The sequence below is a fragment of the Bradyrhizobium sp. 142 genome (assembly GCF_023074015.1).
In the GTDB taxonomy this organism is placed as follows: domain Bacteria; phylum Pseudomonadota; class Alphaproteobacteria; order Rhizobiales; family Xanthobacteraceae; genus Bradyrhizobium.
Map to the genome: position 1 here is coordinate 1 of NZ_JADPKQ010000214.1, position 44,349 is coordinate 44,349.

At 63.9% G+C, this 44,349-nt stretch carries 35 protein-coding genes; 23 read left to right on the forward strand and 12 right to left on the reverse strand.

The window, feature by feature from the left end; all coding sequences use genetic code 11:
- Positions 1–140: 140 nt before the first annotated feature.
- From IVA82_RS19500 to IVA82_RS19510, 3 genes are all read right to left on the reverse strand, one after another.
- The gene (locus IVA82_RS19500; protein WP_247389461.1) at positions 141–1,016 is read right to left on the reverse strand and encodes an acyl-CoA acyltransferase; all 876 of its coding nucleotides are present in this window, start codon (positions 1,014–1,016) and stop codon (positions 141–143) included.
- Positions 1,017–1,054: 38 nt separating this feature from the next.
- Positions 1,055–2,035, reverse strand: a complete 981-nt coding sequence (locus tag IVA82_RS19505; protein WP_247389462.1) for an amino acid--[acyl-carrier-protein] ligase — start codon at positions 2,033–2,035, stop codon at positions 1,055–1,057.
- A 79-nt stretch (positions 2,036–2,114) separates the two neighbouring features.
- Entirely contained in the window at positions 2,115–3,332 is a 1,218-nt protein-coding gene (locus tag IVA82_RS19510; RefSeq protein WP_247389463.1) for an acyl-CoA dehydrogenase family protein, read from the reverse strand.
- 358 nt (positions 3,333–3,690) lie between these two features.
- On the opposite strand from IVA82_RS19510, the gene IVA82_RS19515 reads away from it, so the two are divergent.
- The 3 genes from IVA82_RS19515 (at position 3,691) to mtnA (ending at position 6,233) form a co-directional block, all read left to right on the forward strand.
- Positions 3,691–3,963 (forward strand): phosphopantetheine-binding protein, encoded by a 273-nt coding sequence (locus IVA82_RS19515; RefSeq protein WP_247389464.1) that lies wholly within the window; start codon positions 3,691–3,693, stop codon positions 3,961–3,963.
- Between the two features lie 271 nt (positions 3,964–4,234).
- Positions 4,235–5,110 (forward strand): S-methyl-5'-thioadenosine phosphorylase, encoded by an 876-nt coding sequence (locus IVA82_RS19520; protein ID WP_247389465.1) that lies wholly within the window; start codon positions 4,235–4,237, stop codon positions 5,108–5,110.
- A 16-nt stretch (positions 5,111–5,126) separates the two neighbouring features.
- The gene (gene mtnA, locus IVA82_RS19525; RefSeq protein WP_247389466.1) at positions 5,127–6,233 is read left to right on the forward strand and encodes an S-methyl-5-thioribose-1-phosphate isomerase; all 1,107 of its coding nucleotides are present in this window, start codon (positions 5,127–5,129) and stop codon (positions 6,231–6,233) included.
- Between the two features lie 122 nt (positions 6,234–6,355).
- Here the strand turns inward: mtnA and IVA82_RS19530 are convergent, their stop codons facing one another.
- Complete coding sequence (locus IVA82_RS19530) at positions 6,356–6,991, reverse strand: HAD-IA family hydrolase (RefSeq protein ID WP_247389467.1); 636 nt, start codon at positions 6,989–6,991, stop codon at positions 6,356–6,358.
- A gap of 98 nt (positions 6,992–7,089) precedes the next feature.
- Between IVA82_RS19530 and IVA82_RS19535 the strand changes: the two genes are divergently transcribed.
- Both IVA82_RS19535 and IVA82_RS19540 read left to right on the forward strand, forming a co-directional pair.
- A complete protein-coding gene (locus tag IVA82_RS19535; RefSeq protein ID WP_247389468.1) occupies positions 7,090–7,848 on the forward strand; it encodes a trypsin-like serine protease in 759 nt (252 codons plus the stop codon).
- 125 nt (positions 7,849–7,973) lie between these two features.
- Positions 7,974–9,476, forward strand: coding sequence for an NAD(P)/FAD-dependent oxidoreductase (locus tag IVA82_RS19540; protein WP_247389469.1), 1,503 nt, complete (start codon positions 7,974–7,976; stop codon positions 9,474–9,476).
- Positions 9,477–9,695: 219 nt separating this feature from the next.
- On the opposite strand, the gene IVA82_RS19545 is transcribed toward IVA82_RS19540, so the two are convergent.
- Positions 9,696–10,619 (reverse strand): response regulator transcription factor, encoded by a 924-nt coding sequence (locus tag IVA82_RS19545; protein ID WP_247389470.1) that lies wholly within the window; start codon positions 10,617–10,619, stop codon positions 9,696–9,698.
- Positions 10,603–13,974: an ATP-binding protein gene (locus tag IVA82_RS19550; protein WP_247389471.1), complete on the reverse strand. Its 3,372-nt coding sequence runs from the start codon at positions 13,972–13,974 to the stop codon at positions 10,603–10,605. Before IVA82_RS19550 ends, IVA82_RS19545 begins: the two co-directional genes overlap by 17 nt.
- 166 nt (positions 13,975–14,140) lie before the next feature.
- On the opposite strand from IVA82_RS19550, the gene urtA reads away from it, so the two are divergent.
- The 9 genes from urtA to IVA82_RS19595 all read left to right on the forward strand — a co-directional run bounded on the left by urtA (position 14,141) and on the right by IVA82_RS19595 (position 23,064).
- On the forward strand, positions 14,141–15,400 hold the full coding sequence (gene urtA / locus IVA82_RS19555) for an urea ABC transporter substrate-binding protein (RefSeq protein WP_247389472.1): 1,260 nt from the start codon (positions 14,141–14,143) through the stop codon (positions 15,398–15,400).
- Positions 15,401–15,522: 122 nt separating this feature from the next.
- Positions 15,523–16,449 (forward strand): urea ABC transporter permease subunit UrtB, encoded by a 927-nt coding sequence (gene urtB / locus IVA82_RS19560; RefSeq protein ID WP_247389473.1) that lies wholly within the window; start codon positions 15,523–15,525, stop codon positions 16,447–16,449.
- A gap of 17 nt (positions 16,450–16,466) precedes the next feature.
- Entirely contained in the window at positions 16,467–17,612 is a 1,146-nt protein-coding gene (urtC, locus tag IVA82_RS19565; RefSeq protein ID WP_247389474.1) for an urea ABC transporter permease subunit UrtC, read from the forward strand.
- Between the two features lie 10 nt (positions 17,613–17,622).
- Positions 17,623–18,378: an urea ABC transporter ATP-binding protein UrtD gene (urtD, locus tag IVA82_RS19570; protein WP_247389475.1), complete on the forward strand. Its 756-nt coding sequence runs from the start codon at positions 17,623–17,625 to the stop codon at positions 18,376–18,378.
- A gap of 196 nt (positions 18,379–18,574) precedes the next feature.
- Positions 18,575–19,264 carry an urea ABC transporter ATP-binding subunit UrtE gene (gene urtE, locus IVA82_RS19575; protein ID WP_247389476.1) on the forward strand — a complete coding sequence of 230 codons (690 nt, stop codon included), beginning with the start codon at positions 18,575–18,577 and terminating at the stop codon, positions 19,262–19,264.
- Between the two features lie 27 nt (positions 19,265–19,291).
- Entirely contained in the window at positions 19,292–20,521 is a 1,230-nt protein-coding gene (gene fmdA, locus IVA82_RS19580; RefSeq protein ID WP_247389477.1) for a formamidase, read from the forward strand.
- A 216-nt stretch (positions 20,522–20,737) separates the two neighbouring features.
- A complete protein-coding gene (locus IVA82_RS19585; protein WP_247389478.1) occupies positions 20,738–21,112 on the forward strand; it encodes a zinc ribbon domain-containing protein in 375 nt (124 codons plus the stop codon).
- Between the two features lie 59 nt (positions 21,113–21,171).
- Positions 21,172–22,212, forward strand: coding sequence for an aliphatic amidase (locus IVA82_RS19590; RefSeq protein ID WP_247389479.1), 1,041 nt, complete (start codon positions 21,172–21,174; stop codon positions 22,210–22,212).
- Positions 22,213–22,512: 300 nt separating this feature from the next.
- Positions 22,513–23,064, forward strand: a complete 552-nt coding sequence (locus IVA82_RS19595) for a hypothetical protein (RefSeq protein ID WP_247389480.1) — start codon at positions 22,513–22,515, stop codon at positions 23,062–23,064.
- Between the two features lie 61 nt (positions 23,065–23,125).
- Here the strand turns inward: IVA82_RS19595 and IVA82_RS19600 are convergent, their stop codons facing one another.
- The gene (locus IVA82_RS19600) at positions 23,126–23,389 is read right to left on the reverse strand and encodes a hypothetical protein (protein WP_247389481.1); all 264 of its coding nucleotides are present in this window, start codon (positions 23,387–23,389) and stop codon (positions 23,126–23,128) included.
- A 1,623-nt stretch (positions 23,390–25,012) separates the two neighbouring features.
- Here IVA82_RS19600 and IVA82_RS19605 point away from each other — a divergent pair.
- Positions 25,013–25,621 carry an autotransporter outer membrane beta-barrel domain-containing protein gene (locus IVA82_RS19605; protein WP_346659676.1) on the forward strand — a complete coding sequence of 203 codons (609 nt, stop codon included), beginning with the start codon at positions 25,013–25,015 and terminating at the stop codon, positions 25,619–25,621.
- A gap of 41 nt (positions 25,622–25,662) precedes the next feature.
- Here the strand turns inward: IVA82_RS19605 and IVA82_RS19610 are convergent, their stop codons facing one another.
- The 4 genes from IVA82_RS19610 to IVA82_RS19625 form a co-directional block, all read right to left on the reverse strand.
- The gene (locus tag IVA82_RS19610; protein WP_247389482.1) at positions 25,663–26,484 is read right to left on the reverse strand and encodes an MlaD family protein; all 822 of its coding nucleotides are present in this window, start codon (positions 26,482–26,484) and stop codon (positions 25,663–25,665) included.
- A 169-nt stretch (positions 26,485–26,653) separates the two neighbouring features.
- Complete coding sequence (locus tag IVA82_RS19615; protein WP_247389483.1) at positions 26,654–28,873, reverse strand: acetate--CoA ligase family protein; 2,220 nt, start codon at positions 28,871–28,873, stop codon at positions 26,654–26,656.
- Positions 28,874–29,048: 175 nt separating this feature from the next.
- A complete protein-coding gene (locus IVA82_RS19620) occupies positions 29,049–29,618 on the reverse strand; it encodes a class GN sortase (RefSeq protein WP_247389484.1) in 570 nt (189 codons plus the stop codon).
- Between the two features lie 174 nt (positions 29,619–29,792).
- Positions 29,793–32,054, reverse strand: coding sequence for a marine proteobacterial sortase target protein (locus IVA82_RS19625; protein ID WP_247389485.1), 2,262 nt, complete (start codon positions 32,052–32,054; stop codon positions 29,793–29,795).
- 186 nt (positions 32,055–32,240) lie between these two features.
- Here IVA82_RS19625 and IVA82_RS19630 point away from each other — a divergent pair, with 186 nt between their 5' ends.
- Positions 32,241–33,011, forward strand: a complete 771-nt coding sequence (locus IVA82_RS19630; protein WP_247389486.1) for a helix-turn-helix transcriptional regulator — start codon at positions 32,241–32,243, stop codon at positions 33,009–33,011.
- Positions 33,012–33,255: 244 nt separating this feature from the next.
- Here the strand turns inward: IVA82_RS19630 and IVA82_RS19635 are convergent, their stop codons facing one another.
- A complete protein-coding gene (locus tag IVA82_RS19635) occupies positions 33,256–34,797 on the reverse strand; it encodes a long-chain fatty acid--CoA ligase (RefSeq protein WP_247389487.1) in 1,542 nt (513 codons plus the stop codon).
- A 278-nt stretch (positions 34,798–35,075) separates the two neighbouring features.
- Here IVA82_RS19635 and IVA82_RS19640 point away from each other — a divergent pair, with 278 nt between their 5' ends.
- The 7 genes from IVA82_RS19640 (at position 35,076) to IVA82_RS19670 (ending at position 44,183) form a co-directional block, all read left to right on the forward strand.
- Positions 35,076–36,212: an acyl-CoA dehydrogenase family protein gene (locus tag IVA82_RS19640; protein WP_247389488.1), complete on the forward strand. Its 1,137-nt coding sequence runs from the start codon at positions 35,076–35,078 to the stop codon at positions 36,210–36,212.
- A gap of 150 nt (positions 36,213–36,362) precedes the next feature.
- Positions 36,363–37,526, forward strand: coding sequence for an acyl-CoA dehydrogenase family protein (locus IVA82_RS19645; RefSeq protein ID WP_247389489.1), 1,164 nt, complete (start codon positions 36,363–36,365; stop codon positions 37,524–37,526).
- On the forward strand, positions 37,526–38,182 hold the full coding sequence (locus IVA82_RS19650; RefSeq protein ID WP_247389490.1) for a glutathione S-transferase family protein: 657 nt from the start codon (positions 37,526–37,528) through the stop codon (positions 38,180–38,182). Before IVA82_RS19645 ends, IVA82_RS19650 begins: the two co-directional genes overlap by 1 nt.
- 305 nt (positions 38,183–38,487) lie before the next feature.
- Complete coding sequence (locus IVA82_RS19655; protein WP_247389491.1) at positions 38,488–39,288, forward strand: AraC family transcriptional regulator; 801 nt, start codon at positions 38,488–38,490, stop codon at positions 39,286–39,288.
- Positions 39,289–39,618: 330 nt separating this feature from the next.
- On the forward strand, positions 39,619–40,485 hold the full coding sequence (locus IVA82_RS19660) for a 3-keto-5-aminohexanoate cleavage protein (RefSeq protein WP_247389492.1): 867 nt from the start codon (positions 39,619–39,621) through the stop codon (positions 40,483–40,485).
- Between the two features lie 108 nt (positions 40,486–40,593).
- Complete coding sequence (locus tag IVA82_RS19665) at positions 40,594–42,210, forward strand: carboxyl transferase domain-containing protein (protein ID WP_247389493.1); 1,617 nt, start codon at positions 40,594–40,596, stop codon at positions 42,208–42,210.
- Positions 42,207–44,183 (forward strand): acetyl-CoA carboxylase biotin carboxylase subunit, encoded by a 1,977-nt coding sequence (locus IVA82_RS19670; protein WP_247389494.1) that lies wholly within the window; start codon positions 42,207–42,209, stop codon positions 44,181–44,183. Before IVA82_RS19665 ends, IVA82_RS19670 begins: the two co-directional genes overlap by 4 nt.
- Positions 44,184–44,349 lie beyond the last annotated feature (166 nt).

Consider the following 44,349-nt stretch of genomic DNA (forward strand, 5'->3'; position numbering starts at 1 on the left):
GACAAGCCTCCGCCAGTCAATCCCAGCAAGCCAAAGCCCAGGTTCTCTCTCGACCAGCTGGAGCTCATCTATGTGTGATTTTCCCGGGACAGCCCTGCGGTCCTCGGGACGAGGGCGAGTGTGCGGGCGCGCGCCTCGGGCTACGGCCCGTACAGCACCAGCTCGGTATCGGTCAGATCGGCCAGCCGTGGGGGGTGCGGGCCCTTGAAATATTTGCGGCCGCGCCGCTCTGTGTAGAGGCCGGCGACGCCGGGGACCGGACCGTTGCCAGCAACGACCACGGCGACCTTGCCAAGCCGGAGCAGCAGGCGGCCGATGCGGCCGGCGCATGTGGCATATTCGGCGGCGCTACGGCAAAAGATCAGCTGCATCGCCGGCGGGGCAATGATGCCGCGGCGGATACGCACCGGTTGCAGGATGAAGGGGAAGGTGCCCTGCTGCGTACGGCAGACCAGACTGAGGCAATTGTAGCGCGCATGCCGCGTCAGCAGTTCCGTCTCGGCCTCGGAGAGCCCCTCGACCTGCTTGGCGTGTTGCGAGATCACCTCGATCTTGCTCCAGCGCGGCGCGGGCGACAGCGCCGGCACCGAGAAGAACATGCCGCGGCTATAGCTGCGAAAGCCCTGCGTTTCGATGATCGGCCAAGTCCACGGTGCCGGGCTGATGTTGAGATAGGTTACTTCCTTGTGCCGCTGCGCGATCTTGGTCAGCAGCGGCGCGTAATTGCGGTAGGCCGGTTCGACATACCAGCTCGACAGATTGCACTGGATGGCGGTCTCCTCGCCGTCCTTCCGCATCGCGTAGATCAGCAGCAGGACTCCGACCGGAGCGCCTTCATTGTCGAGCATGTAGCCGAAGCGCGGATAGCCCTCCGGCACGGGCCGGAAGGCCTGCCGGCGCAGGCCCTGGATCCAGTAGTTGCGCGAGCGGCCGACGAAGCCGCGCGTCAGCAGGTCCGCGATAGCTTCGACATCGGACTCAGTAATCTCGCGGCATCGGACCTTGGTGTGGATCACGCTCGTCTTGCCCGTGGTAATGAGAGAGCCTCGTTCGGTTAGCGCCAGCCTTCGCCATGGGCATCGGCGGCGACCTGCGGCTGCATGCCCAGGATGTCCCGCACCTTGGCAGGCCACGCGGAGAGATCGGTGCCGTGCGTGTGGAACATGGCGACCGCGAGCCGGTCCATGCCGAAGGCGACGCAGCCGGTGTGCGCCGGTTCGCCATCGGCGTCCTGGATGCCCCAGGTCGTGCCGAAATGCTCGCGGTGATAGTTGAAGCTCATGCAGGCGGTCGGCTGCGCTTCCGAGCGCAGCGGAATCAGGAGCTCGAACTTGAGCTGCTGCTGTTTCTGGCTCACCGCCTTCATCTGGCCGACGCGGCCGAAGAAGGGATCGCTGGCATAGTCGACGCGGAAGGTCAGGCCGAGATCTGTCGCGAGCGCCTGCGCGCGCACCATCCAGCGCTCGCGGAAATCGGCGACGTCGTCGGGGCTGCCGATGCAGACATATTCGCGCATCCGGAACGATTGCAGCCGGTCGAGATGCTTTGACGGCTCGCGACGGAAGCAATCGGCGGCGACGTCGAAGCGCAGGCCACCCCTGGGCAGCTGGCCACGGCTCGCCGCGATCGGATAGACGGGGTAGCAGGCTGCGGGCGACAGCACGAGATCGGCTGGCGAGAGCGAGGTGGTCCAGTCGCCGCCGGCATCGAAGCGGCTCACCGCGGCGTTGATCTCGCGCTCGGTGCCGTGCAGGCCGCAGACGCAGCCGAGCAGGTTCGGAAAGCTCTTCAGGTAGCCGGACTTTTCAAGCTGGGCGCGGCTCATCACCGGCGGGAAGCGCATCACCTCGGTGCCCGCCTCGCGATGCCTGGTGATCAGTGCGGCCAGCCGCTCGACGATTCCCTCATAGAGTGCGGTACGGGCATAGACGCCATCCGAGCCCATGGGATGAAACAGCGTGTCGGCGAGATGGTCGAGCGGATCGACGGCCTGCGGCGCGGTGTCGGGCGAATTGGGGAGAACAGCAATGTTCATGTTCGACGTCCTGCTATCTGAAATTATTCTTGTTGGTCTCTAACGCGTTGGTCTCTGCGGCACGTGTCCCGAATTCTTTTCAGTCACGAAGACCTGCCGGCACGCCGCTCATCAGCGTCGATGTCGCGGCATTGGCCAGAATGCGGTCGTTGTTGATCATAATCGGTGACGACAGCACGTCGCGCAGGTGGCGGCCCATGGTGAACTCGCCGTCGTTGCGATAGCCGGAGAGGCCGGCCGTGCGCATCGCATGCATCACGGTCTCGACCGCGAGCTCGGAGGCCTGGACCTTCAGAAGCGTGATCGAAGACTGGAAGTCGAGCGAGCTCAGCGCGCGTTCGTCATGCTCGTTGCTGGCGAAGGCGTCGAGATTGGCCGCGATCAAGGCACGGAGTTTTGCCAGCGACATCTTCGCTGCGGTGAAATGCGCGGCTGCCGGCGGCATCTGTCCGCCGGAGCTGCGGGCTGCCTTGCGGACGAAGGCTTGCGCGCGGGTCACGGCCGCAGCCGCGATGCCGGCCCAGGCCGACGACCAGCACAGATGCGCAAACGGCGTCATGGTCTGGGCGTGGATCTTGTCGTAGGATTCCGGGAAGACCCGATCCGAGGGGCAGTCCACCTTCAGCTCGAAACCGGTCGAGCAGGTGCCGCGCATGCCGAGCGTTTCCCAGCCCAGCGTGCGCTTCAGTGAATAGTCATCCTTGGCGAGCGCCAGCAGCACCTGGTCGGACGCAGAGGCGTCCGTGGCGCGGCGCGCGATGGTGACGAGGCCGTCGGCCTCGGCGCCGTAGGAGATCACGGTGGCGTCACGCACCAACGAAACCGTGTCGCCAGCGTGGTCGACCGCGGCCGCGCTGGCGCGGATGTTGCCGCCGTTCTGGCCTTCGGTAGTGGAGGAGGCGAGCAGCCACTGGTCGCGGGCGACCCGGCGCATCATGGTTTCCATCCACGGGATGCCATGGCCGTGCCTGACGACGCAGGCGACCTTGGTCTGGTGCATCGCGTAGATCATCGCGGTGGAGGCGCAGGCGCGTCCGAGCGTGTAGCAGATGTCGGCGACATCGTGGATCGAAGCGCCAAAGCCGCCGAACTCGACCGGGATCATGACGCCGAGCAGCTTCTGCTCACGCGCGGCTTCGAATGCCTTGTGGGGAAAGCGGGCGTCGCGATCGACGCCGTCGGCGTCGGCAGCCGCCACGGTGGCGGTGCGCGCCGCACGTTCCACCAGGGACGGCCCCTGCTCGAGAAAGCTCGTCGGCGCGTCATCGATAGTAAGGACCGCTTCACGCACGTTCATGCTCGTCCGCCTCCGGTTTGCCGTTCGAGATCGCCAGCATCATTCGCGATGCCGTCCGGCGATCCTCCGACCATCTTTGCTTGTGAGGTGAGGCTAGGGATTTAATTCAAATTCGTCGATGAAATAGAGGGTAAACAAACCGAAATTCCGAACGAACAGTTAAGGCGCGGTTGTCGGCATCGCCGAAACTCCCGGTATCGCGTTAGCGATTTGGTAGAGGCATGAAATCCAGACAATCTGAGTCATCGTTTACTAACAAACGCGAAGTAATGCTTGCGCCCATTGTGGGATCGGCCAGCCGTGCCCCATCGTAGCGGGCAATCCGGTCCGACCTTGATAGACAGATGGGAATTTGCCGATGCAGGCCTTCGACACCGACGTGCGCAATCGCATCATCAAGCTGGTGAAGGGCATCCTCGAACAGAATTCGCTCTCCGCTGACGTCACGCCGGCGGCCAAGCTCGTCGACGTCGGCCTCATCTCGATGGACATGGTCAATTTGATGCTCGGCGTCGAAGCCGAGTTCGACTTCGCCATTCCCCAGTCAGAGATCACGCCGGAGAATTTCCAGTCCGTCGAGACACTGGAGCGGATGGTGACGGCCCAGCTGCAGCCGGCCACGGCGGCTTAGTTACACGGATAACGGTTTCCCCGGCGTCGTCCTTGCGAAAGCCAGGACCTATTACCCCAGGGGGGCGAAGACGGGTCATTCGGGACTGATACCATCCGCGATCGATAGATTCCGCGGTACGGGTCCTGGCCTTCGCCAGGACGACGCCGAATGTGTGGCGAGCGCGTTCTGCTCCTGACGATACTCCTAGCCACCCACCCCGTTCCAAAACCGCCGCAAAACTGGCATAGCTGCTCCACGGGATCGCGCGGCGCGAACGGGTGGAGCAGGCATGACGCAGGCGGTATTGGGCATCATCGGCGGCTCCGGCATCTACGACCTGCCGGGCCTTGAGGGTGCGCAGGAAGAGGTGATCGAGAGCCCCTGGGGCGAACCGTCGGCGCCGCTGCGACGCGGTGCCATCGCGGGGTTACCGGTCGTGTTCCTGCCGCGGCATGACAAAGGCCACCGGCTGTCGCCCTCCGACATCAACTATCGCGCCAATATCGACGTCTTGAAGCGCGCCGGCGTCACCGACCTGATCTCGCTCTCGGCCTGCGGTTCCTTCAAGGAGGAGATGCCGCCCGGCACGTTCGTCCTGGTCGACCAGTTCGTCGATCGGACCCACAAGCGGGAGAACTCGTTCTTCGGCAGGGGCTGCGTCGCCCATGTCTCGATGGCGCATCCGGTGTCGCCGCGGCTGCGTATTCACCTCGCCGCCGCCGCGGAAGCGGAAGGGATCGCGATCGCGCGCAGCGGTACCTATGTCTGCATGGAGGGGCCGCAATTCTCGACCTATGCGGAAAGCATGACTTACAAGACCCTCGGCTATTCCGTGATCGGCATGACCAACATGCCCGAGGCAAAGCTCGCTCGCGAGGCGGAGATCTGTTACGCCACCGTCGCGATGGTGACGGATTTCGATTGCTGGCATCCCGACCACGACGCCGTCACCGTTCAGGACATCATCCGCGTGCTGACCTCGAATGCCGACAAGGCCAAGGCGCTAGTGGCGCGGCTGGCAAAGGATTTTCCGGGCGAGCATGAGCCGTGTCCGATCGGCTCGGACCGCGCACTCGACACCGCGCTGATCACCGCGCCCGAGGCGCGCGATCCTGAGCTTCTGAAGAAGCTCGATGCGGTGGCGGGCCGTATTCTGCTCACCTGAGCGAAAGGCAAAGGCGATGAAGGTCGACGGCAAGCATTTTCGCAGCATCTGGCGCGAGCGCGACGGCTGGTCGGTTGGCGCAATCGACCAGCGCAGGCTGCCGCATGAGTTCGTCGTCGCGCGCCTGACCGCGTGTGAAGACGCGGCCGTCGCGATCCGCGACATGCTGGTGCGCGGCGCGCCGCTGATCGGCGCGACCGCCGCTTACGGCATGGCGCTCGCCATGCGCGAGGACGCCTCGGATGCCGGCCTGAAGCGCGCCTACGAAATCCTCATCGTGGCGCGGCCGACCGCGATCAATCTGAAATGGGCGTTGGACGAGATGCGCGCGGCGCTCGCGCCGGTCGAGCCGCTGAAACGGGCGGAAGCCGCCTACGCGCGCGCCGACGAGATCGCCGAGCAGGATGTCGAGATCAACCGCGGTATCGCCAGCAATGGCCTTGCGCTGATCGAGGCGATTGCGGCGAAGAAGCCCGGCGAAGTGGTCAACGCGCTCACCCATTGCAACGCCGGTTGGCTCGCCACCGTCGACTGGGGCACGGCGACCGCGCCGATCTATCTGGCGCATGAGCGCGGCATCAAGATCCACGTCTGGGTCGACGAGACCCGCCCGCGCAACCAGGGCGCCTCGCTCACGGCGTGGGAGCTCGGTCATCACGGCGTGCCGCACACGGTGATTCCGGACAACACGGGCGGGCATCTGATGCAGCACGGCATGGTCGATCTCGCCATCGTCGGCACCGACCGCGTTGCCGCCAATGGGGACGTCTGCAACAAGATCGGTACGTACCTGAAGGCGCTCGCCGCGCACGACAATAACGTGCCGTTCTACGTCGCGCTGCCGTCGCCGACGATCGATTTCGCCGTCAGTGACGGCATCCGCGATATCCCCATCGAGCAACGCAGCGGCACGGAAGTCACCGACATGACCGGCCGCACCGCCGACGGCCGGCTGGAGACCGTGCGCATCGTGCCGGAGGGCTCGCCGGTCGCAAACTACGCCTTCGACGTCACGCCGGCACGACTCGTCACCGGTCTCATCACCGAGCGCGGCGTTTTGAAGCCAGATCGTGCCTCGCTCGCCGCCGCCTTCCCCGAGCGGATCGCCGCTGCGGCGGAGTAGGGTGTTTGACGAAGGACGTCGCCCCGATCTCGTCATTGCGAGCGTAGCGAAGCAATCCAGAGTCTTTCCACGGCGGGATTCTGGATTGCTTCGCTACGCTCGCAATGACGAAGGATGATAGACTAGCCCAGCTTCAATCCCGTCGCCGCCTCGAGCTCGGCAATCGCCTGGGCTCCGCTGGCCACCTTGATCGTGGTCATGCCCATTTCGCGTGCGGGCTTCAGATTGACGCCGAGGTCGTCGAGATAGATGCAATTCTTCGGATCGACCTTGAGCGTCTCGACCATCATCCGGTAGATGCGCGGGTCGGGCTTGCGCAGGCCGATCTTGGCGGATTCGATGATGTGGTCGAACAGCGCCATCACCTCGGCGACATAGAGCGTGCGTCCGGTCATGCTGCCGATCGCATTGGCCGGCAAATTGTTGGTGATGCAGCCGGTTTTGAACTGTGCCTTGATGCGCTTCAGTGCCTCCACCATCTCGGGACGTAGGTCGCCCTGCAGCAGCGGCAGCACGTCACGCCCGCGCACTTCCGCGCCGAGCGCGAGCGATTCGGCGGCGAACAGCTGGTCGAACGCGTCGATGTCGACCTCGGCGCGCTCGAACTTCGCCCAGGCGTTTTCAAGATGGTTGGCGGCGTTGGTGCGCCGGATGATGTCGATCGGCAGGCCGCGCTCGGTCTCGAATCGCGCGAACGCCTCGAATGGCGAGCTGGTCAACACGCCGCCAAAATCAAAGATCACTGCCTCGGTTGCCAATGTCCAGCCCTCGTGAATTCTCTGCCAAAACGGCTAGCATGCGGTATGGACAAGGACCAGTCTGAGCGCAGGCGCTCATCGTCTTGAGACATGTTCCCATGAAGAAGCTCGCAACGCTCGTCGCGGCTACGCTGCTGCTCGCCACACCTGCCCACGCTATCGTCGGCGGGGGCACGCCGCAGGCCGACGGTGTCGCGCGCGCCGTCGTCACCATCGTCGGCTCACGCGGCAATTTCTGCTCCGGCAGTCTGATCGCACCGAAACTTGTGCTTACTGTCGCCCACTGCGTGCAGCCCGGCGCCGACTACAAGATTGTCGATTATGGCCCCGACGGGAAGCCGCAACTCCAGAACGTGCGGACTGTCGCGATCCATCCGAACTTCAACATGCAGGCGATGCAGTCGCATCGCGCCACCGCCGACGTCGCGCTGCTGCAGCTCGAAATTCCACTCAAAGGAAAATCGACGGTGCCGGTCGGCGCGCCGAATGTTCCGATCCAGGTCGGCAGCCGCTTCACCATCGCCGGTATCGGCGTGACAATGCGCGGCGAGGGCAAAAGCGGCGGCGCGACGCGCGTTGCAGCACTCGTTGCCACGGGTCAGCCCGGCACGCTTCAGATCCGGTTGGTTGATCCCGTAACCAACGGTGTTCGCGACGGAATCGGCGCCTGCACCGGCGATTCCGGCGGCCCGGTGTTCGAGGACAGGCCGAACGGTCCCGTGCTGGTCGGCGTCATCAGCTGGTCGACGGGGCCGAGCGGCGCCGCCGGCTGCGGCGGGTTGACCGGGGTCACGCCGCTCACGCTCTATCGCGACTGGATCTTGCAGACCGCACGGAGCTGGGGTGCAGCGCTGTGATTTGACCGCGGCTCGATCTATGCCATCTTGAAGTCGAAGCGCGATGGGCGACCATTCCCATCGCGGAGGAAACGCGCCGTCCGGTCAAGGACGGCCATAAAAACAAGCAAGGCATAGAAGCAACAATGAATGTCGCTGTTCGCAGTCACGCCACGACCAAACAGACCTCGGAGCATTTCGACGTGCTGATCGTCGGTGCCGGCATTTCCGGCATCGGCAGCGCCTATCACCTGACAAGGCAGCTGCCCGGCACGAGCTTCGTCATCCTGGAGACGCAGGCGACGTTCGGCGGCACCTGGACCACGCATCGCTATCCCGGCATCCGGTCGGACAGCGACCTCCACACCTTCGGCTACAGCTTCAAGCCCTGGGTCGGTCCGCCGATCGCGACGGCCGAGGAGATCCTCGCCTACATGAACGAGGTGATCGACGAGAACGATATCGAGCGGCACATCCGCTACAAGCACCAAATCAATTCCGCGAGCTGGTCGAGCGAACAACATCTCTGGACCATCGAGGCGGTCACGACCGATAGCGGTGAAGCGAAGACATTCACCGCCAACTTCCTCTGGATGTGCCAGGGCTACTATCGCCATTCGGAAGGTTACACGCCTGAATGGAAGGGCACGGACCGCTTCAAGGGCCGCATCGTCCATCCGCAGACGTGGCCGGACGACATCGACCTCGCGGGCAAGAAAGTCGTCGTGATCGGCTCGGGTGCGACGGCGGCAACCCTGGTGCCGAACATCGCGGACCAATGTACGCATGTCACCATGCTCCAGCGTTCGCCGACTTATTTCCGGCTTGGCCGCAACGCCATAGAGATCGCCGAGGAGCTGCGCAGGCTTCAGGTTGACGAGGCGTGGATACACGAGATCGTCCGCCGCAAGATCCTGTTCGAGCAGGATGCCTTCACGAAACTCTGCGTGAGCAAGCCCGAGCAGGTCAAGAAAGAGCTGATCGGGCAGATCAGCGCCGTCCTCGGGCCCGACTACGACGTCGAGACGCACTTTACGCCAAGCTACCGGCCGTGGCGCCAGCGCATTGCCTTCGTGCCGGATGCCGATCTATTCAAGGGCATTGCGAGCGGCAAGGCCTCCGTCGTCACCGACGAGATCGAATGCTTCGTCGAGAGCGGCATTCAGCTCAAGTCCGGCAAGCTGCTCGAAGCCGACATCATCGTCACCGCGACCGGCTTCAATCTCGCCGCGCTCGGCGACATCGCCTTCGAGATCGACGGCAAGCCGCTCGCGTTCGGCGACACCGTCACCTATCGCGGCATGATGTTCACGGGCGTGCCAAACATGGCCTGGGTGTTCGGCTATTTCCGCGCCAGCTGGACGCTGCGCGTCGACCTCGTCGCCGATTTCGTCTGCCGGCTGCTCAGCCATATGAAGGGCAAGGGCGCCAGGAAGGTTGAGGTGAGCTTGCGTCCCGAGGATCACAACATGCCGATCCTGCCGTGGATTGATCCGGAAAACTTCAACCCCGGCTACATGATGCGCAACATGAACCTGTTGCCCAAGCGCGGCGGCAAGCCGGAATGGCAGCACAGCCAGGATTACTGGACCGAAAAGGACGAGATCCCGAAGACGGATCTGGACGATAGAGCGTTCGTGTACGGGTAGAGGGGCGAGCGCCGGCGCCATGGCCCCTCCAATGTCGTCCTGGCGAAAGCCAGGACCCATTACCCCCGGGAGATGTTGTGGCGCGAGCTGGTAACCGCGAGCCTTCGCCAATCTCAGTCCTGTGGCAATGGGTCCTGGATCTGCGCTCCGCTTCGCTGCGCTTGTCCAGGACGACGCCGGTAACTGGGCGGGCAGCGTCTCAACTCAATCGCAGCAGGACTACGAATTCCGCCTTGTTGCATTCGTCGCGATCGCTGCAGCGGCAGTCCTGTTCTCCACCCCCAGCTTGGCGTAGATTTGCTCGAGATGCTTGTCGACCGTGCGCGGGCTCAATCCCAGAATCTGTGCGATGTCGCGGTTGGTCTTGCCCTTGCTGAGCCAGGCCAGCACCTCGCCTTCGCGCGTGGTCAGGCCGAGCTCGCTGGTGAATTCCGGCGGCAGCGTGGTGCCGGATTCCTTGGACAGCCGAAGCAGGAACTCGTTCGCCCCGAGCTGGCCCATGAAGTAGAGCCGGAGCTGCGGATTGTCGGGCAGCGAGGCGGCCTGCGATTTCGGGTTGCCTCGTGCCTGCTCCAGCCATTGCAGCAGAGACGGCGGCAATCTGAAATCGTCGCCCAGATGGGTGCCCGGGTGATCGGATAACAGCTTCTGCGCCTGCGGCGTCGACCAGAGAATGCCGCCCTGGCGGTTGACCGCAAACAGGAAGCGGCCGGAGACGTCGAGGGCAGCGCGCGCGCTCTGGGTCAGCCGCGCATTGCCGAGATGGACGCGGATGCGCGCCAGCATTTCCTCGATCGCGATCGGCTTCGTCACATAGTCGACGCCGCCGGCTTCGAGCCCGCGCACGATATGCTCGGTCTCCGCAAGGCCCGTCATGAAGATCACGGGAACGTTGGCAAGCCCCGCATCGCGCTTCAGGCGCCGACAGGTTTCGAAGCCGTCAATGCCCGGCATCACGGCGTCGAGCAGCACGATGTCGGGCGTGATCTGGTCGACGATGCGCATCGCTGCAGCGCCATCGAGCGCCACCATCACCGTCATCCCCGCGCCGTCCAGCGCGTCGGTGAGCAGCCGCAGCGTCTCCGGGGAGTCGTCGACGACCAGCGCAACGTCGCGCTTTTTCGGCTCAGTGCTCATACGCATGCAATGTCTTCAATGTGGCCATGTACTGGTCGAGGTCGAAGCGGTCGACCAGTGATCGCATCTGCGCGACGAAATCGGCGTGCTCCGGATGCTCGCTGCCGATCTCGTCCAGCTTCAATTGAATGCCCTTGACGTAGCCGATCTGGCCGAGCCCGATCAGCGCCACGATGTGCCGCAACGGCGGCCGCGAGCCGCTTTCCGGTCGCCACAGCGGTATCGCGATCTCGTGCGAGCCGTACCGCCATTCGATCTTGAGCAGCTGGCGAATGGTTTCCAGCAGCCGCGGGATATCGATTGGCTTCATCAGATAGCCGTCGTGGAAGGGCTGCGCCAGCGGGGCGCCATGGGCCTCCAGCGCGCTCGCCGACACCATCAGGATGCGGGCTTGGTGATGACCGCTTGCCCGCAGCGACTCCGCCACGGTCCAGCCGTCCATGCCCGGCATCGAGATGTCGAGCAGAAACAGATCGGGCCGGCAATGCTGCGCCAGCGCGAGGCAGCCCGGCCCGTCGGCGGCGCTGAGCAGGATAAAACCGAGCGGCGTCAGCACCTCGCGCAAGAGATCGCGATGCACCGGGTCGTCGTCGGTAATGAGGATGGTCTTGCGCGCGCCATGATAGCCGGAGACCGGCGCCTCCACTGGCGCGGTGCGCCTGGGATTGGTGACCTCGGACAGCAGCATCTTCACCTTGAACGTGCTGCCGCGGCCAACCGTGCTGGTGACCTTGATGTCGCCGCCCATCACGCCGGCAAGTAGCCGGCTGATCGTGAGACCCAGTCCCGTGCCGCTCTGCGGCTGCGAGACCCCGAGCGCGCCGCGCTCGAACGGCGCGAAGATGCGTTCGAGATCGTCGCCCCGGATACCGGGGCCGGTGTCGATCACCTCGAACTCGGCGACCGGGCTGCGGTAATGCACTACGAATTGCACGCTGCCGCTCTGGGTGAACTTGATGGCGTTGGAGAGCAGATTGATCAGCACCTGACGCAGCCGCTTCTCGTCGGCATAGACCACGGTCGGCAATGTCGCCGGGCGCCTGAATACGAAGTCGATGCCCTTGGCGCCAGCCTGGAGGCGAAACATGCCGACGAGCTGGTCGAGGAATTCGCTCAAGCGCACCTCGTCGCGCGACAGATAGAGCCGCCCAGCCTCGATCTTGGAAATGTCCAGAATGCCATCGATCAGGCCGGAGAGATGGTCGGCGCTGCGGCGGACGACGCGGACCTGATCGCGAGGCTTGGTGGGCAGCGTCATGTCCTGCTCGAGCAGCTGGGCATAGCCGCTGATCGCGTTCAGCGGCGAGCGCAGCTCGTGGCTCAGGCCCACCACATAGCGGCTCTTGGCGAGGTTGGCGGATTCGGCGACCTCCTTGGCACGCTGGAGCTCGGCGTCTGTTCGCTTGTGCGCGTCGATCTCCTGGATCAGCAGCGTGGTCTGCCGCAGCGTCTCGGCCTCGGCGGCGCGGCGGCTCTGCTGCGCCAGCACGAACAGCCAGGCCACCACGCCGATGATGATGCTGAGCGAAAAGAACACCTTCCACAGCACGTTGGAGACTAGCACGTTCTCGCCATGCACGCTCGCCGAGGTCTGGAGATAGATCAGCCCAAGCACCAGCGCGACGAGGCCGGCAGAGATCACGAACACGCCGACGTAATGGCCGAGCTGTGAATTGATCCGCTGATAGATCGGTTGCGGCAAAATCCTGCCGAGCGCCTCGGAGAACTGCACCTGCGCGCGCGCATGCGGCTTGCACAGGTCGTGACAGCGCGCATCGAGCGAGCAGCACAGCGAGCAGATCGGGCCGGCATAGGCAGGGCAGGACGTCATGTCCTCGGGTTCGAACGCATGCTCGCAGATGCAGCACTGAATCGCTTCGATATTCGCCCAGCTCCGCTTCGGTTTGCGCGCGATGTAGTACTTGCCATCGGTAAGCCAGGCGATGACCGGCGCGGTGACGAAGGCGACGGCGAGCGCGACGAAGGCGGCGAGCGCCTTCATGGTCGGTCCGAACAGGCCGTAGAAGGCGGCGATGGAGACGATGGTCGCGATCGTCATGGCGCCGACGCCGACCGGATTGATGTCGTAGAGATGGGCGCGCTTGAATTCCATCTGCGGCGGGCGCAGGCCGAGCGGCTTGTTGACCACGAGATCGGAGACCAGCGCGCCGACCCAGGCGATCGCGACGTTGGAATAGAGCGCGAGGGTCTGCTCCAGCGCCTTGTAGACGCCGATCTCCATCAGCAGCAGCGCCACCATCACGTTGAACACCAGCCAGACGACGCGGCCGGGATGGTTGTGGGTCAAACGCGAGAAGAAGTTCGACCAGGCGATCGAACCGGCATAGGCGTTGGTGACGTTGATCTTGAGCTGCGACAGGATCACGAAGGTGCCGGTCAGGGCGAGCGCGAGATCCGGCTGCGCGAGCACATAGCGGAACGCCTCGAGATACATATGCGCGGGCTCGGCGGCTTCCTCGGGCGGCACGCCGTGGCTGAGCGCGAAGTAGGCGAGGAACGAGCCGGCCAGCATTTTCGGTGCGCCGAGCACGATCCAGCCTGGTCCTGCGCTCATCAGCGCGATCCACCACGACGCCTTGGAGGCGCGGCGGTCACGCGGCAGGAAGCGCAGGAAGTCGACCTGTTCGCCGATCTGCGCCACCAGCGAGAACACCACGGAGGATGCCACGCCGAACAGCAACAGATCGAAATTGCCGTTCATGTCGCCGTGCTCGCCCGAGAACTTGCGCCACTCCGCGAAGGAGTGGGGGCTGGCCCAGGCGATGGCGGCAAAGGGCAGGATGTGCAGGATGATCCAGAGCGGCTGCGTCCAGAGCTGGAAGCGGCTGATCAGCGTGATGCCGTAGGTCACCAGCGGGATGATCGCGACCGCGCTGATGAGGTAGCCGATCGGGCGCGGAATGCCGAAGCACATCTCCAGCGCGGTCGCCAGGATCACTGCTTCGATCGCGAAGAAGATGAAGGTGAAGGAGGCGTAGATCAGCGAGGTGACGGTCGAGCCGATATAACCGAAGCCGGCGCCGCGGGTGAGCAGGTCAATGTCGATGCCGCATTTGGCGGCATAATAGGCAATCGGGACGCCGCAACAGAAGATGATGGTGGAGACGACGAGGATCGCGGCGGTGGCGTTGGTGACGCCGTAGTTGAGGGTGATGGTGCCGCCGATGGCTTCCAGGGCCAAGAATGAAATCGCGCCGATGGCGGTATTGGCGACGCGGGCGGCGGACCACCGGCGTGCGCTTTTGGCGGTGAAGCGTAGCGCGTAGTCTTCCAGCGTCTGGTTGGCGACCCATTGGTTGTACTGGCGCCTGACGCGGTCTATTCGCTGCCGCCCTGCCACTTAACCCCACTCCCGAACTCGCCGATCCCTCGCAAAACCCGTACCAAAAGCCTACGTCGTCATTTTGCGGTGCAGTATACGCGATCTTGCGTATGCTTGCGGTGCACAAATTCGAGCCATCCTCACGGCACCAATCGCGTGTTCTCGAACAAAAAGTGGGGTGCTCATGTCAGACGAAGCAAACAAGGGCCTATTGTCGCCGCTCCGGCGCAAACTGCTGATGGGAATGGCGGCCGTACCGGCCATCACGATGCTGCCGCGGGCCTCTTTTGCGCAGGCCCCGGCGACCTCGGCCGTCAACACCACGGGCCTCGCGGTCACCGACACCGAGGTGACCGTCGGCATCCTGCATTCGGCGACCGGCACCATGGCCATCTCCGAAACCGGCTCGATCGAAGCCGAAAAGCTCGCCATCGAGCAGATCAACGCCATGGGCGGCGTGCTCGGACGCAAAATCAAGTTTATCCAGGAAGACGGCGCCAGCGATTGGCCGACCTTCGCGGAAAAGGCCAAGAAGCTGCTGGTCAACGACAAGGTCGCGGCCATCATGGGCTGCTGGACCTCGGCCTCGCGCAAGGCCGTGCTGCCGGTCATGGAGCAGTACAACGGCATGCTCTACTACCCGACCTTCTACGAAGGCCTCGAGCAGTCCAAGAACGTGATCTACACCGGCCAGGAGGCGACCCAGCAGATTCTCGCCGGCCTGAACTGGATCGCCAAGGAAAAGGGCGCCAAGTCGTTCTTCTTCATCGGCTCGGACTACATCTGGCCGCGCACCTCGAACAAGATCGCGCGCAAGCACGTCGAAAACGTGCTCAAGGGCAAGGTCGTCGGTGAGGAATATTATCCGCTCGGCAACACCCAGTTCAATTCGGTCATCAACAAGATCAAGTTGACCAAGCCCGACGTGATCTTCACCGACGTCGTCGGCGGCTCCAACGTCGCGTTCTACAAGCAGCTCAAGGCCGCCGGCATCGACCTCTCCAAGCAGGCGCTGCTGACGATCTCGGTGACCGAAGACGAAATCGACGGTATCGGCGGCGAGAACATCGCGGGCGCCTACGCCTGCATGAAGTACTTCCAGTCGCTCGACAATCCGAACAACAAGACCTTCGTGCCGGCGTTCAAGAAGCTGTGGGGCGAGAAGACCGTGATCGGAGACGTCACCCAGGCTGCCTATCTCGGCCCGTGGCTGTGGAAGTTGACGGTGGAGAAGGCGGGCTCCTTCGACGTCGACAAGATCGCGGCGGCGTCACCGGGCGTCGAGTTCAAGGGTGCGCCGGAAGGCTACGTGCGCATCCACGAAAATCATCACCTCTGGTCGAAGACCCGGGTGGGGCGCGCCAAGCTCGATGGGCAGTTCGAGCTGATCTACGAGACCGCCGATCTGGTCGAGCCGGACCCGTTCCCCAAAGGCTACCAGTAACAGGCGCCGTTTCCCGCAAGGCAAAACCGCTCCTTGGCGTGGATTGCAAGTCCACGCCCAAGACCCCCGCGTCGCGAACCTGCTCGCGACGCGGGGACCCTATCCCCCGACGGAGGACATCGATGTTCGGCGACTACTCGCTTGGTGACCTTGGCTCCATCTTCGTCATGCAGGGTTTTGCAGGACTGATCCTATTCTCGGTCTACGTCCTGATGGCGCTCGGGCTTGCGATCATCTTCGGCCAGATGGGTGTCATCAACATGGCCCATGGCGAGTTCATGATCCTCGGGGCCTACGTCACCTGGATGACCTCGAATTTATTCCAGACCTATTTGCCGACCCTGTTCAGCGGCTACTTCTTCCTCGCGATGATCCTGGCCTTCGTGGCATCCGGCGCGCTGGGAATGCTGGTGGAATGGGTGCTGATACGGCATCTCTACAAGCGCCCGCTCGACACGTTGCTCGCCACCTGGGGCCTCAGCCTGATTCTGCAGCAGGCCTATCGTTCCGTGTTCGGTGCGCGCGAGGTCGGCGTCGAGCTGCCGCAATGGATGCTCGGCTCGCTGCATGTGACCGACAGCATCGAAGTGCCGATCAACGGCGTCTTCGTGATGTGCCTCACCGTCCTGATCACCGTCTGTGTCGCCTACGTGATGTACAAGTCGCGCTGGGGCCGCCAAGTGCGCGCGGTGGTGCAGAACCGCATCATGGCCGGCGCCGTCGGCATCAACACCGAGAAGGTCGATCGCTACACCTTCGGGCTCGGTTGCGGCATCGCCGGCGTCGCCGGAAGCGCCTTCACCATGATCGGCTCGACCGGGCCAACGTCAGGCCAGCTCTACATTGTCGACACCTTCCTCGTCGTCGTGTTCGGCGGGGCCGCAAGCCTGCTCGGCACCATCGCCTCCGCGTTCTCGATCTCGCAGACGCAATCGACGCTCGAATTCTTCCTGTCGGGTTCGATGGCCAAGGTTCTGACGCTGCTCGCCGTCGTCGGCATTCTGATGCTGCGGCCGCAGGGTCTGTTCGCCCTCAAAGTCCGCAAATAACAAGAAGCAGGCAAACGATGGTCATCAACTCACGCTTCTTCAATCGGTCCGAGCTCATTGGCTTCGTTGTACTGGCCGCGGTGCTGTTCGTGATCCTGCCGCTGTCGCTGGATGTGTTCCGCCTCAATCTGGTGGCAAAATATCTGACCTACGCCTTTGTCGCGATCGGGCTCGTGCTGTGCTGGGGCTATGGCGGCATTCTGAGCCTGGGGCAGGGTGTGTTCTTCGGACTTGGCGGCTATTGCATGGCCATGTTTCTCAAGCTGGAAGCCTCCAGCGTCGAGAACACGAAGATCCAGTCGACGCCCGGCATTCCAGATTTCATGGACTGGAATCAGATCACGTCACTGCCGCTGTTCTGGCAGCCGTTTCACAGTCTCAGCTTTACCATCCTCGCCATCATCCTGGTACCCGGTCTGTTCGCCCTGATCATCGGCACCGCGATGTTCAAGCGCCGCGTCGGCGGCACCTATTTCGCGATCATTACCCAGGCCGTCGCCGCCATCCTCACCATCCTCATCATCGGACAGCAGGGCTATACCGGCGGCATCAACGGCATGACCGACCTGCGCACCCTCAAAGGTTGGGACATCCGGCCCGACCACGCCAAGGTCATCCTGTACTTCGTAGAGGTGGTGCTGCTGTTCGCCTGCATCGGCATCGCGCAGTTCATTCGCCTGACCAAGCTCGGCCGCATCCTGGTGGCGATGCGCGAACAGGAGGACCGCGTCCGTTTCTCCGGTTACAGCGTCGCCAACTTCAAGATCTTCGCGTTCTGCATGGCCGCGATCTTCGCCGCGATCGGCGGCGCCATGTTCGCGCTGAATGTCGGGTTCATGTCGCCGTCCTTTGTCGGCATCGTGCCGTCGATCGAGATGGTGATCTACACCGCGGTCGGCGGCCGGATGTCGATCTTCGGCGCGGTGTGGGGGTCCATTCTGGTGAATTTCGCAAAGACCAGCCTGTCGGAATCTTTCCCGCAACTCTGGCTGTTCGGCCTCGGCGCGCTGTTCATCGCCGTCGTGCTCGCCTTCCCGAATGGACTGTCCGGCATCTGGGCCGACTATGTCCAGCCCCGCATCGACCGTCTGTTCGCCGCGCGCAACCCCAAGCCGGCCGCTTGGACCGACGATTCCGTCGCCGACGGCGCGCCGGCCGAGTGAGGAGATCATCATGCTTGTCGGTCATCAGCCCAAGGATTTTTTGCTCGCCGTGTCCGGTCTCACGGTTTCGTTCGACGGCTTCAAAGCCGTCAACGATCTCTCCTTCTATGTCGAAGAGAACGAGATCCGCGTCATCATCGGCCCCAACGGGGCCGGCAAGACCACAGTGCTCGACCTGATCTGCGGCAAGACCAAGGCGACCTCGGGCTCGATCCAGTTTCGTGGCAAGGAGCTCACGAAAATGAAGGAGAACGAGATTGTGCAGACCGGGGTCGGGCGCAAGTTCCAGACGCCGTCGGTGTTCGAGGATCTCACGGTGTTCGAGAACCTCGAAATTTCCTTCCCGCGCGGCCGTACCGTGTTCGGCTCGCTGGCCTTCCAGCGCGACCAGCCGGTAAAGGACCGCGTCGAGGAGGTCGCCGAGATGATCTTCCTCAAGGACAAGCTCGATACCTACGCCTCCGAGCTCAGCCACGGCCAGAAGCAGTGGCTAGAGATTGGCATGCTGCTGATCCAGGACCCGGACCTGCTGATGTTGGATGAACCCGTCGCCGGCATGAGCGTGTCCGAGCGTGCCAAGACCGCCGAGCTGCTCAACCGCATCATCAAGAACCGCTCGGTGCTGGTGATCGAGCACGACATGAAGTTCGTCGAGGACATCGCGCACAAGGTCACCGTGCTCCACCAGGGCCAGATCCTCTCCGAGGGCACCATGGAGAAGGTGAAGAACGATCCCAAGGTCATCGAAGTCTATCTGGGGCACTGACGGATGACCGATCTAAGTCGAATAGTGGTCACGGGCTCCGTTCACCTCTCCCATAGGGAGAGGTCGAATTGCGCAGCAATTCGGGTGAGGGGCATCGCTCTCTCGTGGGACCTGATTCCCCTCACCCGCGCCTTCGGCGCGACCTCTCCCCGATGGGGAGAGGTGAAGAAAAGCCTCGAGTCTTAGGAGCGCGATCATGCTGGCAATCTCCGATCTTCACGTCGCCTACGGCCAGAGCGAGGTGCTGCACGGGCTCAACGTCAAGGTCGCGCCCAACGAGATCATTGCGATCATGGGCCGCAACGGCATGGGCAAGACCACGCTGATGAAATCGCTGATGGGGATCCTGCCGGCTAGAAGCGGCTCGGTGACGATGGACGGTGCCGAGCTCGGTAGCCTGCCCAGCTACGAGCGGGTCGCCAAGGGTCTCGCCTATGTGCCGCAGGGCCGCATGATCTTCTCGACCATGACGGTGAAGGAGAACATCGAAACCGGCCTCGTCGTCTCCGGCGGATCCGAGGTGCCCGGCGACATCTATGAATTATTCCCGGTGCTGCTGGAGATGAAGGGCCGCCGCGGCGGCAACCTCTCCGGCGGCCAGCAGCAGCAGCTCGCAATCGCCCGCGCGCTCGCGACCAAGCCGAAGGTGCTGCTGCTGGACGAGCCCACCGAAGGCATCCAGCCCTCCATCATCAAGGACATGGCGCGCACCTTGAAGCGCATCCGCGACGAGCGTGGCCTGTCGATCGTCGTGTCCGAACAGGTTCTGAGCTTCGCGCTCGATATCGCCGACCGCGTGCTGGTGATCGAGAACGGCGAGATCGTGCGCGACGATCCGCGCAACAGCGTCGATGCCGCGCAAGTGTCAAAATATCTGTCCGTCTAACCAACCGTGTAAAAGGGGAGCATCTCGATGCCAGAGACACTGATCAAGGTCGATCTCACCAAGTCGGCCTACGATAATGACATGGTGCACAACCGCTGGCACCCCGATATTCCGATCGTGGCCTGGGTCAATCCCGGCGACGACTTTATCATCGAGACTTACGACTGGACCGGCGGCTTCATCAAGAACAACGATTCCGCCGATGACGTCCGCGATATTGATCTGTCGATCGTGCATTTCCTCTCAGGCCCGATCGGCGTCAAGGGTGCCGAGCCGGGTGACCTGCTGGTGGTCGATCTGCTCGACGTCGGTCCGCTAAAGGAGAGCCTGTGGGGCTTCAACGGCTTCTTTTCCAAGCAGAACGGCGGCGGCTTTCTCACCGACCATTTCCCGCTGGCGCAGAAGTCGATCTGGGACATCAAGGGCCTCTACACCTCGTCGCGCCACATCCCGGGCATCAACTTCGCCGGCCTGATCCATCCCGGCCTGATCGGCTGTCTGCCCGATCCGAAGATGCTGGACATGTGGAACAAGCGTGAGGCCGAGCTGATCTCGACCAACCCGACCCGCGTGCCCGGTCTCGCCAACCCGCCGTTCGCGCCGACCGCCCATGGCGGTCGCGCCAAAGGCGACGTCAAAGACAAGATCGGCGCGGAAGGCGCGCGCACCGTGCCGCCGCGCGAGCATGGCGGCAATTGCGACATCAAGGACCTGTCGCGTGGCTCGAAGATCTACTTCCCGGTCTATGTGCCGGGGGCCGGCCTTTCGATGGGCGACCTGCACTTCAGCCAGGGCGACGGTGAGATCACCTTCTGCGGCGCGATCGAAATGGCCGGCTGGCTGCACCTGAAGGTCGAGGTCATCAAGGACGGGATGGCGAAGTACGGCATCAAGAATCCGATCTTCAAGCCGTCGCCGATCACGCCGAACTACAAGGACTATCTGATCTTCGAGGGCATCTCGGTCGACGAGCAAGGCAAGCAGCATTATCTCGACGTTCACATCGCCTACCGCCAGGCCTGCCTCAACGCGATCGAGTATCTGAAGAAGTTCGGTTACTCCGGCGCCCAGGCCTATTCGATCCTCGGCACCGCGCCGTGCCAGGGCCACATCTCGGGCGTAGTCGACGTGCCGAATGCCTGCGCCACGCTGTGGCTGCCGACGGAGATCTTCGACTTCGACGTGATGCCGTCGTCGGCGGGACCGATCAAGCACATCACCGGCGATATCCAGATGCCGATCTCGCCGGACAAATGATACTGCGCTCCCTCTCCCCGCTCTTACGGGCGCGCGACGAGCGTCGCTCGCGCTGAGAGGGTTGGGGTGAGGGGCCGTCTCCGCTCAAGCCGCGGCAGTGAGTTTGCGGAGAGTCCCCCTCACCCGGAACGCATCTTGCGATGCGTTCCGACCTCTCCCCGCAAGCGGGGCGAGGTGAAGCGGACGCCCTGTCATCACCAAACGAAGGGATACAAGATGCCGGTCTATGAATATCTCTGTGACGATTGCGGGCCGTTCAAGGATCTGCGCCCGATGGCCGAGTGCGACGATCCGCAGGCCTGCCCGCACTGCGAGACGATGGCGCCGCGCGTCATCCTGACCGCGCCGAACTTCTTCTGCATGCCATCCGAGACGCGCAAGGCGCACTCGGTCAACGAGCGCAGCTCGCACGCGCCGCAGACGCTCGCGCAGTACAAGGCGTCGCACGGCCCCGGCTGCGGCTGCTGCTCATCGGGCAAGAATTCGTCCAAGGGCACGTCGGATAACAAAAAGCCCGCGCGGCTGATGACCAAGTCCAAGAGCGGCGCCAAGGGCTTTCCCACCGCGCGGCCCTGGATGATCAGCCATTGACGCATGCGGCCGGCTTCCCGCCGGCAACCTCAAACGAATAAAGTACAGGAGCGGTCAAGATGCTTCACGGCGATATTTCCAGCAGCAACGACACCGTCGGCGTCGCAGTGGTGAATTACAAGATGCCCCGCCTGCACACCAAGGCCGAGGTGCTCGACAACGCCCGCAAGATTGCCGACATGATTGTCGGCATGAAGCTCGGGCTGCCCGGCATGGACCTTGTGATTTTCCCGGAGTACTCCACCCAGGGCATCATGTACGACTCCAAGGAGATGTACGAGACGGCCTCGGCGGTACCCGGCGAAGAGACCGCGATCTTTGCCGAGGCCTGCCGCAAAGCGAAAGTGTGGGGCGTGTTCTCGCTGACCGGCGAGCGCCACGAGGAGCATCCGCACAAGGCGCCCTACAACACCCTGATCCTGATGAACGACAAGGGCGAGATCGTCCAGAAGTACCGCAAGATCATGCCGTGGGTGCCGATCGAGGGCTGGTATCCCGGCAATTGCACCTATGTCTCCGACGGCCCGAAGGGGATGAAGGTCAGCCTGATCATCTGCGACGACGGCAATTTTCCGGAGATCTGGCGCGACTGCGCCATGAAGGGCGCCGAGCTGATCGTGCGTTGCCAGGGCTACATGTATCCGGCAAAGGAACAGCAGATTCTGATTTCCAAGGCCATGGCGTGGGCCAACAACGTCTATGTCGCCGTCGCCAATGCCGCCGGCTTCGACGGCGTCTATTCCTACTTCGGTCACTCCGCGATCATCGGCTTCGACGGCCGCACCCTCGGCGAAACCGGCGAGGAGGAGTACGGCATCCAGTATGCGCAGCTGTCGAAAAATCTGATCCGCGACGCGCGCCGCAACGGCCAGTCGCAGAACCATCTCTACAAGCTGGTTCACCGCGGCTACACCGGCATGATCAATTCCGGCGAAAGTCCGCGCGGCGTTGCAGCCTGCCCGTATGATTTCTACAAGAACTGGATCGCCGATCCCGAGGGCACGCGTGACTTGGTCGAGGCGATGACCCGCTCGACCCCGGGCACCGATGAGTGCCCCATCGACGGCATCCCGAATGAGGCGGCGCCGAGCAACTACTAAGTCAATGTCCAAACCAGAGTGCGAAGGCGTGCCGCTCACTCCAAGTGGGAGGCGGCGCGGTCCTGGATGATCAGTCATTGATGTGAACGACGGTCAATACTGCGACCGAGCCGCACACGTCGCACACCGTGGATTGATCAGTCTGCACCGCAAATGCGGGGCTGGGTTGCAACATGGCCGGCTGAATCAGTCCAGTTTCGCTGCCGCCCAGCGATTCCGCCGATTCCTTAGTTCCACGTAGGGACCCGGTCGCCTAATTTGCCGGCGGCGCCGCTGGAGCGCTGGACTGAGGGCATTGGGGTGGAATTTCGGTCGCCATCGACCGGGCGGATTGGACTGCGCCTTGGCGCGGTCGCGTCGTCTGTCGTGGCGGTCGTTCTCAGCCTCGGCCTGCCGGCGACGTCGGCGCAGGCGGACTGCGCGCCCGATCCGGCGGCAAGCGGGCAAACCGTCACCTGTAGCGGGGCCGATGCCGACGGCTTTGCGGCGGGCGGCGGCGTCACCAATCTGACTGTAAATGTGCTGACCGGCGCGACCGTCAACGACAACGGCACGGCGTCGATCAACGTCAACGACACCAACATCATCACCAACAACGGCGCGGTGTCGGCAGGCTCTGGCCTCACCGGCATCAATGGCGGCAATTTCAACACCGTGACCAACAATCGCGCCGTCACGGTGCTCGACAACGGTCTCGGCATCTCGATGCTGGACAACAACACCATCGCCAACAACGGGACGATCACTACGGCGACGGTGGCTCCGCGATCTCGGTCCACGACAACAACGTCATCAGCAACACCGGCGCGCTGTCGGTCGGAGCGAACGGCTCTGGCATTTTCGCAGGCCTGAACAACACGGTCACGAATTCTGCCAGCGGAACGATCACCGGTCTCGACGGCACGATCGGCATTTACGTTTTCGGCAACACCACCGTCACCAATGCCGGTGCGGTCACGGTCGGCGCCTCGAGCGGGTTTTCCGGCGGAATTTTTGCGATCAGTGACCGCAACACGGTCACGAACACGGCGACCGGCAGTATTTCCGTCGGCCAGAGCGCCACGGGCATCCTCGCGAATGGCAATAGCGAGACCGTCAGCAACGCCGGCAGAATCACCGTCGCGCAGTTTGGCGTAGGCATCGCGGTGATCGGCAGCGATGCCAGGGTGACCAACACCGGGACGATCGCGGGCGTCGACTCCACCGCGGGCATGCAGGTGAACGGCAACAATGCCGTCATCACCCAGAATGGAACGGTCAACGTTGGTGCGGTAGGTCTGGGCGTCGGTCTCACCGGCTTGTCCGGTTCGGTCACGAATAACGGCAGCATTACCGCGGGAGATGGCGCATACGGCATCGCGATCATCGGAAACGACAACGTCGCGACCAACCGTGGCGCAATCACCGTAGGGGACGCGGGCTACGGCATCTATGTGTCGACGACGTCGACAAGCAACCAGGTCGTCAACACCGGTACTATCAGTGTCGGCGTTGGAAGCATCGGCATCAATCTGAACCAGGGCGGCACCGTCTTCAACTCAGGCACGATCAATGCCGCGACCGGTTTTGCGGCGATCGATCTTTGCGGCTGCGGCAACAACACACTCACGCTGGGTCCCGGCAGCGTCATCAACGGCCAGGTGTTCGCCTCCGGCACCGATACGTTCCAGCTTGGCGGCACCGGCGAGGATACGTTCAACCTCAGCCTGCTCGGCGCCGGTCTTCAATATGACGGCTTCTCGACCTTCAACAAGGTCGACAATTCGACCTGGACCGTGACCGGCACCGGCAATCAGGACTGGCACGTGCTGGGCGGTACGCTCACGCTGGTCGGCACCATCAACGGCAATGTGAGCGTCGCGACGGGCGGCACATTCGGCGGCGTCGGCAACGTCAACACGATCAACGTCAAAGGCGGCACGCTGGCGCCGGGTAACCCGACCGGAACGCTCAATGTGAACGGCGATCTCACCTTCACGACGGCGTCGACGTACATGGTGCAGGTCTCGGGCGCGAGCAACGGCATCGCGGTCGTCACCGGGACCTCTACGCTCAATGGTGCCACGGTCACGGTCGTCCCGACCGGCTCGATCGCGAAGCACTACACGATCCTGAATGCGACAACGCTTCCCGACACGTTCAATCCGGTCGTCGCGGGTCTGTCGTCGAACCTGAAGGCCAGCCTGAGCTACGATCCCAACAACGTCTTTCTGGATCTCTCGCTGAGCTACGGTACAGGTCTCAACGTCAATCAGCAGAATGTTGCCAACGCCCTGACGGGCGTCTTCAACCGGACCGGCAGCCTTCCCGTGGTCCTGGCCGATCTCTCGCCGGCGGGCCTGACGCAAGCCTCCGGCGAGCCGGGGACAGGATCGCAGCAGACGACCTTCGATGCGATGAACCTGTTCCTCGGCTTGTTGACCGATGTCTTCGGTACTGGGCGCAGCGGCGTGCCCGGCGCGACGCCTTATGCGGACGAGACGAATGCAAGTGCCTTTGTCGCAACCGGCAAGCGCCCCAGCGACCCCTTTGCCTCGATCTACCGCAAGGCGCGGCCGACTAGTTTCGAGCAGCGCTGGAACGTCTGGGCGGCTGGCTATGGCGGCTCGCAGACAACCGACGGCAATGCCGCGCTCGGTTCGAACAACACCACCAGCAACGTCTACGGCACAGCGGTCGGTCTCGACTATCGCTTCTCGCCATCGACGACTGCGGGCTTTGCGCTGGCCGGCGGCGGCACCGGCTTCAGCGTCAACGGGCTCGGCTGGGCCGCTCGGACCTGTTCCAGGCGGGCGCCTTCGTGCGCTACACGGCGGGACCTGCCTATGTCACGGCGGCGCTGGCGTATGGCTGGCAGGACGTCACCACCAATCGCATCGTCACGGCCGCCGGCTTCGACCAGTTGCGCGCGCAGTTCAATGCGAACGCGCTCTCAGGCCGAATCGAGGGCGGCTACCGCCACGCGACGCAGTGGATCGGCCTCACGCCCTATGCCGCGCTACAGGCCACCACGTTCAGCCTTCCGGGCCATTCAGAGTTAGCGGTCGTCGGCAGCAACGTCTTCGCGCTCAACTATGCCGCCAAGGACGTGACCAGCACCCGCACCGAACTCGGCCTGCGCGCCGACAAATCGTTTGCGGCCGCCGGTGGTGTGGTCACGCTGCGCGGCCGAGCCGCCTGGGCGCATGATTTCAATCCGGACCGCAGCGTCGGTGCGGTGTTCCAGACGCTGCCGGGATCGGCCTTCGTCGTGAACGGCGCCGCGCAGGCGCGCGATTCCGCGCTGACCACGGCGTCGGTGCAGATGAACTGGATGAACGGCTGGTCCGCGGCATTGACCTTTGAGGGCGAGTTCTCGAACGTCACCCGCTCCTGCGCCGGCAAGGGCCTCGTGCGCTACGCGTGGTAGGGGTTGCTACCCTCCCATGGAGGTGAGGATGAGAAAGAGCCCTACTGCTTCTTCTGCGGCGGCTTGCGCGGCGGGCGTGGTGCTACGGGCGTTCCGCTCATCTTGTTGGCGGCTTCGCTGATGTCGAGCAGGGTCTTGCGGCCGTCCTCGAGGAAGTTCGCCGATTTCTTCTTCACGGTGTCGGCAAGTTCGTGCATTTCCCTGATTTTTTCGAACAGCTCGTCGGCCTTGCCGTCGACGAAGCCGGGCACCACGCTTTCGATCTTCGTCACCGCCTTGTCGACGCCCGCGAAGGCGCCGTCGACCTTGGCCATGACGGAGTCGATCTCGGCGCTCTTGCTCCTCAGATCGGCGGTGTAGCCCTCGAATGTATGCAGGCCGTCCTTGATCGCGGGTGCGTTGCTGACGATCGAACGGTCGACACTATGCAGGGTGTCGACGATGGATTCGGCGTCGCTGAGATCGGCGACCAGCATGGGGATGCCGTCGACGTCCAGCGGCACTGGCGGCGCGGAGGGTGCGCCGCCGATCAGCGAGATCGCCGCGACGCCGGTGAGGCCCTGGAACTCGATACCAGCGACGGTGTCCTTGCGGATTGGCGCTGTGTTGTCGAGCATCACCAGCGCCACGACCTTGCGCGGATTGTCCAGCTTGATCGACAGGATCTGGCCGGCGGGCACGCCATCGAAATTGACCGGCCCGCCGCGGCGCAGGCCGCTGGCGGAACCGCCTTCGAACACGACGCGCAACTGGCTCCGGCTCTGGATGGTGCGCCATTTCTGCATGTCGAGCACGCCACCGAATGCCACGGCGATCGCCGCCAGCGTCGCCGTCCCGATCACCAGATTGCTCGCGCGTGCCATGCAGCTACGATTCTACGGCCAAAGCGGGGAAGTTGGAAGGTGCCCGGATGGCACTTCGGTCGCAATGGTAAGTAGGGCGGGTTAGCGAAGCGTAACCCGCCACTGCCTGGCGCGTGCATGGGGACAAGTTGGCGGATTACGCTACGCTAATCCGCCCTACGGTGGTGCCTCAGTGCCCGGCGGCACGTTTTGCCGCCGCATTGTTCAGGACGATGAGGGCATCAACGGCGACGCCGGTCCTGGCGTTGATCAGGAACGGATTGACGTCGATCGAGGCGATCCGGTCGCCGGCATCCGCGATCAGGTTGGACAGGCCGACCAGCGCCTTCACGGCGGAAGTCTCGTGCAACGCCGGCTTGCCGCGATAGCCGCGCATCTTGATGCCGGCCTTGGTCCGGCCGATCAAAAGCCGCGCCTCGGCCTCGTCCAGCGGCGCGCCGGCGAGCGCTACGTCCTTCATCAGCTCGATGTCGATTCCGCCGGTGCCAAACAATACGACAGGCCCCATCTCGGCATCGAGGGACGCGCCGACCACGAGTTCGAGATCGGCCTTGACCTGCTGCGCGATCAGGATCCCGTCGAGCTTCGGCCTGCCCTCGAGTTTCTTCACCTGCGCAGTGATGTCGGCAAACGCTTTCTTGACCTCCGTCGCGCTGCTCAGATTCAACACTACGCCGCCGATATCGGATTTGTGCAGGATCTCGGCGCTGACGACTTTTGCCACGACCGGAAAGCCGATTTGCCTGGCGATCTTCACGGCGCCCGCCGACGTCTGTACGATTGCCTCCTTCGAGACCGGGATGCCATAGGCCTTCAGGAGCTTCTTCGAGGCGACCTCGTCGAGTGCGGCGCCGGTAGCCGATTTCAGCGTCTTCTCCAGCACGGCGCGCGCGGCAGGCTTCGAACTTGAGACGATGTCGGGCACCTCCTTGCGCAGCTTGGCATAGTCGAGCAGCGATTTGATCGCGGTGACCGCGCGGTCCATGCCCTGCATCACCGCCAGATGCGGCAGCGATTTGCGCAAGCTCTTGGTGAATTCGCTGAAGCCGATCGACATCGCGCTGATATAGATCACCGGTTTCGAGGCCCGGCTCGCCATCTCATTGACGATGCGCAAATTGCGCTCGCGCAGCTCGTGCGGCGCCTTTGGCATCTCGGAATCGACGATGACAATGTCGATGTCGGGATCCTCAATCATCAGCTCGATCGATTTCATGTAGACGGAGGGGTCGACCACCGCGGCAAAGCCGGCATCGAGTGGATTGCCGACGATCGAGCCTGGCCCGAGCATTTTTGCCAGCTCGCCGCTGACATGCGGGCTCAGCGGCGCGAAGTTCAGGCCGGCTGCGTAGAAGGCGTCGATCAGTATGCCGCGCTTGCCGCCGGACAGCGTGACGGCGGCAAGCCGATCGCCCTGGGGCATCGCGGCATGCACGAAACATTCGGTGGTCTCGATCAGCTCGTCGAGCCCGCGTACGCGGATCACGCCCTCGCGGGTTGCGATGGCGTCGAACGTCTCGATCGAGCCCGCGAGCGCACCGGTGTGTGCCATCGCTGCCGCGCGGCCGCCCTCGGACGAGCCGAGCTTGAGCGCGATCACCGGCTTGCTGGCCGCGCGCGCAGCCTTGCAGGCGTCGCGGAACGCCTTGGTGTTGCGCACGCCTTCGAGATAGACCACGATCACCTTGATGCTCGGATCCTCGGCGAAATAGCGCATCAGGTCCGGAGTCTCGAGTCCGGCTTCGTTACCGGTCGTCACCATGTAGCCGACACCGACGCCGCGGTCCTCGAGCGCCTGGCGGATCGCCATGACGATGGCGCCGGACTGCCCCGCGATCGCCACAGCACCCTGTTCCATGGTGACGATACGGTCGTCGATATTGGTGAAGAGCTTTTCGCCGGCGCTCAAATTGCCGAGGCAGTTCGGGCCGGTGACCGCGAGGCCCGTCTCACGCACCGCCTGTTGCAGTTCGGCGGCAAGCTTCTGGCTCTCTTCATCCTGCAGCTCGCTGAAGCCGGAGGTGACGATGGTGGCCGAACGCGCGCCGGCCACGGCGGCGTCGCGGATCACCTGCACGGCAAAGCGTGCGGGCACCAGCACCAGCACGTGATCGGGCTTTTCGGGGAGGCTGGCAAAGTCCTTGTAGCAGGGGACGCCCCAGACGGTTTCGCGTTTGGCATTGACCGGATAGAGCCCGCCCTCGAAGCCGTACTTGACCAGATTATTCCGGATGCGCTCGGCATAATTGCCGGGCTTGTCGGTCGCACCCACCAGCACGATGTTGTGCGGGTGCAGCATGGCGTGGATGCCCTTGACGATGTCGCTGGCGTCGCGCGGCGGAGACCATGGGTGCGAAGAACCGGACGCAGCAGATACGCGAGCTTCCATAGCGTGACCTCACATATTGTTCTTGTTGGTGCGCGTCATTCTGTTCTAGGGCGAGTTCTTCGGAGTGGCAACGGGTGGGTATGCCGTGCGATGGAATGAACACGCCTCAAGCACGGGTGATCGACGCGTTCGGATCACCGCTCGCGTTGCCGGCGACGAGAGGCCGGTCGCATTGCTATCGGTCGCTTTCGATCAAGGTGGCATGCAGGATGAAGCGCTCGGGGCCGGACGTTACGGCGTCGAACGGCCAGCAAGTGGCGAGCGCGAGTTCGACATCCTGAGCAGCAGGATCGATGCCCGAGGCATCGAAGCGAACCACGGCGGAGGCATCCGCCCGATAGCGAAAGTGCTTGCCGTCACTGCGTGTGACATCGATTACGTCACCAATGGCAACATCCCGCAAGAAACGGAAATGTGTGTCGCGATGGGCCGCATATACGGCAACACCGCGCTCGCCGGCATCAGCCGTTTGGTGGATATGGCCGGGCCCGAAGGCCAGGGCCTGGCCGCTTGTGCCTGCGAGCACGATGGCACTAGCGCCGATCCGCTTCACCTCGATCCGTGCAACCGGCCAGGTGTCGGCCCAGGACCACGGCCTGACCGGTTGGCCCGTCGCAACGCTGCTGTCGAATGCGCGCTCTAGCAGCACCTGCGCGAGCCAGGCTTTGGCGTGGATGTAGGCGCCGTCGCCGAACAGAATGATGCCGGCCAGCACTAGGGCGAGTGGTGAGATGAGGCGGGGCATTTGTCTCCACACTCGTCATTGCGAGCGAAGCGAAGCAATCCAGAATCTTTCCGCGGAGGCAGCCTGGATTGCTTCGCTGCGCTCGCATTGACAACAAATAAAGGCGCGCGCGGCCATTTGGGGTGGGACGTGCAGCCGCGCGCGCAGAAGCAGAGGAGTTCGGGGGTTCCTCTCTCAAGCGGCGTCAGTGAGCAAGGGCTGACGCCGGTTGAACGCGAACAGGACCAGGGCGAGCATGATCAGGATCAGGCCTGCGATCATCTTCAGCTCGGCCGAGGTTGCGGTCTTGGGCAAACGGATCGCATCGGGCGCGGCGGGCATCGGCCGCCTGGTCGCGGGCTGGCTGCCCGCATCGGCGCGGCGCTCGCGCAGTTGCGTCGGTGCCTGTTGCGGCCGTTCGCCAAACAACTTCTCGAAATCCCATCCGGCCGGCAGGTTGATCGGCACCTCGCTGAGCTTGAGCGGCTCGCCTTCGGGTCGGCTCGGCGTCTTGTCGACCGCGACGAGGCTGGTCAGTCGTGTGACGATCTGATGGTCGAGCGCCAGCGACAGGATCGTCTTGTCGGTCTCTTCCGGCGTCATCTCGCGCATGGTGCGCGCCACTTCCGCGTCAGCGATTTTGCGCTTCGCCCAGAGCTTTGACAGGTCCTTGCCCTCGGCGGCATTTTGCAGCGGCAGCGTCACCGACCAGGGGCGGTCGCCGATGCGCCCCTTGATCTCGAGCGAGCCCGCGAGCTTGTCGAGCTTCGCTGCCAGCACCAGCGGCTCGTCGCGATAGACGTCGGGAATGATCGCCGAAGTGACGTCGGCCTTGGCCTCCGCGAATTTTGCGGTGAGGCCGGTCACGGCCGGATTTTCCAGCTTGGCGAACAGGCCGCGCATGCGCTCCTCGACCTGCTCGACGGAGCCGATATGGGTGAAGGCGCCGCGGCCGAGTTCGGCCGCGCGCGTCATCAGATAGGTGTTGGGCGCGGACCCGATGCCGATCATGAAAACGCGCGAGCGGCCGCGCATCGCGGTGATCGTTTCGAACAATTGCTGCTCGTTGCCGATCGCGCCGTCGGTCAGGAACACGACCTGCCGAACCATGCTGGTCTCGCCAAGCTTGTCGGTCAGCGCCGCTCGCATCGCCGGCACCATCTCGGTACCGCCGCGCGCCTGCAAGGCGCTTACGAATGAGGTCGCTTCGCCGATATGCGCCGCGCCCGCGGGCACTGACGCGGGGAACAGCACGTCCATGGTGTCGTCGAAACGGATGACGTTGAAGCGGTCGGCCGGCTGGAGGCGAGAGAGTGCGTAAAGCAGGCTCGCCTTGGCCTGAACGATCGACGTGCCGCCCATCGAGCCGGAATTGTCGATCACGAACACCACCTCGCGGGGCAGCGGCTTCTGCATCGCCTGCTCGGTGGGCGGTGTGACGAAGGCGAGCAGGTAATCGGCATCGCCGACATGCTCGCGGAACAGTCCGACCGACGGCGCTTTTTCTGCCGCCGGCTTCCAGGCCAGCTCGAAATCGCGGTCGGCGGGCACGGCACCGTCGGCGAGCGTGACGACGCGTGTCGTGTTGTCCGGGCTCTCGATCTTGATGGTGTGGTGATGGCTCTTCACTTCGCCAAGGGCAAAGCCGGCCTTCAGGCGCACGGTGATGCTGGTCGGATTGACCGGCGGATTTTTGCCGGGATCGAGCACGGGCGGCGAGATACGGTTGCGGTCCGGCACCGGGTCCGTCGTGGTCGTGCCCCAGCCGGAGCCGTCGGGCCGGAAGTCGACGCTCTGTGCGATCGGGGCGGGATTGTAGCGCGGTCCGACCACCAGCGGCAGCCGCAGTGAATATTCGCTGCCGGATTGATGCACCGGCTCCTGGTATTCGATCTGCACCAGCACCGTGTCGCCAGGGCCGATATTGGCGACCGAGTTGGTGAAGATGTTGGGCCGCTCCTGCTCGGTGAGCGCGGCCTTCTGGCCGGTGCGGCGCGCCTGCTCGTAAATGACGCGCGCCTGCTGGCGCTCCTTGATGTCGCCGACGATGAGGCGGTCGCCGACGACCATCTTCAGCGTATCGACCGCGCCGTCGGTCGCCAGTGGATAGACATAGGTCGCCTCGACCCAGTCGTTGCTGGGATTGCGGAAGACCTGGGTGATGCGGGCGCGCAGTGTCGGGCCGGACACCGTGACGTCGACATCGATGCCGAGACGGATGGCTTCGGTATAGGCGCCGTCCTCCTTCAGGAGGAGGGTGCCGGAACGGGCATCGCCGGGCCGCAGCAGGCTCGCCTGCTCCGTCGTCGCCGACCAGCCCGGCTCGAAGCTCACGAGCAGGGCCACGAAGGCGACCAGCATCACGGCAATGCCCTGCACGAGAAGAAACAGTCCGAACTTGATCAGCCGGCCCAGCATAGGGTGTTCGTCGTTGTCGACCGCGTCGTACGTGTCCATTTGACCTGCTCCCGAAAGATGTTTGCTGGTTCTCAGCATCCGCCGGGAGGGGCAGATTTCGCGAGCAGAATGATCGGCAATGTTCCGCCGCCTCTGGCCCGGGCAGGCGGCCGCCAAGGCGGCGATGTGCGGTTTTGTGCTGACTTGTCCGTCCTGCTAGAGTAATCGCCCTGGAGCAGGGTAACGATGCAGACGCAGGATAAACTCTCCGACAAGCAGCTTTCGGACGAGCAAAGCCGCGAGGTCGCGGGCGCGATCCGCGAGGAGCTCGCCAGACGGCGCATCTCGCGGCAGGCTCTGGCCGAACAGGCCAAGCTCAGCCTGTCGACGCTGGAGAAGGTGCTCGGCGGACGCCGGCCGTTCACGCTGGCAACCACGGTCCGGCTCGAGCAGGCGCTGGGCGTGTCGCTGCGCAGGAGCCCCGTCGTGGTGACGCCTCCGGCCGCAAACGATGTCGCGCCAGACAGTCTCGGATCCTATTCGCACCGCGCGGTGACCTGGCTCGAGGACCTCTACATCACGCTGCGACCGTCCTTCGGCGACAAGGACGCGATCTTTGCTTATCGCACCCAAATCGCCTGGGAGCCGAAGGTCCCTTCGCTTGTCTTCCGCGAGGGCGAGCGGACCGATGCCGCCTATGAGCACAGCGGCGAAGTCGCCGTGCCTCACCAGTCCGGCTTCATCTATCTGGTCATCATCAAGCACGGCCAGCATCGCGTGATCACGGTGTCGCGGCCGACCGTCGCCGGCGAGATGTACGGAATCATCTCGACGCTCCGCGCCGGCCCAGGCTCGCAACTGACGCCGATTGCGGCGCCGATCGCCTACGTGCCCGCACGAAATATTATCGATCCAGCCGTGGGCCGGATCGGATCCGACCACGCAAACTACAAGCTGTACCGGGATCACCTGCAGCGTACGGTCGACGAATCTTTTGCGTTGTTTCTGCCGGCCTAGATATTGCGCCTCAGTCGGCGATCCGCGCGATCAGGTTGATGAGTAAGATCCGGCATGAGCCCCGACCGACTGATGTTCTCCGTCATCATTTCTTCTGCGCGGAACCGGCCTGGGCCGAGAGCAATGTCAGAGCCGTTGCCGCGGCAAGCAGCGAGAGCTTCTTGCTCTTCATGAAAGTTCCTTGGACTTTTTGTGGGTTGGAGCAGGCACTTCAAGATAAAGAAGCGCCCGCGTGGGGCTTTGGTCAGGCGTTGGCGACTTTGGCCTCGTCGACTTCGGAGGCTACCGAAAACTCCCTGCGCAAGGTCGGTTTGTGGATCTTGCCGGTGGCGTTGCGGGGCAGGGCCGTGACGAAACGAACCTGGCGCGGACATTTGAAGCGCGCCAGATTGGCCGCGCAATGCGCGAAGACGTCGGCCTCGTTTAGCCTTTCGCTCGGCTTGACTGCGACGATCGCGAGGCCCACCTCGCCCCATTGCGGATCGGGAATGCCGATCACGGCGGCTTCGGCGATCGCGGTGAGCTGGTGCAGGACGTTCTCGACCTCGGCCGGATAGATGTTCTCGCCGCCGGAGATGTACATGTCCTTCCAGCGATCGACGATGTAGTAAAAGCCTTCCTCGTCGACGCGCGTCGCATCGCCGGTGTGCAGCCAGCCGTCGGTGAAGAAGGCTTTGTTCGCTTCCGGCCTGTTCCAGTAGCCCGGCGTGATATTCGGTCCCTTGACCCAGAGCTCACCGAGCTCGCCGATATCGGCGTCGCTGCCGTCCGGGCGCACGATGCGCACCTCCGTGTGCAGCACCGGCTTGCCGGCCGAGCCGGCCTTCCGCGCCGCATCCTCGCGGTCGAGCACCAGCACGGCCGGCGACGTCTCGGTCATGCCATAGCCCTGCTGGAGCGCGACACCACGCGCCTCCCAGACTTTCAGCAGCGGCACCGGCATCGGTGCGCCGCCGACGATCAGCCGGCTGAGGTCGGTCGCAGCAAAAGCCGGGTGCTGCGCTATAAACTGGTAGATCGCGGGCACGCCGAAGAACACATTGATGCCCTGCGCAGGATCGTTGATCAGGCCGAGCGCTGTGCCGGGATCAAAGGCGCGCATGATCATCACAGTGCCGCCGGCGTGCAGCACCGGATTGGTGTAGCAATTCAGCCCGCCGGTATGAAACAGCGGTAGCACGGTGAGCAACACGGAGGACGGTCCGATGCAGGCGGGGCCGCCGAGATTGACGCAATTCCAAAAGGTCATGCCATGGGTGATGGTCGCGCCCTTCGGATGGCCCGTGGTGCCCGAGGTGTACATGATCGTCGAGACGTCATCGAGCGTGACCTCCTCGATTGCCTCGAGCGGCTTTGCGGCCGCGATGCCGGCCTCATAGGCCTCGTCGGGGCCGAGCAACAGGCTCGTCGCGACGCCGCATAGAGCCGCGCTCAGCGCGGTCTCGGCGAGATCGGTGTCATGGATCATCACCTTTGGCGCGCAATCGGCGGTGATGAACTGAAGCTCAGGGACGGTGAGGCGAGTGTTGAGTGGCACGAACACGGCGCCGAGCCGTCCGCAGGCGAATTGCACCTCCAGCGTATCGGTGGTGTTCAACGCCAGCACCGCGACGCGGTCGCCGCGCGAAACTTTTAGCGCATCACGCAGGAACGAGGCGAGACGCGAGATGCGTGCGTCGAATTGCGAATAGGTGATGCGGCGCTCGCTGGCGAGGTCGATGGCCGCGACCTTGCCCGGCGTGCGGCGGGCATGATGGCCGATCCAGTCGTGGTAACGAACGGCCACTAGTCCCTCCCTCGACGATCTTATGCCGCCTGCAGTCAGGCGCGCGCTTGCCGTGCAACATGGCCGGCATGGCCTTGGGAGGCCAGCCGGAGTCTTGTGCATGACGTCTTTTTTGACCCGGAGTTGGCCTGCGAGGGATGAAAATCGTCTTGCGTTGAGTTGCTAGGTCGCGGTCTGTTCGGCGCGGCTCGCTTGGGCCAGCCACTCCGCGCAAGTGAGGCGCCGATGTTCCGGCCATGGTGGATCAGAAGAATCGCCATCAGCGAGGCGAAATCGCGATGACAAGCCCGTTCTATACCGCCGAGCATGATGCCTTCCGCGACGTGATGCGCCGCTTCGTCGAAAAGGAGATCGAGCCATTCGCCCACGAATGGGACGAGGCCGGCGAATTCCCACGCGTGCTCTATCGCAAGGCCGCCGGGATCGGGCTGTTGGGGCTCGGATTTCCCGAGGAATATGGCGGTATCGCCGCCGACCAGTTCATGAGGATCGTGGCGAGCCAGGAGCTGGCGCGGGCCGGGGCTGGCGGCATCAGTGCCAGCCTGATGAGCCACACCATCGGCTCGCCGCCGATCGCGCGCGCGGCGCGCCCAGAGGTCAGGGCACGTGTGCTGCCGCAGGTGCTGTCCGGCGAGAAGATCTCTGCGCTCGCGATCACCGAGCCGGGTGGTGGCTCGGACGTCGCTAATCTGCGCACCAAGGCGCGACGCGGCGGCGATCACTACGTCGTGAGCGGCGAGAAGACCTTCATCACCTCAGGCATGCGCGCCGACTATCTGACCGTTGCGGTGCGCACCGGCGGCGAGGGCGCCGGCGGTGTCAGCCTTCTCCTGATCGAGGGCGATACGCCCGGCCTGTCGCGCACCAAGCTCAAGAAGATGGGCTGGTGGGCCTCCGACACCGCGACGCTGCATTTCGACGACTGCCGCGTCGCGGCGGGGAATTTGATCGGCGAGCAGGGTCAGGGCTTCAAGATCATCATGCAGAATTTCAACAGCGAGCGCATGGGCATGGCGGCGGGCTGCACCGCCTTCGCGCGGGTCTGCCTTGATGAGGCGATTGCCTACGCCAAGGAGCGCAAGACCTTCGGCAAGCCGCTGGCGCAGCACCAGGTGATCCGTCACAAGATCGTCGACATGGCGCAGAAGGTCGCGGCCAGCCAGGCGATGCTGGAGCTGCTGGCCTGGCGGCTCGAGCAGGGCGAGAGCCCGGTCGCGGAAATCTGCATGATGAAGAACCAGGCGACGCAGACCATGGCGTTCTGCGCCTCGGAAGCCGTGCAGATCTTTGGCGGCGCCGGCTTCGTGCGCGGCATCAAGGCCGAGCGCATCTACCGCGAAGTCAAGGTCAACGCTATCGGCGGCGGCACCGAGGAGATCATGAAGGATCTGGCGAGCAGGCAGATGGAGCTGTGAGTTTCTGTCTCCTGGCGTAATTCCGGGGCGCGAAGTGAAGCGGAGCGAGCCCGGAATCCATCGTGCCGCAGATGCCGTGGAGAAATGCATTCCGGGCTCATCGCTGCGCGATGCCCCGGAATGACAAGAGGATGGAGCTCGAAAGAGACGATGCTATTCACCGCCGACCACGACGACATCCGTCGCGGCTTGCAGAAATTCATCGCGGGCGAGATCAATCCTCATGTCGATGACTGGGAGAAGGCCGACATCTTCCCGGCGCATGAGCTGTTCAAGAAGATGGGCAGCCTCGGCTTTCTCGGCTTGAACAAGCCGGTGGAGTTCGGCGGCTCGGGCCTCGATTATTCCTATGCGCTGATGATGGCGGAGGAGCAGGGGGCTATCCATTGCGGCGGCGTGCCGATGGCGATCGGGGTGCAGACCGACATGGCGACGCCGGCGTTGGCGAGGTTCGGTTCCGACGAGGTGCGGCGGGAGTTTCTCAGTCCCTCGATCGCGGGCGACTACGTCGCCTGCATCGGCGTCTCCGAGCCCGGCGCAGGCTCGGACGTCGCCTCGATCAAGACCCAGGCGCGCTCCGATGGCGACGACTACGTCATCAACGGCGGCAAGATGTGGATCACCAACGGCACCCAGGCCGACTGGATCTGCCTGCTCGCCAACACCGGCGACGGGCCGGTTCACCGCAACAAGTCGCTGATCTGCGTGCCCATGAAGGCCAAGGGCGTGAACGTTGCGCGAAAGCTCGACAAGCTGGGCATGCGTTCCTCCGACACCGCGCAGATATTCTTCGACAATGTGCGCGTGCCCAAACGCAACCGGATCGACGAGGAGGGCAGGGGCTTTACCTACCAGATGATCCAATTCCAGGAGGAGCGTCTGTGGGGCGCTGCCGCCTGCCTCAGGGCGCACGAATACATCATCAACGAGACCATCGAATACACCCGCAACCGCAAGGCCTTCGGGAAGTCGATCCTCGACAACCAGGTTGTGCACTTCAAGCTTGCGGAAATGCAAACCGAGGTCGAGCTGTTGCGCGCGCTGATCTATCGCGCCGGCGAGGCATTGGTGGCCGGCGAGGACGTCACCAAGCTTGCGACCATGGCCAAGCTGAAGGCTGGCCGGCTCGGCCGCGAGCTCACCGACGCCTGCTTGCAATATTGGGGCGGAATGGGCTTTACCAACGAGACGCCTGTCAGCCGTGCCGATCGCGACAGCCGCCTGACCTCGATAGGCGGCGGCACCGACGAGGTCATGCTGATGGTCCTGTGCAAGATGATGGGTACGCTGCCCGGCAGCAAAGGAAGTTCCTGATGATCACGCTCTACCACTGCGATGCCGCGCGCTCGTTCCGTCCGCTCTGGATGCTCGAGGAGATGGGGCTGCCATACGAGTTGAAGATGCTGCCGTTCCCGCCGCGGGTGTTCGCCAAGGATTATCTTGCGCTCAATCCGCTCGGGACCATCCCGTTCATGATCGACGGCGAGGCGCGGATGACCGAATCCTCCGGCATCTGCCACTATCTCGGCATCAAGCACGGGCCGACGCCGCTGATGGTGGACCCCGGTGATCCCGCCTACGGCGCGTTCCTGAACTGGATGTATTTCAGCGATGCCACGTTGACCTTCCCGCAGACGCTGGTGCTCCGGTACACCCAGCTCGAGCCGGAGGAGCGCCGCAATCCGCAGGTCGCCGGCGACTATGCAAAATGGTTTTTGGGCCGGCTGCGCGCCGTCGAGGCCGCGACCGGGAAGAGCGAGACCTTGTGCGCCGGCCGCTTCACCGCCGCCGATGTCGTGATCGGCTATGCGCTCCGCCTTGCCGACAACATCGGGCTCGCCAAGGGCTTTGGGCCAAATGTCGCGGCCTATTGGGCGCGCCTGCAGCAGCGCGACGGCTTCAAGCGCGCGGTCGCCGCGGAGCAGAAGGCCGGCGTTGAGCAGAACGTGGCGCCAAGGGTAAGGGCATAAGCCAAGTGGTCGTCCTGGCGAAAGCCAGGACCCATTACCCCAGGGAGTAGTTTGGCGAAGACTCGTGGCTGCCAGCCGACGCCATAACTCCACCTTGGGGTAATGGGTCCTGGATCGGCGCTCCGCTTCGCTGCGCTTGTCCAGGACGACGTTGTTGTAAGGTTCCGAGTTGTTCCGTCATCTGTCCCCCGGAACGCCCACCTTTTTCGCCTCATGACAGCGCTATCGCGCCGTGACAGCGCCCAAATTTCCGCTAAGGTGACCTCCGTCCGCAGCGGCCAGAGAGCCGCGCGAGGAGGACCCCAATGGAAGACCCCGGTCGCGAATCCGACCATTTGATGCTGATTACGCCGGAGCGGGTGTTTTATGCCGGCCTGCTCGGCCGCCCGCGCAAGCGGACACCCGGCTGCTGCCACGTCTATGTGGCGGTCAAAGGCAACCTGCATCTCTCGATCGACGACGTCCACACGTCAGGCGAATTGATAGTGACTCTGCCGAACCAGCGGCACTCCATCGCCAGCGACTACCGCACTGCGATCAGTGTGACGCTCGAGCCGGAAAGCATGCCGGACGGAGCGTCGGAAGCATTGGTTGCGCGACTCACCGGACCGGACAAGGCCGTCTATGTCCGCAAGATCCTGGCTGCCTACGCGCTGCTGCGGCAGCGCCGCTATGGCGACATCACCACCGCCGAATTCGATGAGATGTGTTTTGGTGAGGCGCTGCCGCGCCGCGTGCTCGACCCCCGTGTGATGCGCGCGGTCGCGCGCCTCGGTCGCTTCACGGGAGAACCTGTGACGGCGGATACATGTGCGGCGGATGCCGGACTTTCCGCCTCGCGCTTCCTGCATCTGTTCAAGGAAGAGACCGGCATCTCGTTCCGCTCCTTCCGCGCCTGGAAGCGTGCGCGGCACCTGCTGCACTTCGCCAACCAGGACCTCAACCTCGCTCATCTCGCGCAGGACATCGGCTATCCCGACAGTACCCATTTCAGCCATTCGATCCGTCGCTTCTACGGGTTGAAGCCGCGCGCGATCTTCGTCGGCTCGCGCGACCTCGCGATCTATCGCAGCAGCGAGACGGTGAGGCTCGCGGAGGCGAGCTAGTGCTCCCTTTTCTTAAAGCGTGAGTCGCAATTCAAGATCGGAGGCCTACCGAAGCGAGAGAAGTCCACCTTTCGTCCAAAGGCCGCCGTATCACTGAGCTCTGATTCCGGGTACTAGGAACGCTCTCGTAGGGTGGAGCAAAGCGAAGCGGGCCCACCTCTTCTGCAGCCGTCGGACATGGTGGGCACGGCGCAAGAGCGCCTTTGCCCATCCTACCACATCTCACTTTTCCGCTAGCTTCTCCGCGCAAGAAGCCGCATGCCGCGCGTCACATGATCGCAAGCGTTGAATTCGCAACGTGCGAGACATCCAGGTCATGGGCGAAGAGGCATGAGCGATAAGGTCGTCATCACCTGCGCGCTGAACGGCGTGCTCACCGACCCCAAGCAGCACAACGTGCCGGTCACGCCGGAGCAGATGGCGCGCGAGGCCAAGGCTGCGTTCGATGCCGGCGCCAGCATCATGCACATCCATCTGCGCCAGCAGGCGCCGGACAAAGGGCACCTGCCGTCCTGGGAGGTCAGCGTCAGCAAGGAGATTCAGCAGGCGATCCGCGAGGCCTGTCCCGGCGTGATCATCAACCACACCTCCGGCGTCTCCGGGCCGAACTACAGCGGCGCGCTCGATTGCATCCGCGAAACCAGGCCGGAGATCGCCGCCTGCAATGCCGGCTCGCTGAATTACCTGAAGGTGAAGGCCGACAACAGCTGGGCATGGCCGCCGATGATGTTCGATAACTCGGTCGAAAAGGTGAAGGACTATCTCGACGTCATGAACGCGGTCGGGACCATCCCGGAGTTCGAATGCTTTGACGTCGGCATCGTCCGCTGCGTCGGCATGTACAACCAGGTCGGCATGTACAACGGCCCGCTGGAGTACAATTTCGTGATGGGTGTAGCGTCCGGCATGCCGTCGGATCCGGATCTGCTGCCGATCCTGCTCAAGCTGAAGCGCCCCGAGGCGCATTGGCAGGTCACGGCGATCGGCCGTGAGGAGATCTGGCCGCTGCACCAGCGCTGCGCCGAACTCGGCGGCCATCTGCGCACCGGTCTGGAGGACACCTTCTATCTCGCCGACGGCAAGAAGGTGACCTCGAACGGCCAGCTGATCGAGGCCGCCGCCGCCTGCGCGCGCTGCGCGGGCCGCGCGATCGCATCTCCCGCGGAAGCGCGGAAGATCTTTGGGACGAATCGGTAAGGTTGCGCCTTAACCGTCATTGCGAGCGAAGCGAAGCAATCCAGAGTCCTTCCGCGGTGACAGTCTGGATTGCTTCGCTTCGCTCGCAATGACGAGCAGGATCAAGTTATGTCCACCATCGAAAACACCATCTCCTCCGGCAGCGCGGCCTACCACGCCAACCGCGACGGCATGCTCGCGCTGATCGACCGCATGCGCGCGCTGGAGGAACGCACGCGCGCTGCATCCGCGGCAGCCAAGGATCGCTTCCACAAGCGCGGCCAGCTGCTGCCGCGCGAGCGCGTCGCGCTGGTGCTCGACCCCGGCGCGCCCTTCATCGAGCTGTCGACGCTCGCCGGCTACATGTTCGACGTACCCGATGCAAACAAGAGCGTCCCCGGCGGCGGCGTCATCGCCGGCATCGGCTTCGTCTCGGGCATCCGCTGCATGGTCAGCGCCAACGATGCCGGCATCGACGCCGGCGCGCTCCAGCCCTATGGCCTCGACAAGACGCTGCGGGTGCAGGAGCTCGCGCTGGAGAACAAGCTGCCTTACGTGCAGCTCGTCGAAAGCGCCGGCGCCAACCTGTTGCGCTACCGCGTCGAGGACTTTGTCCGCGGCGGCAACATCTTTCGCAATCTCGCGCGGCTCTCCGCTGCGGGCTTGCCCGTCGTCACCGTCACCCATGGTTCGTCGACCGCAGGCGGCGCCTACCAGACCGGCTTGTCCGACTACATCGTCATGGTGCGCGGCCGCACCCGCGCGTTCCTCGCCGGGCCGCCGCTGCTGAAGGCCGCGACCGGCGAGGTCGCCACCGAAGAAGAGCTCGGCGGCGCCGAGATGCACACGCAAATCTCCGGCCTCGGCGACTATCTCGCCGAGGACGACCGTGACGCACTGCGCATCGCACGCGAGATCATGGCGGCGTTGGAGTGGGAGCGGCCGGGCAGGGTAGCTCCTCAATTCAAACTGCCGCGCTACGACCAGGACGAGCTGCTCGGCATCATGCCGATGGATCATAAGCGCTCCGTGGACATGAAGCAGGCGATCGCACGCATCGTCGATGATTCCGACTTCACCGAGATGGCGCCGAACTACGGCCCCGCCACGGTCTGCGGCCATGCCCGCATAGAGGGCCAGGCCATTGGTATCATCACCAACAACGGCCCACTCGATCCCGCCGGAGCCAACAAGGCGACGCATTTCATCCAAGCCTGCTGCCAGACCCGCACGCCGCTGCTGTATCTGAACAACACCACCGGCTACATGGTGGGCAAATCTTACGAAGAAGCCGGCATGATCAAGCACGGCTCGAAGATGATCCAGGCGGTGACCTCGGCGACGGTCCCGCAGATCACCATCTATTGCGGCGCCTCCTTCGGCGCGGGCAATTACGGCATGTGCGGGCGCGGCTTCCATCCGCGCTTCTGCTTCTCCTGGCCCAACGCCAGGACTGCCGTGATGGGCGGCGAGCAGGCCGCCGAAACCATGGCAATTGTGACTGAAGCCGCCGCAGCGCGGCGCGGCAAGCCGATCGAGAAGGAAAAGCTCGAGGCCATGAAGGCGCAGATCGTCGGCGTCTTCGACGGCCAGATGGACGTGTTCTCGACCAGCGCCCGCGTGCTCGACGATGGCGTGATCGATCCGCGCGACACCCGCGCGGTGCTGTCCGAGGTGCTTGCGATCTGCCGCGAGGGCGACGCACGCTCGCCCCAGCGCATGCAGTTTTCGGTGGCCCGCCCATGAGGAACGGATCAGTGCAGCACCGGCCGTTCTTCAAGGTCCTGATCGCCAACCGCGGCGAGATCGCGCTGCGCGTGATGCGCAGTGCGCGGCGACTCGGACTTGGTGTCGTCGCGGTCTATTCCGACGCCGATCGCGATGCGCTTCATGTGCGGCAAGCCGACCAGTCCGTGCGCATCGGCGAAGCGCTGCCGGCGCAATCCTATCTCAACATCGCCGCCATCATTGCCGCGGCAAAGGTCGGCGGCGCGGATGCCGTGCATCCCGGCTACGGCTTCCTCGCTGAGAACGAGGGGTTCGCGCAGGCCTGCAAGGATGCGGGCCTCGTCTTCATCGGCCCGTCGCCGCAGGCGATCGAGGCGATGGGCAACAAGGCCGGCGCCAAGGAGATCATGAAAAAGGCCGGCGTGCCCTGCGTGCCCGGCTATCAGGGCGCCGATCAGGCCGACGAGGTCATGCTCGCCGAAGCCAAGAAGATCGGCTTCCCCGTGATGATCAAGGCTGTCGCGGGCGGCGGCGGCCGTGGCATGCGGCTCGTAGCCGACGCGGCTTCGTTTCCCGGTGCGCTGCGCAGCGCGCGCTCCGAAGCCAAGGCGGCCTTTGGCGATCCAACGGTGATCCTCGAACGCGCCATCCAGAATCCTCGCCATATCGAGATTCAGGTCTTCGGTGACAGCCACGGCAGCGCCATCCATCTCGGCGAGCGCGACTGCTCGGTACAGCGGCGCCATCAGAAGCTGATCGAGGAGGCGCCGTCGCCCGCGGTCACGCCGGAGCTGCGTGCGAAAATGGGCGAGGTTGCGATCACCGCGGTGAAGGCGCTGCGCTACGAGGGCGCCGGCACGCTGGAATTCCTGCTCGACCCAAACGGCGAATTCTACTTCATGGAGATGAACACGCGCCTCCAGGTCGAGCATCCCGTAACGGAAGCGATCACCGGTCTCGATCTCGTCGAATTGCAACTGCGCATCGCGCGTGGCGAGCCGCTGCCGGTGAAGCAGCAGGACATCAGGTTCTCGGGCCACGCCATCGAGGTTCGGCTATGCTCGGAAGATGTCGCCCATGATTTCATGCCGCAGTCCGGCCGCATGGCGCGCTGGCAGGTGCCGGACGGATTGCGCGTCGAACACGCTTTGCAATCGGGCTCTGAGATTCCGCCGTTCTACGATTCCATGATCGCCAAGGTGATCGGCAACGGCACGACGCGCGAGGAGGCGCGAGGGCGCCTGATTGTCGGCCTGGAGCAGCTCACCGCCTTCGGCGTGACCACCAACCAGGCCTTCCTGATGTCGTGCCTGCGCCATCCCGGTTTTGCCAGGGGCGAGGCGACCACGGCGTTCATCGGCGCGCATCGCGATGAGCTGCTGGCGCCACGGCAGGATAGCGCGTTCGAGACAGCCCTGGCGGGTCTCCTGCTTTATGTCACGAGCCCCCTCGCGCCGCCATGGCGCGGCGGACGGAGCCTGGCGGCAACGTTTCCGCTGCCCGCGAAGATCGAGATCGCCGGCCACACGCATGAGGTCGAGGTCACCCGCGAACGCGATGGCGGCTTCACGGTTGCGGTCGGCGGTCGCCAGGACAGGTTCGAGATCGATCAGCTCGATGCCGACACGGTTCGCTTCCGCCATGACGGCGTCATGGACAGCGCAAAATTTTTGCGCGACGGCGACCGGCTCTACGTTCAGCACCGCGGCGTCCCGCTTGCGGTCATCGATCTCACCCTCACCGCGCCAAAATCCGCCGCAACCAACGGCGGCGACGGCAAGGTTCGCGCCGCCATGAATGGCCGCGTCGTCGCCGTCCTGGTCAAGCCGGGCGAGCGTGTCAGCGCCGGCCAGCCGGTGCTGACACTGGAAGCCATGAAGATGGAGCACGTCCACAAGGCCGGCATCGACGGCGTAATCGCGGCGATCGACGTCAATGAGGGCGAGCAGGTTACGACGGGCCGGATCGTGGTCGAGATTGGGGCGGGGTAGGCTTCATACTCCGTCATTGCGAGCGCAGCGAAGCAATCCAGACTGCCGCTGCGGAAGGATTCTGGATTTGCTTGTGCGCCAGGCAAGCTGGCGCGGTCCAACCGGTGGAAGTCCGGTCCGGGTAAGCCGTAGCGGGCGCCCGGTAGTGAGTGTTGCGGTGTCGTCG

Excerpts from the sequence above, each read along its gene's own strand:
- IVA82_RS19650 (WP_247389490.1), top strand. The coding sequence starts at position 37,526 with ATGATCACGCTCTACCACTGCGATGCCGCGCGCTCGTTCCGTCCGCTC.
- mtnA (WP_247389466.1), top strand. The coding sequence starts at position 5,127 with ATGAAGGTCGACGGCAAGCATTTTCGCAGCATCTGGCGCGAGCGCGAC.
- urtE (WP_247389476.1), top strand. The coding sequence starts at position 18,575 with ATGCTGGCAATCTCCGATCTTCACGTCGCCTACGGCCAGAGCGAGGTG.
- IVA82_RS19540 (WP_247389469.1), top strand. The coding sequence starts at position 7,974 with ATGAATGTCGCTGTTCGCAGTCACGCCACGACCAAACAGACCTCGGAG.
- IVA82_RS19630 (WP_247389486.1), top strand. The coding sequence starts at position 32,241 with ATGCAGACGCAGGATAAACTCTCCGACAAGCAGCTTTCGGACGAGCAA.
- IVA82_RS19615 (WP_247389483.1), bottom strand. The coding sequence starts at position 28,873 with ATGGAAGCTCGCGTATCTGCTGCGTCCGGTTCTTCGCACCCATGGTCT.
- IVA82_RS19535 (WP_247389468.1), top strand. The coding sequence starts at position 7,090 with ATGAAGAAGCTCGCAACGCTCGTCGCGGCTACGCTGCTGCTCGCCACA.
- IVA82_RS19645 (WP_247389489.1), top strand. The coding sequence starts at position 36,363 with ATGCTATTCACCGCCGACCACGACGACATCCGTCGCGGCTTGCAGAAA.
- urtA (WP_247389472.1), top strand. The coding sequence starts at position 14,141 with ATGTCAGACGAAGCAAACAAGGGCCTATTGTCGCCGCTCCGGCGCAAA.
- IVA82_RS19640 (WP_247389488.1), top strand. The coding sequence starts at position 35,076 with ATGACAAGCCCGTTCTATACCGCCGAGCATGATGCCTTCCGCGACGTG.
- urtB (WP_247389473.1), top strand. The coding sequence starts at position 15,523 with ATGTTCGGCGACTACTCGCTTGGTGACCTTGGCTCCATCTTCGTCATG.
- IVA82_RS19610 (WP_247389482.1), bottom strand. The coding sequence starts at position 26,484 with ATGGCACGCGCGAGCAATCTGGTGATCGGGACGGCGACGCTGGCGGCG.
- IVA82_RS19590 (WP_247389479.1), top strand. The coding sequence starts at position 21,172 with ATGCTTCACGGCGATATTTCCAGCAGCAACGACACCGTCGGCGTCGCA.
- urtC (WP_247389474.1), top strand. The coding sequence starts at position 16,467 with ATGGTCATCAACTCACGCTTCTTCAATCGGTCCGAGCTCATTGGCTTC.
- urtD (WP_247389475.1), top strand. The coding sequence starts at position 17,623 with ATGCTTGTCGGTCATCAGCCCAAGGATTTTTTGCTCGCCGTGTCCGGT.
- IVA82_RS19585 (WP_247389478.1), top strand. The coding sequence starts at position 20,738 with ATGCCGGTCTATGAATATCTCTGTGACGATTGCGGGCCGTTCAAGGAT.
- IVA82_RS19545 (WP_247389470.1), bottom strand. The coding sequence starts at position 10,619 with ATGCGTATGAGCACTGAGCCGAAAAAGCGCGACGTTGCGCTGGTCGTC.
- IVA82_RS19515 (WP_247389464.1), top strand. The coding sequence starts at position 3,691 with ATGCAGGCCTTCGACACCGACGTGCGCAATCGCATCATCAAGCTGGTG.
- IVA82_RS19670 (WP_247389494.1), top strand. The coding sequence starts at position 42,207 with ATGAGGAACGGATCAGTGCAGCACCGGCCGTTCTTCAAGGTCCTGATC.
- IVA82_RS19625 (WP_247389485.1), bottom strand. The coding sequence starts at position 32,054 with ATGGACACGTACGACGCGGTCGACAACGACGAACACCCTATGCTGGGC.
- fmdA (WP_247389477.1), top strand. The coding sequence starts at position 19,292 with ATGCCAGAGACACTGATCAAGGTCGATCTCACCAAGTCGGCCTACGAT.
- IVA82_RS19655 (WP_247389491.1), top strand. The coding sequence starts at position 38,488 with ATGGAAGACCCCGGTCGCGAATCCGACCATTTGATGCTGATTACGCCG.
- IVA82_RS19510 (WP_247389463.1), bottom strand. The coding sequence starts at position 3,332 with ATGAACGTGCGTGAAGCGGTCCTTACTATCGATGACGCGCCGACGAGC.
- IVA82_RS19505 (WP_247389462.1), bottom strand. The coding sequence starts at position 2,035 with ATGAACATTGCTGTTCTCCCCAATTCGCCCGACACCGCGCCGCAGGCC.
- IVA82_RS19520 (WP_247389465.1), top strand. The coding sequence starts at position 4,235 with ATGACGCAGGCGGTATTGGGCATCATCGGCGGCTCCGGCATCTACGAC.
- IVA82_RS19620 (WP_247389484.1), bottom strand. The coding sequence starts at position 29,618 with ATGCCCCGCCTCATCTCACCACTCGCCCTAGTGCTGGCCGGCATCATT.
- IVA82_RS19660 (WP_247389492.1), top strand. The coding sequence starts at position 39,619 with ATGAGCGATAAGGTCGTCATCACCTGCGCGCTGAACGGCGTGCTCACC.
- IVA82_RS19665 (WP_247389493.1), top strand. The coding sequence starts at position 40,594 with ATGTCCACCATCGAAAACACCATCTCCTCCGGCAGCGCGGCCTACCAC.